Genomic DNA, 42,375 nt, shown 5'->3' on the forward strand with positions numbered 1-42,375 from the left:
ATTTTTTGATATCTTCCTACCTTTATTTTTTGACAAGCTTGAATCTAGATAAGAAGGCCAAATAATGTATTTATTTTCTTTAGGCATGGAACATAACCTACTCTGCCTGTTGCATTAACTGCTTTTTTCTAATAGATAATAACTTTACTTCTTTTCTGAGCCAAAGTTCCATTAATGGGCATGTAGATGGTTCATAATATCCCCCTAACCCACACTCATCTATATGAGGACATGTCGTACAAGGAATATCCAAAATTGAAGATAAACTAATGTTTAGCAATTTGGATTCAATTGGCTTTTCTGTTATAAATAATCTATAAGTCCTTCTGCCATTAACGATTACTTGTTCCCTTTTAATTAAACCCTTCTTGGCCAATCTTAATACAAGCCTTGATCCTTCCCTACTATCTAATCCCATCATTTTCCATAGTTCGCTTTGCAAAACACCATCTTTATGATCTTTTATGGTTTCTAATGCAGCCTTTTCTACCTCATCCGAATTACGCGGCAATCTATCATGCACCTCAGTTATATTAGTCTAGTTTTTAGATACACTACTCAATAAATATAGGATGACTAAAAGATTTATATCTTTAGTATTTCGTGTATTAATAATGCATTAATTAATCTTTTAAAATTCTTTTTTATTAATATAACATAAAAATTTTATTAAAAACATTTTATTAAAAAGTTAAGTAATCTTCTTATAATTAAAACATTTTATTATCCCCTAGCTTAATTTGTAATATATGATTAAATGCAGAGGTGAGCATAAGTGGAAAATTCAGTAAAAGAGGCAAAAAAGATTTTAGATGAAACAATAGAGTTGGCAAAAAGAATATATGGAAAGAAATGGATGAGAGAATTAAATTCTATAGAAGATAGATTTGGTGGAGACCCTTATGATGTTTTAGAATTTCTAAGAAAAGAGGCTGAATCAAAGGGAATTAAAATAGAAAAAGCGCAAAATGAAAATAATGTAAAATAATTTTTCTTATATAATGTTAGTTTTTGAAAAAAATTATGGCATAGCAAATTGTTTAATTATTATATATAATATAAAAAAGTTGACATTAAAAAGGCTTTAAAAATGTAATTCTAGTATACCTTTACCTATTATATATGTTAAAGCATAAAATTTCATTATAAACTTATACATTGTTTCAATTATGTTAAAGCATAAAATATACCAGTATTACTCTTACTAAAAGGGCATTATAGTTAGATAGGGGAGGTATTATTGCCGGTTCCATCAAATAAAAAATTAGAATTACTAGGCAAACCTAAAAACATGATATTCAATTATATTTTGATAAGCGTTGAAAATAAAGGTTTAAGATTAAAGATAAATAGTAATGTTTATGATAGTAGATTCAATTTAATTGGTAAGATAACTGATATAATAGGTAATGTGAATAAACCTTATGCTGTTGTGAAACCAATAAAAGAAAAAATTAACTTTAATGATGTTTTCTTCGTTGAAACAAAGAAATATGGGAACCGGCATAATAAGAGGTGAAACTTATGGAAAGATGCCCTGTATGCGGATCAAGAGATTTGGTAACAACACCTGAAGGTAGGATTGTTTGTCAAAGATGCGGTACTGTAATAGATGAAAACATATTTATAGATAAACCCGAATGGAGATCTTATAATGAAAAAGGAATACAAAATACAAAAGGTGTTGAGAGAGCTTCTCAGGGAACGACTTATTTAAGACATGATAGAGGAGATGGAGTCATAACTTTTGTGCCACCAAAAGCTAGAAACCACATAAAATCACTAAATAATAGAAGAATAAGTATGAAACATGCTACATCGAGGCAAGAAATGCCAAGGATTGCATTATTTGTCTTAGCTAATAAGGTAAGCGATTATTTTAACTTGTCAATACATGCTAAGGAGACGTTAGGATATATTCTTCATAAATATGTTGAAAAAAATGGAAATTCCGTGGGAAAAGACAAGGAAGCTATAGTAGCTGCAGCCCTTGCAAAGGTTGTAGAAGTTTATAATTTAAACATATCACAATCAGAAATAGAAGAATTTATGGGAATAGATAACAATAAAATTTGGGAAGGGAAAAAGAAGCTTAATGATCTGGGTATATTACAAGAATTTAGGTATATAGAATCACAAAAGGCAAATTATATTGACAATAAAGAAAGAATGCTAACAAGGGTAGTAACTTATATAAACAGAATTGTTTCTACATTAAATTTAGATCAGCAAATTATTGAAGAATCTATAAGATTTGTCAATAATTCTATAATGTCTGGCAAAACATTATATGGTAAAAAGCCGGAAGCAATTGCAGCAGCAGCGGTTTATTTAACATCTAGACTTAATGGCTATGATATAAGTCAAAAAGAAATAGCAAATTCTGTATCGATTAAAGAGTCTACCGTTAGAAAACTTTACAAATTCCTCATAGGAAATATGGCAGTCATAGTGTATCTATAACTATATTATTACATTTTCTCCTTTTAAACTTAAAACGCTAGTATTACCTTTTGGTGTAAAAGTTGCAAATAATATTAATTATGGCTGCATCAATATTTATCGCATTAACAACGATTTCCATAATATTATATTATAATTCGAAAAAAATATTATTACAAAAAAGAAAAATTCCTAATAACATATTAAAAGATTTATATTTGAGCCTAATAGAATGGTATGTAAGAACATCTAAAGATAATTATTCTGACTATGCTCAACTATTGTTAGCAAACAAAGACAACATAAACATACTAAGACTTAGTAGAATTTTAAGGAACATTAAATATTGTCCAAAGGATTCAGAAAGCTTATCTTTATATCTTAGCAAATTAGGTCTTTATGAAGATGTAATAATGCTATCATCCAAAGGCTGCAGTATTTCATCTTCTGCACTCATGGAATCTAGGAATGCATTGATAGCCTTAGGAATAACAAAATGGGAGCAAGAGGCATCCAAAAAACTAGGTAAAGATTCAATTTTATCTAATAAAGTCGATTTAGTTTCAATATATTGCTCTAAAAACAAAATTCATGTGTTTATAAATGATAATGAGATAGAAATACCCCCTAAAGGATCTGAATGGAGAATTGGAGATCCAAGAGAAGGGCTTGAACTGCTATTATCATCAGCTAAACCTTCAAAGGTTATATACTGGGGCGATTGTGGAAAAAGCCTAGATGCATACAATAAGATTAATGCAAAGGATCTTTATTCAATAGCATTTCCTGACTCTGAAACATCTATAGTTTCAGCATATTATCATTTGCTTATTCCTTTTTCAACTACTCCAGCTAAGGCAATTTACTACATATCTCTTATATCTAAAAAAATTATTGATAGCTTAGGTATAGAATGGAAAAATATGCCGGAAGATGTTAAGAATGCAGAATATATTAAAGATATTCAAATACCAAAAATGGAAGAAAACTATTTTATAGTAACAGATAAGCCTAGACTTATATATCCTATTTGGAAGCCTTATACTTTAAAACAATTACCGTTAACCGGTAATTCATGGGATTATGCTGCGCGTGTCTCAATAGCTTCTTTAAGAGCAAGACATGGAGAAATAGCAAAAGCTACTGTAATAAAAAGAGGGAATGAACTTGATAAATCATTACCTTATTTAATAATAGGTAACATAACAGAGAACAAAGAATTGAATAGCAATGAACCTTATCAAATAGAACCGTGGGATCTAGATTGTGTGGAAAAAATTGATAAAATAAAGTTAGATTGTGTGGAAAATAATGAAGATTGCTTATTTATGCATGGCTTAACTATATGGGAAAAAGAAATGATAAACATAGGAGCAAATATACCATGTAAAAAAGAACACAAATTTAATGACCCAAGAGGAATCGAAATAAATGAAGAATTAAATATTAAAGCTAAAGAGAAAATTGCTGAAACTTTTATACACCAAGAAATTTCAAAAAAATTAAATATATTAGGCCCTTCAAAAACAAAAATTAAGGTATTATCTACATCGAATGAAATTAGAGATCCAATTAAAGCATCAGAATCAGCATTAAAATTACTTGGGAATGAAGGTAGAAAACTTATCATTACTCCTAATGATGCTTTAGCTAAAATAATTAGTAATATAATAGATGGGATATATATAAGTGACATTAACGATTCTAATGAATGGTTCATTAATAATAATATCGGTGTTATTTCATGGGAGAAAAACATAATGTTTCCTGAAATATCATCTATGGCTAATGATATAGTATTAATGTTTCCTGAAAGAATAATAAATAACGTCAATTATGATGGCAAAAACTATTACGACTTCTATACATATAGGACGTTAGAAATTGCATCAAAATATGGAGCTAAAACTGTATCTAGGGCTTTAGCATTATATGAAAACAAAGATTTTATTGACCTTATAGAACCTAAACAATATGTTAACATAAAGAAAGATGTAAATTATGATTATATTCTGGAGGAAGTGAATTCTTATTTTAATAAACTTTGGAAATCGAAGCCCAGACCTTACCAAGAAACCAGTATATCAACCTTTTTTAAAATGCTCAAAAACGGGAATCCCACCATAGAAATAGTTATTTTACCAACTGGTGCAGGAAAAAGTGCTATATTTCAAATAATTTCAAAAGCTCTGCAAGATTCAGGTTTAGGAGGATCAGCCCTAATTGTATCTCCATTAAAGGCTTTAATACATGATCAGGTCGAAAATGCTAAATCTAGGGGTTTTAAAACTCTATACATAGACTCTAGTGTACCTATATCAAAAAGAATTGATGCTATAAATTCTACAAAAGCCGGTTATTTGGACTTCTTATATATAACGCCCGAAAGATTTGGAACTGATATTATTGATGACATATTTGAAAAAAGTACTCCATCTTTAATTGTTTTAGATGAAGCTCATACTCTTTCTAAATGGGGTTTCAGTTTTAGGCCTAGTTATCTTTATATGGCCTCTAAATTGCAAAAAATTAGAAATAATGGATATCCACCTATTATAGCATTAACTGCTACAGCCCCAAGAGATGTAATAAATGATATATTGGAAAGCTTAGGATATGATCATAATGATGCAGAAATACATTATATCTCGTTGAAAACAGAAGAAACATTAAATATAGAGTATAGCGGGAAGCCAAAAGTTTTAATTGCACCAACAATAAGAGACGAATTGAAATTTGATGTAATACCCGTTCCAGAAAAAGGAGAGGATAGGGTTAAAATTTTAGCAAGCAATGCAAAGAGCTTAATAGAATTTGCAAACAGTTTCAATGAACCATGGTTGGGTTTAATTTTTGCTCCATATGTAGAAAGCAAGAATGCATGGTGGTTCAATGCTGAAAACCTATCAAAATGGTTATCTGATGAACTTAATCTAGATATTTTATTTTATCATGGTAAATTAAATGAGAAGAAGAGAAGAGAAATAGAAAAGATCCTATCGGAATCATCAAAAACATTTAGCGGACCCAAAATTTCAGTAGTTACAAAGGCCTTTGGTATGGGAATAGACATACCTAACATAAGATGGATAATACATAGCATGCCTAGCGAAAGCGTTGAGGATTTTTATCAAGAATCGGGTAGAGCAGGAAGGGATGGAAAAGAGGCCAGAATCGTTGTCCTTTACAATCCTAATGATATAATAAGAAGAAAGTCTCTAGCTGAAAAATCAGCTATAAGAGCAAGTGGAGTTCTTAAAGTATATAATAAAATTTTGGCATACAGGTCTTTATTAGCTGAGAAAGCAAGTAAAGTAGAAATAATACCTATACCGTTAGATGTACTAACAGATGATGAGTGGGCTGCTGTAAGGTATTTAGATGTATTAAGAAACTCTGGAATACTAGATTATTCTTTAGTTAGAGGGCCGTTAAAAGCATATGAAGCTAATAAAAAAGATATAGAATTAATTTACGGATGGTGTGTTCCCATAGAAAAAGGCTATTGTTTAACAAAGGGAGGGCTAGAAAAAATAAACAATGAACTTAAACCTATAGATATTATGACAACCCTATGTGAAGTTACTAATAGTAAATATGAAGCATTAATTACGTTTGGCAAAGAAAGAAAAATATCAAAGGATTACTGCGAAAAATCAATAACAACTGATTACAACAAAAACTTAATAGCATTAATAACATTATCACCTGGAGAAAAGAGACAAGCTAAATTTTTGGACCAAGAGGTATTTAATGAAGTACTTAGATTTTCAAATAGAGAAATAGAAAAAATTGAAGAAATGCAAAAAATCATAGAAGAGGCTATTGCAATAAGATCAAGAAACGGCCCTAATAGCGTAGATCCATTAATCAAAAAAAGGGTTGATGAATATTTAAATAAAGAGGCACAAAAGCTTGACTACAAAAAAATTAAAGATTTAGGCAATATTATTGAATGTAATCCTTTAAAAGATTGTGCAAACAGAATAGCTCAAACTATAATTGACATGGAGAAAACTTTTGGCGAAAAAAATGTAACCATTGCTATTAATTCCTATGACTCTTTAGAATCAATTGAAAAGGAATATAGGAAAATGACAGGCATAACTCCAAGGTTTTCTAACCAGGCATATAAAAAGATATTAGCTTACATTAATAAGGGAAAAGAAGAAAAATTGATGGATTTTGGATACTTGGTTATCATAGCCAAAAAGAATAGTAGAAATGAAACTATGATAGATTTCCTCAGCAAATACAAATATGCAGCCTCTTATTTTTATAAGTTTTAATAAAGTTAAGGTAAGTATTACTATGCATTAGCCTCTAAGTTTATATTTTGTATAGTTAAATAGTGAAGGTGGTTTAGATGTCACTTCAGGCTTTACAGCAGGTGTTTGGATCAATTATAGCTCACATACCAGGCGTATCAGTAAATGGTGTTAGCTATTACATAGCTTTCGCTGGAATAGCTATACTGTTAACATTTGTGGTTGCAGGAGTAATAATAATGCTAGCTAAGGCGTTCAAAGCTACGTGGAATTTGACGCCATCAGGATTTTTGAAATTATTGTTAGCATTAGGAGTAGTGTTAATAATTATCGGTATTGTTGTTCCATAACAACTTTAGATTTTTCTTCTAGCAAAACGCGTTTTCTTTTAAGTATCTTTAACCTAACAAAGTCTTCCCTCATACGCTCATCTAAGACTGATGCTATGTACTTTATAGTTTTAATATAGCTTGGCAGTATAACATAATCTAAAGCGTTTATTAGCCTTTGAGTTTCCTTGAGTTCATCTATTAGTCTTAATATCGTTTCTTCGTACATGGCTAAATTAAGTATCGATGGAAGTAAGTTTTTCAGCATTATATAAGATATTGTTAAATCTGGCGAACTTCCAGGAGGAAGGGAGGGGATTGCTAAAGTTTCCATTTTAGGTGTGAAAGTAGGTGTTCTAACTGAATATAAAACTCTCATACCTGTTTTCAAGACAAAGCTTTCTGGTACTGAAGACGAATACAGATTTACTTTAGCTATTCCTTCATTTACCAGACCTCTATAATAAGTTGTGAATAAATCTACAGTATTTTTAAAAACTTCATTTTGATATTTATTATAATCTTCTGCAGTACTTCTAATGTAATGCAGTAACACTTCTCTTTTTTCATCCATAACTTTTCTAACTCTTTTTATCATTGCATAATCTCTTTTTAATCTTATTAAGTTTATTTTTGTTGGTAAAGTTCTGCGTGGATCTACACTCAATTCTAAGCTCCCCGTAATTTAATACAGCAAATATATTTAAGTTTTTAAAATTGTTATATTATTATAAAATAATATTGTTTAAAAAACTATTAATCTTTTTATTAAAACATAAAAAATGAGGAATTATGAAACTAGAGATAGGACAAGGAAAGAATCAAATAATAGTAACACCAGAAAGCGAGGAAGATTTATGGAATTTAATGCTTATACTAAGGAAAGGAGATTATATATATACAAGAGTATTAAGAGACGTTTCAACAAAAAACTCTAAAAGTAAAGAAAGAAAACCTATCGACATAAAATTAAGAATAGAGAATACCGAATTTCAACCTTTAACTGGTAAACTAAGAATTTTTGGAGTTATAGAAGAAGGACCGGAGAGATTTGGAGTTAAAGGGAGGCACCAATCTGCATATATTTCTTTAGGTCAACAAATAATATTGGAAAGGGAAGAAGAGTGGGATGAAAAAACTATAAACAAATTAAAGTCAAGCGGTCCAAAAGGTAGGGGGTTAATAGTTGCAATTGATTATGATGAATATGCTATTTCTCTTATAACATCTCTTGGTGTCTACAATATAGAAAGCAATAGCATATACATAAGCGGAAAAGATGATCCAAATAGAGAAAATGAAATAGATTCATTGATTAACGATTTAGCTAACAGAATTATAAATTATTTATCTAAAGAAAAAGCAAATGTTTTAATTATAGCTGGTCCTGGAAAATTAAAAGATGAACTATCGGAAAAGATAAAAAGTATGACAAATATAAAAATAATAATAGATAACGTTTCTAATGGAGGAATAGCCGGTATTAATGAGGTTTTAAGAAGGAAATCTATTATAGATGTTTTAAAAGAATTTTCATCAATAAAGTCGCAAGAAATTCTTGATGAGTTTATGATGTATGCATCAGAGGACAGAGATATGATTGCATATACTTTAAATGAAGTCTATAATGCTGCAAAATTAGGCGCTATCGATAAGGTTGTAATTCTAGATAAACTTATTTATAGCATAGACGATAATGAAAGGTTAATAGCTGAAAAAATTATTGAATATGCAGAAAAAACTAGAGCTGAAGTTATTATAGTAACAGAGGACTCTATTGTTTATCCTATGTTATCTAACTTTGGAGGAGTTATAGCAATATTAAGATATAAAATTCCAAAGGATAGTTTAAAAAATTATAGTAATTAACTGTTAATTGTGTTTATAATAAAATCAAGAGTATTCTTATTAGATGTTGCGATTACATTGCCAATTACACTAACGTTGTTTGCATTAACATCAGAATCTTTTCCTTCAGAATTTACAACAAATCCTTTACACTCTCTTATAAACCCTATTGCAGCTGCTACATCAACGTTTCTTAACTTGCCTCTCAAATCAATAAAAGCATATGATCTACCCATACCTGTATATATTAATTCTAAAGCAGAACTTCCTAAACTTCTTATTTTTAAACCTGGTTTTCTTTTTAAAACATTAGCTAGCTTTAAAGCCTCTTCTTCTCTTTCTAAATAAGCGAATAAGATTTTTGATTCTTCTTTATTATTAATTTCAACTCTATTATTTCCCTCAAAACAGCCATTACCTTTAGAATAGGAGAAAGGTTCACCATTAAAATAAACAGGATATACAACTCCCGCTATTGAATTGCTTATGTTATCCTTATTTGGAGGTATTACAGCCAATGAAACTGAACTCCAAGGTATGCAATTTTCATAATTAATACTTCCATCTAACGGATCCAAAACAAATGTATATTTACCATTACCTATTACATTAGATTCTTCAGTAACAATTTTATAATCTATATTATAACTATTCAATGCCTCTGCAATAATTTTTTCTGATTCTAAATCTGCTTTTATAGTTTCCCCTCTAATTAATTTAATTTCATCTTTGTTACAAAAATTTTTTCTTAAATACTTAACTGACTGATATGCAACATCTATTATTAATTTTCTTAATTCTTCATTGTCATACATTTTTACTCCCATTTTTAAGAATGCTTTTCAATTTAAATTTTATTCTGCAAAATATGAGTTCGCATTTTTTCCTCCAAAAAATCTTTTATACATATAAATGTTTAATGCTGTGATTACACTATAAGATATAAATGGAACTGAAATTAATGAAACATCCATAAAAGGAGACGCTATAAAAGTCCCAATTGATGAGAATCCTAATCTTGAACCTTGATTAATACCTGATATCCTTCCCCTTTCTTCTGGTGGTACCATAGATAGCATGGCAGATTGTTGTATTGGTATCGCAATTACTCTTAATGCAGGAAAAACAATATATATTCCTATTGATACTGGAAATACTCTAACAAAAGGAAATGCCAACATTAATGGTATAGTTAAACCTCTTGTTATATATATACTTTTTAAAAATCCTATTGTCTTATCTATTTTTGGGGCTAGAAGCATAGAGAAAGTAGCTAATAAAGAAGCTATTGTTGTATAAATACCCATATGAGATCTAGTAACATCATACAATGAAATAAATATTGGTATCAGGAATGGAACTATTATGCCATTAGATAAACCATTTAATAATCCCGTTATAGAAAATTTCAAAGTCACATTACTTGATTTCATTTTAATTGATTTTGCTCTAATGTGTTGACTTTTTATCAAATATACAAAAATTAATGGTATTATACTAAATAATAGAGCTATTTCAAGCTCAAGTCTATATGAAAAAATTCCACCTATTAGAGTTCCTCCAGCTGCAGCAATATTTGCAAAAAATGAAAATATTGAAATTAAAGTAGTCCTATTTTTTCTTGAAGTAAAATCTGCAATCAAAGCATTTTGTACGGGAGCTGTTGAGCCGCCAATACCACCACCCGCCATAGCTCCAGTATTGCTTATTCCTCCAAGAATTGCAGAAATTGCTGCCGTAACTAGATTTATTTTTATTAATAAAACAAATATTGATATTACTAATAACACTGAGGACAAGAATAAGCTGTGCCTTCTTCCCATTAAATCTGCCAAATATCCAAACACGATTGAAAATAATGCTGTAGCTAAACCTGCAGAAGCATATATTATACCTAAAGTTAACAAACTTAAATGAAGATATTTTAATGCGATATACGGATAAACTATTGATACAATACCTGCAGAAACACTTCTCATAACTCTAATAGTACCTAAATAAGTAAGCGAATTTCTATAGTCATTTTTTGAGACAACATTATTTGACATTTTTTCACCGAGTATATTTATTGGGAATATGTATAAATATTTTATATTATATATGGTAAACCTTTTTCACATATTATCGAATCTTTGTTTGTTATTTTTCCAAAGCTGTCTAAAAGACCATAATAATAAGCAACAGTAGAAGACATGGCAGCAGAGCCATTTTTATTTTTAATTAATATCATCTTTTTATAATTGTTTTCATCTTTTTCTGGATAATCTGAAATGCATGCAGAAGAAATTTTTACAGTATCATAGAATCTATCGATTTTAATTGCTATTACATTAAAAGTTCCAATAAAAGCTCCGACATCTTTAATATACTTATTAACTTGATATAAAATTTTATCTATATTTTCTGTGCCTTTATCAAACTTAGATACAAGGAAACCTAGTATTTCACTGTCAGTATAAAGCTTTGGATTTAAATTAACATCCTTAGATATTATATTTTTATCTACAATACCATTATGAGCTAAAGCAATTAGGCCTGTAGAGGTATGAATTAAATAAGGATGAGAATCTATAAACCCTCTAACAGGTTGACCTTCAGCAGCTAACCTGGAATGAAAAATAGCATAGTATTTTGAGTTGTCACTTAAGTTTAATAACGCTTTATCTTTAAATATCGGAGTGCTGGTTTTATAATACAATGAAATATCTGGATTTACAATAAAATATCCCCATCCAGTATCATGCTTTCTACCCCCATTAAAAATATCGTAATTTGATGCCTCAACTAGCGACTTATATAGGCTTTCTATCATGCTTTTATTTGAGTTAGAAACAAAAAGCCTGCACATACTACTCCTCCCATTTTCCTATCTTAAGTGCTAAAAATAAGTATATTAAAGTTTCAAGCAACAATATTAACAATAACGAATAGCTCATACTACCTTTAATCATATACTTTTGCAATAAAATTGATGCAGGAGTTGCAGGAGATATCATAAGAGGTAATAATGCGTATTTTGGTAAATATGTATATGGGTAATATAGGGGAGGTAGCATAGTTAATATAACGGATAAAAAGGATCCAACCCCCCAAGAGTTTCTCATATGCGACACCCTACTACCTGTCATATAAGCTAAGCTTGTTGCTGCAATCATAACAATTATTGATGTTAATATTATTAATCCTAAAAAAAGTAAATTAAATAAATTGTAGACAAATCCCAAGACTATATATAAAAGCAGTCCTGGTAACGAATACAATAAATTTCCAAACCCCATACCAAGAAGGTATTCTATTGGGGTTACATCTGCCGCTATTAAAAGCTCTTGCAATTTTAATTCTAATTTAAAAAATGATGTATCTCCTATAGCAGTTAGGGCATTTCCAGTAATAATAGAAATTATACCTCCCAGTATTGCATATTGAACTAAATGTCCCTTACTGACGATATATAGAAAGAATAAAAGGGAAAGAGGTAATGCTAAATATGACAAAACGTAATAAAATCCCCTTTTTATGGATGAATAACCATAAAACCAAATAAATGCCAAAACAAACCTCCAGTTAAATTTAACTTTCTTCAATGTTAACACCACTTAAAATTAAAACGTCTTCTAAGCTTACTGGTTTAACTGAAATTTTGACTCCACCGTTTATGCTGGATTTGCTTATTAATTCTTTTGCTTCATCTGGGGTCACATAAGAAATTTTTAAACCTCCTATACTTATTTCTCCTATACCTTCAATCCTAACTTTTCCTTTTAAAGGTTCAAGTAATTCATTTAAGCTACCAATTTTTAATGCTTTTCCTTTATCTATTATAGCTATTTGATCACAAAGAGCTTGAGCTTCTTCCATATAATGTGTTGTTAATATGACGTTTCCTTTAAGTTGTCTTATAGCACCCCATACCTCTAGCCTCGATATAGGATCTAATCCTACTGTAGGTTCATCTAAAAATATAACTTCAGCCTGTGAAGCCAATGCCATTGCAACAAAGATCTTTCTTTTCATTCCCCCTGATAATTCATCAGTCGGAGTTTCCATAAAATCTCCTAGCCCTATTTCTTTTAAAGCTATTTCAGCCAAATTAAATGATTCCTTTATTGAAAAACCTCTCGCAGTTAAATACATAACCAAGTGCTCCAAAGGTGACGAAATTCCAGCCGGTTTGACTTCTTGCGGAATACTGCAAATGATCTTTCTTAGCTTGTGTCTATCGTTAATAACATCATAACCCAAAATCATTGCCTTTCCTGATGTCTGCCTTAATTGAGTTGAAAGGATTTTAACAAGTGTTGTCTTTCCTGCTCCATTTCTGCCTATAATACAAGATATTCTAGAATTTAAGGTTAAATCAAGTTCGTTTAATGCTTTTATACCATTACTATAGATTTTAGTTAGCTTTTCTGTCTCTATTATATTACTCAACGTGTCCCCCAATCAATATTTATTCTGACAATATATATTTTTTAAGCAATATTAAATAAGTTTTTTACCATTAAGTTGCAAAAATATAAAGCGTGCGGGGAGGGTTGAAGGGCTCGCCACCCTTTAATTCCGAAGGCGCAATGCGGGACCAGTAATCTTGTTAAGTTACCAGACATGATAGGAGGTCCCCACAGCAAGATGAACTCCGCGCCGTGGAGTTTGCATAGGTTGGGGATCTGTCGGAGGACAGATACCTACAACCATAATCGGGAGAACCTGGCCAGGCCCGGAAGGGAGCAACCTGTGCCCGAATGCAAGCGTTCACGGTTTGCGGAGAAGATTTGCTATGGGGAGTAAAACCCCTATCATATCTGGTAACTTAACAAGAAGCCGCACATGCTAAATTTTAATTAATAATTATTTTATATTAAAAGTTATATTTAAAGCGAAAATAATCATTATTGCAAAATATTTAAATTTGAATTTATTAGCTATATATTTGAAAAACATAATTAGGCGAATAATTTTGCAGACAAACAAGAGATATTTATATATTGTATCTTTCATAACATCTTTTGCTGCAATATTAACTCCGTTGGATAGCACTATTGTTAGCGTTTCATTACCAGTTATTTCGAAAGACCTAAATATGAGTTATGTCGAAACGATTTGGGTTCCCTTGGGATATCTATTAGCTTTAACTGTTTTATTATTACCCCTAGGAAGGGTTTCCGATATAAAAGGAAGAAAAACTTTATTCACGAACGGATATTTAATTTTTACTATAGGAACTATAATGAGTGGTTTATCATTTAATGGTATAGAGCTCGATTTTTGGAGAATAATACAAGGAATAGGGGCAGCATTTATATTATCTGTTGGTGGAGCAATAATAACTGAAACTTATCCTGCTAACATGAGAGGAAGAGCATTTGGTATATGGTCTTTTTCAGTTTACTTAGGTACTACTGTAGGTCCTGTTATTGGTGGACTAATAGTTAGCATAACAACGTGGAGATACATATTTTTTATTACAGTTCCAATATCTTTAATCGGTTATATTTTATCAATAATTTATCTAAAAGAATCCAAAATAAGATCAAATGCTAAAATTGACTATAAAGGATCAATATTATTGATACTAGGATTGCTTAGCATCGTCTATGGCATAACATACGGTTCCTTTATTGGGTGGAACTCCATTTCTATATTAATATCATTAATAGGACTGATACTTTTTAGTTTATTTATTGTTTATGAAAACCGAAATAAGGAAACAGCAATATTAGATGTTGGATTATTGAAAAATAATATTATGTTCACTGCAGGCAATTTAGCAGCATTATTAAATTATACCGGCTATTTCTACTTATCTTTCTTCATGTCTTTTTACATGCAAAGAATACTAAACTTTTCACCTTTTTTAACGAGCTTACCTTTAATATCATTATCTATATCTATGGTAATAGTTTCTCCTATAAGCGGTTGGCTATCAGACAAAATCGGATCAAGGTTATTGGCTACACTTGGAATGATACTAATTATGATTGGCTTGTTACTTTTAATACCATTAGGAACTAAGGCAAGCCTTATAGATATATCATTGAGAATGATTACTATAGGAATAGGCATGGGTCTTTTCTCATCTCCAAATACAAATGCAGTAATGGGATCAGTAAGTAAAGATAAACTAGGAGTCGCCTCAGGAACATTAAATATGATGAGATTCTTAGGACAATCTCTAAGCCTTACTGTTGCAAGCTTAATATTGTCTTCTTTTATATCACACAGCGTTCTATCTTCAATATTTACTGGATTAGAAACATCGAACTTTGAAATATCATCAGAATTGTTTTTAATAGGACTTAAGAGACTTTATTTAATATCATCTATAATTATAGGCATTGGTGCTATTCTTTCAGCATTAAGGAACAAAAAAGTATTTAAATAAAATGCTTATATTTATAAAACCCTCTTTGTAAAATGTAACTTGAGGGCCGGTAGCTCAGACTGGAAGAGCGCTCGGTTGGCATCCGAGAGGCCCCGGGTTCAAATCCCGGCCGGTCCATTTGACCGGTCTGGCTTTTAGTATTTTTCCATAATAAATTTCTAAAAAAATATAAGCAAACACTATTATTATAACTATAAGGGGATCATATGTCAATAAATAGCAATGTGAAAGCCTGGATTTTATCTGTGGGAAATGAACTATTAATAGGTAGAATAGTTAATACAAATGCATCTTGGATAGCTAAGCGGCTTACTTTTTTAGGAGTTACGGTAACTAGAATAATTACAGTACCAGATATAATAGATGATATTGTAGAAGAAATAGATAGAGGTTTGAAATATTCAAATATCATTATAACAACCGGTGGACTAGGTCCAACCTACGATGACAAAACTCTTGAGGCAGTTGCTAAAGCTGTTAAAAGAAAGCTGGTCCTAAATAAAGATGCATTAAAAATGATATCAGCAAAATTTTCAAAAGGTAATTTGCCTATGACAAAAGAAAGAGAAAAAATGGCGTATTTGCCTGAGGGCGCAATACCATTGAAAAACTCTGTAGGCACTGCACCAGGTTCATTCCTAGAATTAGATGGGAAAATTTTAATTTCTCTACCAGGAGTGCCTAAGGAGATGGAAGCCATATTCGAAGAAGAATTAATTGAAAAAATCAAAAAGATAACTCCGCCTATATCTGTTGTTGAGTGTGGATTTAAAGTTGAGGGCGTACCTGAGTCCTCAATAGCTCCAATATTAGAGCAAATAGATAAAAAATTTTCAAACTTATATATAAAAAGCCATCCCAAAGGAATAGAAGTGGGTGGCCCTATATTAGAAATAAAGGTACTTGCATCAGATAAAGAGGAAAATAAAGCAAGAGAAAAGGCGGAGAGTGCTTTAAAAATTGCAAAAGAACAAGCAGAGAAACTTAAAGGAAAAATATCTGAGGAGTATTGTTAATCAGCAAATAATATTGACTTTTGTTATAGCACTCTTTGGGGTATCGCTAATTATTTTAAACAGATATTATGATAATAAAGCATTATTTTGGTTGGGAGTTTCTACGATGATAGCTTCCCCATATATATCATTTTACATAATTTATAAAATTTATAAAAATAAAATCTGAGCCAAATATTAACTTTAATTTTTAACTCTCCTTAATATAAATAAAAAGGGTAATAAATATGTCAGAGCAGATAAAATCAAGCAAAAGACCACCAAATTTAGAAGTTTCAGGTGATGAAGAACTAATAAGAAAAGTTGAAGATGCATTAAAAGAGGTCTATGACCCAGAAATTCCAGTTAACGTGTATGATTTAGGTTTAGTTTATCAAATAGAAGCAAAATATGTTGATAACAGGCCAAAGATAACCATTGTTATGACTTTAACAGCAATAGGCTGCCCAGTTACAGGTTCTATACTAGCATATGTTGAAGAGGCTATAAAGGACAGAATACCAGATGTTGATGATAATGTAGACATAGAGGTAACTTTTGAGCCTCCATGGAATCCTGATATGGTAAGCGAAGAAGGTAGAGAATTATTAAAAGAAGTATATGGATATGATGTTGTTGAAGAATGGAAGAAAAATACTCAATATGCTCAACAAGCTAACCAATCATAGTTGTTTTAATTATAAAAAGTAAAATAAACTATACATATAAAATTTTTTGACAATAAAAATTATTGGGGCAAAGAATGTCTATTAAAAACAATTGGATTATTGGAATAGATGAGGCAGGTAGGGGTAGTCTTGTTGGAGAATTAATAGTAGGATCTTATGCTATAATGGAAAATAATTTGAATTTCCTTAAAGAGATTGGTGTTAAAGATAGTAAAATGTTAACTCCAAATCAAAGAGAGTTTCTTTATGAAATTTTAATAAAGAATGGAAAATTTTCTGTTATACCTATAAAACCTGTTGATTTAGACAAAAGCAACATAAACATTTTGGAGGAAAAGGCTGCTTTACAAAACATCTTAAATTTAAAAAAACAGATTGGAAATTTAAGCAATATAAGTTCAATAATAATAGATAAATTCGGGAACTTAAGGATATTACACGTAAAATTAAAACAATTAGGATTTAAGGGGAATTTAATTGTTGAACCAAAGGCAGATGTTAACTACTTAGTTGTTTCTGCAGCAAGCATAATAGCAAAGGTAATTAGAGATAAAAGATTAGAGATTCTAAGAAAAATGTATGGAGTTAAAGGAAGCGGGTATCCTTCAGATCAAGAAACAGTTAATTATGTTCTTTCAGAATTGAAAAAAGGAAAGAAACCAGAATATATAAGGTACTCATGGGAAACGCTAAAAGGCACTGAATTCTATATTAAGAAAAGTAAAAGAACTTCAAAATCTCTGCAGGAATTTATGAAATAGAGGTGGATAAAACGAGCAAACAATCTATAGGCAATAGACCATTTGAAGCGCTTCTTAAATTTATGGATAACTACGGTTATTCAAAAATAGGCTCAAGGGAATGGCTAGAACTTGATAGATTAACAAAAATTGGTTTTCAATACCTTGCCACAGAAACCCTGGTTAGGGAATATTCATTTATAGAGGATGAAAGCTATCATGGAAAAGAAGTTTTTTCTCAAGAATGGAAAGGCACTAAAAAAATTGTTCTCTATTCAAATGGTCAAGAAAAGGCCGATGTAATTATAAGCAGAAAGGTTAATCCAAACATGAAGTCATTATCATGGAGGTCTCTTCTCGACTTTTTACCTCAACCTCCATTGCCATTATTTGTAATAGACCTGAGTATGAAGTTCATACATACACCAGAAGAATTGGCTAAGTTAAGACTTCAAATAGGTATAAGTTTATCGGTTTTAAGAGAATATTTATGGGATTCTCATCTGGCTATTACAGGAACTGATGAAGAAACAAGCAAGTGGATTTTAGAGGTTTTAGGTTATAACAAGGTATCAATATCAAACGCAAGGCCAAGTGAAATATTATGGGGATTCGATGCAGATAAGGTAATAATACTTAGACCTGATGCACCTAATGCATTAAAACCAGAAGATGTTTTAACTGCCGATGCTTTTCTTATAGGAGGAATTGTTGATAAAATTCCTAGACCTGGAATGAGCCGCATGCTCGATAGTCTAGTTCCTTGGGGAATTCCTAGAAGACTTGAATTAAAAGGTTCTGTTATTGGTGTACCTGAAAGAATTAACAGGATAATAGAAATTTTATTAAAATCAAGGTATTTATATAATGGTGATATAACCAAAGCAATAATTTCTACAATGACCAAAAAAGATAGGGTATCAAGGGCTTACAGAGAGATAATTAAGGATGCTAAAGATGAAGGTGGAGTCAAGTTTGTAACAAAAGAAGACTTTAATAAACTAAAAAGTTGGTTACCGCTGAATTACGATGAGTATTTAGAAGCTGCTAGAAGGGCTCACGTAGAAATTAGAGATTAATTCTTATTATTAATAAAAACTTTCATATATAAATTTTTAATTATGAATTCAATATTATATAGGGAATTAAATTGAGAAGTGTTGACTTAAATGAATTTAAGGTTTCTATAATAGGTTCCGATAGCCTCGGAGTCAGATCTTTAGCTACTTTTGTCAACGTTTGCGAAAAAAATATAGGAATAGATCTAGGTGCATCTTTGGCACCAAGAAGATTTGGCCTCCCACCTCATGAAATAGAAATAAAAAAATTAAATGAAACGCTAAAGCAAATAGAAGATCATATTAAAATATCAGATATTATAATAATTACTCATTATCATTACGATCATTATATTAGAGACAAACCCTATCTCTATTATGGAAAAAGATTATTTATAAAAGATCCAAACAAAAATATTAATAGAAGCCAATCGTTTAGAGCTAAAATTTTCCTAAAAGAAAATAAAGTAGAAGAAAATGCAGAAATTAACATAGCTGATGGGAATTCATACAATATTGATAATGTTGTACTAGAATTTTCAAAGGCATTGTGGCATGGTGAAGAGAAAACAAAAGTCGGAAAGCTTGTTATGTTAAGAATTATTTGCAACAATAAATCTATAATCTACGGAAGTGATATTCAAGGTCCTGGTAATGAAGAGGCTTTGGAAAAGTTAATTGAATGGAAGGGAGCTGAATTATTAATATTAAGTGGCCCTCCAACATATTTTGCTGGATATAAAGTTTCCCAAAAGTCTGTAGAGAAAGGGTTGGATAACTTGAAAAAAGTTATAGAAAATAAAGTTGCAAATAAAATTGTTGTAGATCACCATATACTGAGAGATATTAATTATAAAGAAATATTAAAAGATCACTATAGGCTTGCTAAAGAAAATGGCGTTTCATTATTAACAGCTGCTGAATTTATGGGATATGAGATACAGCAATTGGAAGCAAGGAGGAAAGAACTTTGGGGAAAATAGATATATTATTCTTGGAAAGTTCATTAGAAATTGCTCCCAAAGAAATTAGCAAAAAATTTTATAAAAAAATTAAAAGAGATGATATAATTTTAGATATAAGCCTACATTACAAAAGCATGGTAAAATTAAAAGATTTTTTAAAAAGGGGAAGGCCAGATATAATACATCATTCCTTATTAAATATTTTAGAAAAGCCCTTTGTATTAAATGGGTATGTAGATGTTTACATGCATGTCTACGATAACAGGGTCTTCAAATTTAACAATAAAATAAGGATACCTAAAAATTACGATAGATTTAAGGGGTTGATGGCACAACTCTTAAAGTATAACAGTGTACCTCCTGATTCTGAAGACCCATTAATTTTTTTAGAGTCAAAGAGCTTAGAAGAATTTATTAAGAACAGAAAAATTTTGTTACTAAGTGAAGATGGAGAAGATTTCAGCATAAATGAGCTAATAAACTTTGCTTTAAAAGAAGGTTTAACAATAGGTATAGGCGCATTTGCTCATGGAGACTTCAGAGAAAATATTAGCAAAGCTGCTTATAAAAAGGTTAGATTATATAATGGATTAAAATTAAAAACATGGGATGTAACATGTTTAATATCATCAAAATTAATGGAAATGGTGAATTTTTAAAGAAAATAAATTAACCTAAGAACAAATATTAATACGGGGACGCAATATGGCTAAGCTTTTCGGAACTGATGGTGTTAGAGGCATAATTGGCGATCTAATCACGCCAGAGTTTTCACTAAAAATGGGCCACGCTATTGGTGCATATTTTGGAAAAGGTTCAAGATTACTTATAGGTAGAGATGTTAGGCTTGGAGGGGATATGATATTAAGATCATTAACCTCTGGTCTGTTAGCAGAGGGTATAAAAGTATATGATGCAGGTCTTTTACCTACACCGGCATTGCAATTTGGTATAAAATCTCTTGGCTTTGATGGTGGAGTAATGATTACTGCAAGTCACAACCCACCAGAGTATAACGGAATAAAGGTTATTTCAGCAGATGGTATAGAAATCCCTCATGAAAACGAGGATATAATAGAAAACTATTACTTTAATAATTATTTATCTAAAATGGAATGGAGATCATATGATAATGAAGTTAAAACAAAAGAAAATATTATTGATATTTACATAGATGCTGTATTAAGCCAAGTCGATGCAGAAAAAATCGCTAAAAAAGGCTTTAAAGTTGTCGTCGATTGTGCAAATAGCGTAGGTTCACTAACCGCTCCTTTATTATTAAGAAAGCTAGGAGTTAAGGCATATACAGTAAATTGTAATTTAGATCCATATTTTCCCGGAAGAAACCCGGAACCTAATGCCGATACCTTAAAAAATACTATGAGCTATATAACTTTAGTCGGAGCCGATGCCGGTTTCGCGCATGATGGCGATGCCGATAGAGCGATGATAATGGATAACAATGGAAGAATTCAATGGGGGGATAGAACAGGTGCATTGCTGACCGAATTTTCAACAAAAATATGGAGAAACTATAACAAAAAAACATATACATCTATTTCTAGCAGCAATTTAGTTGAAGAATATTTGAGGCCAAAGGGAATTGAAGTAAATTGGACACCTGTTGGAAGCGTCACAATCGCAAGAGAAATAACTAAAAGAAAAGATGCAATAAGCGGGTTTGAAGACAACGGAGGATATATGCATGTACCCCACCACATTGTTAGAGATGGAGCAATGACGATTGCTTTAACTCTATACATGCTATCAGAAAATAATGAAAGCTTAGCAAGCCTTTACGATAAACTACCTCAATATTATCCTATTAAGACTAAAATAGTTGTAAACAAAGAGCAGGCTTTATGCGGAGTCGAGGCTGTCAAAGAAAAATATTCATCTTATAAAATTTTAACAATTGATGGAGTAAAAGTTTTTGGTGATGATTTTTGGCTATTAGTAAGACCAAGCGGTACAGAACCTTTACTTAGAATATTTGGTGAAGCAAAAAGTCCAAAGAAAATAGAAGAAATAGTTAATGAAACTATAAGGCATATAAAAGAAAAGTGCATAAGGTGAAATAAATGAGATATTATTTTTTTGAGTTATTAGCATGCCCAGAATGTAAAAGCGATAATTTGGAACTTTACGAACTTGATGTAAAAGAAGATAAAGTCAATTTAGATGCGGAGAGGATAAAGTGCAAAGAAAAATGTTCGTATCAAAGAAAGCCTGCAGGTGAAGTATCATTAGATGTTTGTAAAAAGTGCATAAATCTTGATGTAATAGACGGCGTAATTATATGCAAGAACTGTGGAAGATGGTATCCGATTATAGATGGAATACCGAGAATGCTGAACGATAAATATAGAAAATACCATGAAGACGTTGAATTCTTAAAGAAATATTTAAATAAGATCCCTTCTGATATTAAAAGTCTAATGAAAATACCGAATATAAATGAAAAATAAAAGCTTTTGTAAAAATATAGAATAATTGGTGATGTAAATGCCAGGCTTTAGCACATGGCTAACAATAGGATTTATAATAATAATGATAGGATTTATAATAATATTTGTTGGAGCAATATATTCATCAAGTCAACAAAGCAATCAAAAAACTGAAGTAGGTGGTGTAATAATGATAGGCCCGATTCCAATTATTTTTGGAAATTCTTGGAAAGCTGCAACAATTGCAATAGCTTTAGCTATTGTACTTATGATAATAGCTATAGCTTTCATGTTAGTTGGAAAAGGGATTATTTTAAAATAATTTATTATCAGTTAATAGCATATTAAAATACAAAATTAAAGGTATTAAACTTCCCCACTTAAAGCTTCTTATCAATATTATTAAAATTACTAAGATAACCTTTTTTCAAACTCTTGTACCAATAAATCATATTTACTTTTTAATTCATCTAATCTCTTTCTGTATTCTTTTTCTAATTTTTCTTTACTTTCATTATATTTATTTTCAAGCTCTTTAATGTATTCTTTTTCTAATTTTTCTTTACTTTCATTAATCAGTGACATCAAATACCACCTTAATCTTCTATCTAAGTATAGTAATATACGAAAATTTATGCTTTGCTTTATGCTATATTTAATTTACCAATTTAAATAATCTATCATTAAAATTTTTAACTTTTTAAGAATTTTAACTAAAACTAAAGTAGCATAGATAGAGAATGCAAGAACCTATAATAATAAACTATTTAATATAACAAGGTAAAATAAAAATATTATGTTCTAATTTAAACTAAGCTAATAAAATCATCAAAAATGAATTAAAAATCAATTGTTTTAATCAGCAAAACCCTAATAAAATTAAACTAAGTTTGCTTTATACAAAAATACAACTATTGCATAAAAATATTTCTGACCATTATTTTGAATTGACCAGGAATATGGTATTGAAACGAATATTTTAATTGGTTGATAGTATTGAGTTGGATTAGGAACTGAAATAGGTTGAAATGCAATATTTCCATTTACCGGATCAATATAGCTAATAGCAGCTGGAGTAAACGACGTTGCGTTCCCAATGAATTTGGCCCCAGAACCAAAATCACCATATTTATTTAATGTACTTATACCATAAAACATCAGGTTATATATGGTTGTTTCTAATGTATTTGTAACATTTTTTAAAGGAGATCCATAAAAAGCAGGGAATTGATAATAAACATAATTACCATATGTAGAAAAAGATGAATAAATAGAGGTTAATGGATTTCCATATATAGGGTTAACCCTTTCCGATATTCTAAGCATTTGATAAGATTTAGCTATGTCCCCCAATCCATAGGTAACTCCATAAATCCCAGCATTTGGATTGATAGAATATATTGTAGGGTAGGGTATCATAATAACGGAATTCGTAGAGTTACTATAGATACCTAAGAAAACATCATAAACCACTAAATAAGTATTATTTTTTGGTACATTAAGCAAAGTTAAATATCCTAGGCTTTGATTTATTGGAGAAGTTAATACATTTGCTACTATTTCTATTTGTGTCCCATTAATAGTTGATCCATCAACAACTGTTGTTCTATTCCCTAAAACACCGATCCAATAACCATAGTCCCACCAAGAGACTATTACTGCACTTTTATTTGTGTCATTTTTAATATAACCCAAAGCGTTAAGCCATGCATCATTTATAGGTGCAATGGTTTTATATCCCCCATTAGATGTTGGCACAGAAATTGGGCCAAGGTATCCAGTTTCAATATCAGGTGCCATTAAATTTAATGTATTGTAATCTGGTTTAGCATAACTAATTGCCATACCCAAAATAACAATGGATAAAATTACACCTGCCGCTATACCACCATAATTTTGCTTTTCTACAGTCTTTTTAGTTTTCTTATTATATTCATAAGTCTTAAAACTCATAAAAGTTCCTATAGTGACTCCTGAGGATAGGGTTAAGAAAAATGCAGCAGAAGATAAAAAGTATGCCTCATTAATGCTTGCATACATAAATATAAAACCATAAATAAACAATGATAATTTAAGTATTTCTATTTTTGAAACATTCTTTCTTAAATATATATTATATATTTCCGCAATCAAGCCTATTATTGAAATTATGAAAAGAACTCCATAATCAGCCATCGCTTCGCTAATAGATACAGATTGATATTCTGCAACCGTTAAAGATATAACGCTTTTCATTGGAGTAATTCCTAATGCTAATAATACCCTGCTTGGTAAAGAAATAAAGCCTGTTACAACTAAAGATAATAATAATCCAAATATAACTATAAGAAACCATATATGCATTTTTACATCAAAGTTTTTCTTTATACCTATTTTATTCAATAAATTTAATCTGCCGATCTCTTCTTCTATTAAATATACAATGACAACACCTAATAATCCTAAACCAATACTATGCGTATAGAAACTAATCCCTGCTGTTGGAGATGAAAAAACTGATAAAGAATAACCCAAAATTATAAATAAATAATTGTAAAGACTATTTCTATTCGGTTTAATAAAGAAAGGCTCTATTAATATATAAATTGAAATGATTAATGCAACATATTCGTACCCACCCCAAAACCATGAAACTAATCCTCCCACAAATCCGGCAAAAAATGAATATATAAAGACTTTATTTCTTTTATTCTCACTAAGCGATAAACTAAAAAGGTATAAAAACCATGATATTAATGCAAATCCAAAGATACGTTTACCTGGGAAGTTAGCAAAAGTTTGATCAAATAATATTACTGGATAAAGAGCTATAACAGATGAAGAGGCTAAACCTGCTAACTTTGAACCAGTTATTTTATATATTAAGAAGAATGTTCCAAATATTGCTATTATTGAAAAGGCAACTGGAAGCAGGCCTAAAATATTAGTTAAATAGTTTTCATTTAACCCTGTGATTTTTGCAATAAATGCTGCTAACCAAGACATTCCAAGATATTCGGTTTTTAAAAAGTTTCTACCCCAAGGATACCACCATGTATTGACATGCTCCAAACCAGAAAAACCTAATAAATTATGATTAAAAAAATATACTGATAGCCAATATCTTTCCCAAGGGTCTGCTTCATTTAAATACTTCAGTCCATAATTTATTGCAGGTAATAACCTTATGTATATTGCAAATCCTACCAATATAACTAACATTACATATATCAATATAGATTGCAGCATTTTGGATAGCAAGATGTTTTTAACTTTGCTTGCCATTTTAATCCTCTTTATAAAAACAAAGCATAAATTAATAAATTTTTTAAAATAATTACATAATCAGTAAATAATTAAACTAGCTTATATAAAAAATTTTAAAATAAAATGTTAAAACACAAAATTGTATTCAATATTTTTTATTTGTCGCACTTAAAAACTTTGTATTTTTATAATAAACAAGGTGATTTTATGCCTTTAGGATCATCTCAGGATTATCTAAACAGACTAAAAGAAAGAGAAAAAGACCTTAACATATATATAGGAGGAGAAAGAATTACTGATCTATTAAATGAACCTATAGTTAAGCCTTCTATAAATGTAATATTAAAAACATACGAATTAGCTAAAATTAAAGATTATAAAGGTATATTAACGGCTTATCAAAATAATGAAGAAGTTAATAGATTAGTTTATGTAGAGCAGAGTATAAGTGACCTTTTAATGAGAGCCGAATCCCAAAGAATATTAAATTCAAAAATAGGCAATTGCAATTTTAGATGTACTGGTCATGATGGTATCAATGCTGTTTTTGCTTCTACATATGATATAGATTCAAAACTTAACACAGAATACCATAAAAGATTTGCATTATGGTTAAAAGAAGTCCAGTCAAATGATTTGGTAGTAGAGACAGCTATGACGGACGTAAAGGGTGATAGATCAAAAGGACCACTTGAACAAAAAAATGATATGGCATATGTTCACGTCGTAGAAAGAAGAAAAGACGGAATTGTAGTTAGAGGGGCTAAGATGCACATAACAGGGGCAGCAATAGCTGATGAAATATTAGTTATACCTACAAAAAATATGAAACAGAACGAAAAAGATTATGCAGTTTCTTTTGCAATAAAGCCAGATACCAAAAATTTATATTTTGTATCAAGCTGGCACCCCATGGATATTATGAAAAAAGTCTCAAAAGAGATTGGAACTGATATAGATTACCCTCTTCCATTCGGACATAGAAGCACTTATCTTGTCATATTTGATGATGTTTTTGTACCATATGATAGAGTATTCATGGATGGAGAATATGAATTCACAGGCAAGTTAATTGAATACTTTATTTCTCATCACAGAGCAGGAGGTGGAAGCTGTAAAGCTGGATTTGCTGACGTTATATTAGGCTCTTCTGCATTAATGGCAGATGCTAATGGAGTTCTTAACGCCAGTTACATACAAGATAGGCTATTAGATATAATGAGACATGGAGAAGCTGCATATGCTGCAGGGCTTGCTGCCATGGTTAAGGGTTATAGACATGCAAGTGGAGAATATATACCAGATTTAAGGTTAGCTAACATAGCAAAGTTGGATTCTATAGAACATCTGAAAGAAGCTATGGTTGCTGCAGCAGATATTGGAGGCGGTATAACAGTTAATGCGCCATCATCAAAGGATTTAAATATAGAAGGATTATCTAATAAGATAGCTATGGCATTACAAGGAAACCAATCATACACTGCAGAAGAGAGATTAAGGATTGCCAGATTGATGCAATTATGGGTTGCAGGTCCTCATTTAGTTGGATTAATACAAGGTGGTGGTCCGCCTGCAGCAGAGCTTTTAGCATTAAAAAGTGATATGAAAAACAGGCTTAATGAATTTATTGAAAATGCAAAGGTAATGTCAGGTATTAAAAAAGAAAAATAATAAAGCTTAAGCTTTACAGCTCTTAAATTCTTTTTTATTATTATTTCCTATGGAACTGGTGGAATAATGTCTAATATAGATGAAATTTTCAACGCTGCTTACAAACCAAAAGTTTTCAAGAGAAGAGAAGTACTTTTACCAGATTATGTACCTGATTTCCTTCCTCATAGGGATCAAGAAATAAAAAGGGTTGCACTAACCCTATCTCCAGCGTTAAGAATGGAAAGACCAAGCAATGTTTTTATATATGGTTTAACTGGTACAGGTAAAACTGCAGTAACAAAATTTGTTCTAAGAAAACTGGAAGAAAATGCAAAACAAAAAAATGTAAAGGTTGGTTATATATATGCAAATGTAAGGCATAGAGAAACACCATATAGAATATTAGCTGATATAGCAGACTATTTTAATATGAGAATACCATTTACAGGCCTTTCTACTGGAGAGGTATTTAACAGAATTGTGAAAAAATTAAGTAATATTGAAGGAGTCTTCATTATAGTTTTAGATGAAATAGATTTTTTGGTTAAAAAATATGGAGATGATTTACTTTATAATTTAACTAGAATTAATGAGCAATTAACCAATTCTAGGGTTTCGATTATAGGAATAACTAACAGTGTTAAAATGGTTGAATCTTTAGATCCTAGAGTAAAAAGTAGCTTAAGCGAAGAAGAAATAGTGTTTTCCCCTTATGATGCAAAACAATTACAAGATATATTAAAACAAAGAGCTGATGAAGCTTTTAATAATAACGCTTTAGAGGAAGATGTAATCCCATTGTGCGCTGCCCTAGCAGCAAGAGAGCATGGAGACGCAAGAAGAGCTTTGGATCTATTAAGGGTAGCAGGAGAGATAGCTGAAAGAGACAATAGAAATGTTGTAACCAAGGATGACGTAACTAGAGCAAGGATTGAAATTGAAAGGGATAGAGTTGGAGATGTTGTAAAAACTCTTCCATTGCACGGTAAGCTCATTATGACATCAATCCTTTTAGCAACAGGTATGGGTAAAGATTATGTTACAACAGGAGAAATTTACGATAACTATAAAAGATTGGTCACTTCGTTAGGCCTTGAAGAAATTACATTGAGAAGAGCAAGTGGAATTATAAGTGAACTAGATATGCTTGGAATAATATCTGGTAGAATAATAAGTAGAGGAAGGTATGGGAAAACGAGGGTAATTTCTATAGCCTCTGATGTAAATGCAATAATTCAGGCATTAAAAGAAGATCCCACAATAGCAGATTTATTAAGTGAGGTAAAAACTGATGGAAATAGAAATGATAATAGCATGCGATGATGGGGAAGTTAAGAAGCTAGGCTATGGGAAAACAGTAATTTCTTGTTTATCTTATAGAGAAGTTTGGCCTGAAAAAATAAAAATTGGAATTGTACATACTGATGGTTTAGACGCGACATCTATATTATCTTATTTGATAAAGGTTCTTGGAAACAATAAAAAATCATTGGTTATGTTTGACTCAATAACTATAGCAGGGTTTAATGTTATTTCATTGCCTGGCATAGAAAAATTAACGGGTTTTCCATCTATAGTTATATATAACTATAAACCATCTATAAAAAACTTGTTAAATGCTTTAAGACCTCATTTTATAGACAGCAAAATAAGAGAGCTTGCCATAAACCAAATAAAATCATATGAAAAAATTGAGAGCAAGAAAGGAATTCTGTACATTGTTAACCGGGGGGTTAACAAAGAAGATGCTATAGAGATAATAAATTCATATCAATTTTATTCAAGAATACCTGAACCGTTAAGATTATCTCATATAATAACATCTCAAATTTCAAAAATAATTAATCCATATGCAAATTAATATAATAACTTGTTAATAAAAAGTTTTATTAATTTTATTTTTATTGTTATCTTGGGGATGTAAATGCACGCCTATGAAAAATTTGGGGATGTATATATAGTAGATGTTTCTCCGGGAAATTTGAAAGGAATTATATCTTCATTTATAGTTGTAGATAATAAAGTTACTGTTATTGAACCTGGACCAGCCAAAGAATATTCTAAACTTAGCAAAGCTCTATCAGATCTTAACTTAAGGCCTGAAATAATAGTTGCAACTCATGTTCATTTAGATCATGCAGGTTCGACAGGCCATTTACTCAGAGACTATCCTAATTCGATAGCCTACATACATCCTAAAGGTGTAAAGCATGTTGTAGACCCTTCTCAATTATGGGAAGCTGCAAATAAGTTTTCAAAGTTATTAGCTGATAATTATGGGAAACCAATATCTGCGGATGAAAAGAGAGTTTTGCATGTAGAAGATTATTCAGAAATCAAAATAGGATATCATACTTTAAAATTTGTTTATACCCCAGGCCATGCAAGCCATCATATGAGCATATTACTTTATCCAGAAAACATAATATTTACTGGAGATTCTGCGGGAGGCATTTTCAATTTCAAAAATGGAAAGGTTTATGCCATCACGTCTCCAACACCATTTAAACCTATACAATATTTAGAAAGCCTTGAAAAAATGAAAACCTTTAACCCTAAATATATTGCGCCAACTCATTATGGAATACACGATAATGGAACTGAATATTTAAAGATAGGAATAGAGAGAACTAAAATATGGCTAGATATAATAAGTGATGATTTACAATCAGGTATTGATGATGTAGAAAAAATTACAGAGCATTTAATGAATGTAGACGAAGATTTCAGAAAAGCAGTTAATGAAAACATACAATTCTTTACAAAAGGATATTTACTAGAATCTGTTATGGGAATGATAAATGCCATAAAAAATGGTGACTATAAAAAATAAAAAATAAATTAAATTTTATTTAGTTTACTCAACCTTTGCCCTAAAGTATTTTCCTGTTTCTGGACTCTTAAATAATCCTATCTTGACTCCTTTCCCTTTCTTTGGAGCAAGAGTCCAAACTTTAATCGGTGTTAACGTAACTTCTTTCCCAGTTGTGGGATCCTTAACCTTTACAGGCGGTAACTTGGACGACATGATTCCTCACTATATTATAAAATATCCCATGGATATTTATAAATTTTTACTTTTAAAAACTAGGTTGTTCTAAAATAAAAGATTCAGTAAAGTATTATCAATTAACAATTTAATTAATTATTTTGAAAAATATTAAAATTTAAAAAGATTATATATTTAATTTAGTTTTAAAGTATTAATATGGAGAAAAGGATTAGAAAGAGAAAAAGGTGAAAATCATGACAAAATGGATATTAAGATGCAAGGAATGTAAAAATGAATGGGTATTACCGGTTAGTTTCGACCTTAACAAAATGAAAGAACTATATCATTACTGCCCTTATTGCAAGAAAAATACATTTCATGAACCAATTAAGAGACTGGAGGACTAATAGGTCTATTTAAAGGGCTTTGGGATTTAAGCATCTTAAGTTCATTATAAAACTCGTCTAATTGAAGAACCTCTTGCGATCCTTGCAACCATCTCTTTCTTATATTGATTGTATTTGATTCCTTTTCTTTATCACCAACAACAGCAATGATAGGAACCCATGATTTACCTGCAGCTCTAATTCTTGTCCCTAAACTCTTCCCAGGTGGATCATAATATACTCTTATCCCAATAGAAAATACTTCGTTCAATATTTCTTTTGCATATTCTTCATGAGATTCTTTCACAGGTATTATAGCAACTTGATATGGAGATAACCAAAATGGAAGGCTAGGCGTTGTTCCTTTATCAGCCATCTTTAAACCATAATCAATTAATGATGATGCAACATTTCTAATAGGGCCTAAAAATGTTATTGAATTATCTCTCACAGTTCCAAAACCTCCTAATAAAACAAGCCCTCCGTTCCTAGACTTATATAAAATTAAATCTAGATCATAATTGATATCGTAAGGTATATTAAAGCCATTTTGAGAAGAAGATTTAATTTCAGCTGTATCATTAATTATTCCTGGCATAAGCTCGTTTATAATGTCATTTAACCTAGACCTGTCTGTTTTAAACGGAAATATCAGTATTTCGCTACCTGGTATTAAACCTTGGATTTCAACGCTTTGGTCTTTTACATATCTACCCATATCTAAACATGATTTAATTACTGAAGATAAACCATCTATTCCATAAATATCTTTGTGTGTTCCAGAATAAATGGAGACATTTTCGACATTGTTTTTATAATTGAACCATTCTGTTAAGGAATTTATAAGATATTTTCCAATAGAGTTTAATCCATTTGATAAAATGCCAAACTTTTCTTGAGTTCCTATAGAATCGTTGTCCCATGGATTATTTAATATAGAACTATCTAATATTTTTTTATCTATGGCTTCCTTAATCGTGATTTTATTTGAATCCTTTATATAGTATGGTCCCTTGGAAGATGTTATGGTCCTAGATAACTCACACATCGGATGGCCAGGACAAGTAATGCTGAATCCTTTATACCAACCAAACGGGGCCCTATTTACTGTATATCCCATTTTTTTCAATTCTTCTTCTATTGATTTGAGAATAGATACTGCCTTGTTAGGATCAGCTAGACTAGATGAAAGGTGCGCAAAAGGATAAACAACTATACAGTTTAGCTTAAATCTATTTGCATGTTGGGCTAATTCCAATGCTGCATCATGAGATAAATCAAGGGTATCTTCTTCTTCTACACTTATAAAACCTACAACACAGTCATTACCTTCATATTTTGATGGAGGATCAGGAGGATTTTCAATGGCCTCTTCAACAGCCCAATATTTAATTTCCTTTAAATGTATCATCAAAATTCTCATTATATGCACCTATGTATTAGTTTCTGAGGAAATATTAATACATTCGCTGACCCGAGAATCACCAGAGCTGAGAACCCAACAAATCATATTATGACTTCATGTAATACTAAAATATATAAAATTATAGCCTCTTAATAACAATTATTTATTAATTGAGGAGGATTAATAATGTCAGAAGAAAATATGAAAAATGCTCAAGATAAGGCCAGACCTAAAGATATAACAGATTTACCTGGTGTAGGCCCAAATACTGCACAAAAATTAATAGAAGCTGGTTATACAAGTATAGAGGCATTGGCAGTTGCTACCCCACAGGAAATAGCTCAAGTAACTGGAATACCCTTGCCATCAGCTCAAAAAATAGTTAGTGCAGCTAGGGAAACCTTGGATATAAAATTCAGGACTGCGTTGGAATTAAAAAAAGAAAGATTAAATGTACATAAAATAACAACAGGGAGTAAGAGCTTAGATGATTTATTAGGTGGAGGAATAGAGACTAGAGATATGACAGAGTTTTTTGGAGAATACGGCACTGGTAAAACTCAGATATGCCATTCTATTGCTGTAAACGTACAATTACCTGAAGAAAAAGGTGGTTTAAGCACTAAAGCAGTATATATAGATACTGAAGGAACATTTAGATGGGAAAGAATTGAGCAAATAGCAAGAGGTCTAAACCTAGATCCCGATAAGGTTATGGAAAACATATACTGGATAAGAGCAGTTAATTCACATCATCAAATGGCTATTGTCGACCAATTATATGATATGCTTTCTAAAGATAGTATAAAGCTAGTTATAGTTGATTCTTTAACAAGTCACTTTAGAGCTGAGTTTCCTGGAAGAGAAAACCTAGCTATGAGACAGCAACTTTTAAATAAACATTTGCATCAATTGATAAGGTTAGCAGAGATCTATGATATAGCTGTTGTGGTAACTAATCAAGTAATGGCTAGACCTGATGTTTTCTATGGAGATCCTACTTCTGCTGTAGGAGGAAATATAGTTGGACATGCACCAGGAGTTAGGGTTCAATTAAAGAGAAGCAGAGGAAATAAGAGAATAGCTAGAATAGTAGATGCACCTCATTTACCTGAGGGAGAAACTGTTTTCGCCATTACAGAATATGGGGTAAGGGATGCTGAAGAATAAATAAACAAAATATTAAGATCCTTTTTAACATATTATATCAGGGGAGAAATTGGAAATAATTAAAATGTTACCATATTTCTTGGTTGCATTAAATTTTGCAGTATTTATCCCTGCTTCAATTTTAGACATAAAATATAGAGAAGTACCATTATGGGTTTGGTATATTGGATCAAAGACAGGAATTGTTTTATCTATTATAGCATTTTCATTTTACTATCCGATAAAAATTCTGTTAGTTTATTATACAATAAGTATTTTAAGCGTCTTAGGATTGCTTATAGCATATTTAATTGGCCACATGGGAGCTGGAGATCTATGGGGATCCATTTTTTTGGCTCTTTCTTTGCCTATTAATCCCTTTGGAGGCTTTTTGCCACCAATATTATTAACCTTACTTATAGCTTCTGTTCTCGAGCTTTTAACAAGAACTATTTTAACGGTTAGGGATTGCAAAAACATGAAATTAAACAAAAGATGCTTTAGCGCCGCCCCAATAAGAGCGAAAGATCTTTTAAATAATAAAAAGTACAGATGGTATTTTGCTCAAAACTCTACAAAAAATATTTCTGTTGATGAACCTCATGAAACAATAGTAGAAGAAAGTAATGGTAATCTGAATGAGATTGTCTGGGCCCAACCGGGACTTCCTTATATATTATTTATATTAATAAGTCTCCCTATATCACTAATTGTTAGTACGATAATCTAGGTGAGATATATGGAATGGCCAGAACAATGGTATAGAAATCTATGGGCTCCTTGGAGAATGAGCTACATTAAAGATTTCAGTAATAAAAAAGAAGAGGAAAAAGAAACTAATCAAAAATGTATTTTTTGCGAAGCTCAAAAAAATGATATAAGAGAAGCGTTAGTATTATTCAAAGCAAAGTATTCATTTATAATTCTAAATAAATACCCATATAATTCAGGCCACTTGATGATTGCCCCATATAAACATGTATCAAATCTTACAGAGCTTAATGATAATGAACTATTAGAAATAAGTAAATTGATAAAAGCTTCTATAATTGCATTAACAAAAGCATATAAACCAGAAGGATTTAACGTAGGTGTAAATATAGGGGAAGCAGCTGGAGCAGGAGTCCCAGGACATGTACATATACATATAGTTCCAAGGTGGAAAGGAGATTCAAATTACATAACAATTATTGGAGGAGTCAAAGTCGTTCCTCAATCTTTAGATGACACATATAATTTGCTAAAACCTATTATTGAAGAGGTTGTAAAAGAAATTGAGCTATAAAACCAATAGAATTTATATAATAACTCACAATGATTTAGATGGAATGGGAGGAGCAGCATCTGTTTTAAGAGTTTTGGAAAGAAAACTTAATGATTCTACAGTGATATTTGCAGAACCATATAACGTGGAAGTTGCTATTGAAGGTATAATTGATTCTTTACAAAAAGATGATTATCTTTTTTTAATAGATATTGGATCTAATAAGAACAACATTAATGAGGTATACAAATACTTTAAAGAAATAAGAAAAAAAGGGATAAATATATATTGGTTCGATCATCATGTATGGGATGAAAAAGACATAGAACTTATAAAATCAACAGGAGCAACTGTTATAATAGACAGAAATACTTGCGGAGCAGGTGTTGCTGCTAGATATTCACAGAAATTATTCAATAAAGGTAATGATGAATTTTTAGAAAGACTTGAAAAAGCGATATGCGCTTCTGATATATGGAAATGGGATGATGAATTAGGACCTAAGCTATTTAGAGCTAGTTATGCAAACAATGGGTTAAAAGGATTAGAATGGAAGTTTAAAGTTATTGATAAATTTATTAATGGAATATTATGGGATGATGAAATGCAAGCTCATTTAAATGACTACATAATAAAGGAGTTAAATGGATTTGATGAAATACTATCAACGATTCAAACGTATGGAAATTCATGCAAAATATCTGGGGTTTTTAAAAGTGTAGAAATACCATCAGACAGCATTGTAGGGGCTATGATGCTGTCAAGGTCTAAGAGTGACATAGCAGTAATAATAAAGAGAAAAAGTTTTAATTTAATTAGTCTATCCTTAAGGAGTAGAGAAAAAGCTGACGTACAAATCATAGCAAGAAATTTAGGTGGCGGAGGGCATCCTAGAGCTTCTGGAGCGTCATTAAAATTACCTCTTTACATATCTTTCATTTCTCTGATTAACAAATCATTTTTAATAAAATATGTTATTAAAAATATTTATTCAATAGCATTAAAATCTAGTTCATGCTATACAAAATCTCAATAAAAATAAACTTGCATTATATTTTAGATTAAATTTAGTTAAATATTATAAAATAAAATTTATCATGTATTATGAAACAACCAGTCAAACAAATAAATTTCTAGGATCTTATATAAAATTTGCTAGATAAAGTCTTTCTTTTATTCATTCTTTTCTCCTTCACTTTCTTTCTTTTCTTCTTTTTCTTCTTCAACTTGCTTCTCTTTTATTTCTTCAGGAGCTTTTTCAGTAATTTCTTCTTTCTTCTCTTTTTCTTGTTTTTCCTCTTCTTTCTTCTCTTTCTTTTGCTTCTTTGATTTTTCAGCTTTTGGTTTTTGTTTTTCTAAATCAATGACATTTTTACAATTCAATTTTGTTAATATTTCATCAACCCTATCTTTATCAACAACATATGTATATAGATATTTTTTAGTTCTGACTTTTATTTTTGCTTTTCCATCCTTTTTACTTCTTTTTATTCTACATTCTATTCCTTTTTGGGCTATTTTTTCCAATTCTTCCAAGCTTTGCACCTGAATTGGCACATTTAGCACCCAAGCATATTATATGGAAACAAATTTTAAAAATTATCTTTTTATGGCTTCTAAAGCCTCTTCTTTTAATCCCATTCTCTTGCTATTAAATATTCTTGGATCCATAATTTCCGGTTCTTTTCTTATTATAGGCTTAAATTCCATTTTTGCCAATATATCCTTTTCTAGATCTACGCCGGGAGCAATTTCTTTCAATTCTATTCCATCCTCTACTTTTTGAAAGACAGCCCTTTCTGTAACAAATAATGCACTCTTATTTGACTTTGATAGTATTTTACCCGAGCAACCTATTTTGTATACTTGATTTACGAACTTAATTATTTCACCATCTTTTAATATTGATATTTTTCCATTGTTAACTTCGATTTTCCTATCACCTGCTGTAAATTCGCCTGCAAAAAATATTTGAGGTGATCCTACTGCAATAGCAGGAAATCCTCCTGGTCCTGGAATTCTTGTAGGCATTATAAAAGAATTGACATTTCCATATCTATCTACTTGCATAAATCCAAGGCTTGCAGCATCAATTATTCCTCCTTCATACATAGTAAATTGATCTGGAACAGAAACTATTGCAAATGGCCCTATCGATGCCCCAAAATCTGCTCCATAAAGAGGCTTACCTCCCCAGGTTCCAGATTCAACAGTTAAAACTATTAAATCTTGCACTTCTTCTTCCACTGCAGCATCTGCAACTGTTGCAGGTATACCTACACCCAAATTAACTATTATTTGCCTTCCATTTTTCTTGAGTAGATTTAGAAGCTCAAGCAAAACCCTTCTGGCTATTATCTTTCTGTGGTTTAATTCTGCTTGTGATAAATGCTCTCTAGATAAAGGTGGAATTATCTTTCCTGAAACCATTGGATTATAATCGAAGCTAGAGCTTTGCCAATGGTAATCCCTAGGAGAAACAACAACATAATCTATTAAAGGCCCTGGAACTTCAACATCTTTAGGATTTAAAGATCCATAACGAGCTATTCTTAAAACCTGGACAATATTAATTCCCTTATTGGGCATTGCCTTAATAGTTTGAGCTATATTTAATACAGTCCCATATGCAGCCTCATCTTCTAATGATAGATTACCCATTTCATCAGCTGTCGTTCCTCTTAGCAACCCAAACTGAGGCTTTGGGGCAGTATATAATAAATATTCTTGGCTGTCTATTTTAATTAAATGAACCTTAACCCTTCTCATCTTAATTGCTTTTTCATTAAGTGCGGTTCCATCTAATCTTGGATCAGCAGTTGTATATAAACCAACTTTTGTCAAAACACCTGGCCTACCGCTGCCAACTTCCCTGAACCAATATGCCATAATCCCTATGCTCCACGCATATGCATCAAACCACTCTTCTCTAACCATTTTCTGCAAGCTTTCGCTCCATCCATAAAATGGAAATAAAGTGCCATCAATAAAGTCCTCATCTTTTCTTTCATAAATAAGTTTTGCTATTCTATCTAATCCCCTTCCAGGTGCACCTGGAAAAGTATCGCTAATAATAAATAGCTTCTTTGGATGACCTGTTTTTAAATATAATTTGTAAAGCCTTTCTATTAGATACTCTGGCGCTGTAATCATATTAAACCCTGATATAGCAATAACAGAGTAATCAGGTATCATAGAAAGTATCGTTTCCGGATCTTTTACTATCTTTCTATTTGCAATTTCTTCTATAATATCGGGCAAATTTATTCACCCCAAGTTTAATAGGTTTAGTAATCTTATTAAACTTTAAGAGTAGAAAATTTAAATTAGATATAACTATAATAAAAAAGGGTTCAAAAATGATAAAATATGTTGCAACAGATGTTGATGGAACTTTAACAATAAGAAGAGGCGATGTAAGAATTAGTATTGAGGCAATAAATGGAATAAGGTTACTCGAATCCAATGGCATTAAAGTTTCTTTAATTTCAGGAAATTCTTTACCTGTTACATTAGGCTTAAGAGGATACATAGGTGCATCGGGACCTGCTATTGCTGAAAATGGCTGTATAATTTATTTTCATGGTTATAAACATGTGTGCGACAGCAAGCCTCCTGACGAATTAAAAGAGATAGCTCTCAAAATGGGTCTTGTTGAGAGCTGGCAAAATAAATTTAGATTTCATGACTTAGCTTTTTTCATACCTAAAAATATAGATAAAAACAAAACGAAAGAATACATAAATGAAATGGAGAAAATATCTAATAAATATGGCTTTAAGGTTTTATGGAGTGGATACGCATTACATATCTTGCCTACAAACGGGAGCAAAGGGCAAGGAGTAAAAATTGCAAGCGAATTGCTAGGCTATAAACAAGAAGAAGTGGCAACAATAGGAGATGGAGAAAATGATATTGATATGCTAAAATTCGGAAGCTTTTCTGCTTGTCCCCAAGATGCGTCAGAAGAGGTTAAAGGCATAGTAAAATATATTGCATCAAAACCGGGGGGAGAAGGTTTTTTAGAAATCGCAAAATATATTATAAGCATGCAAAAATCAGATTAATTTATCATCACTGCCTTAAGGCTCTGTACTCGGCAAATTCCTCATCTAAGTTATATGTTTAATATAAAGTTATTAAGATTTTATGTTATTATTTAAATATTTGATAATTTTACCTTTTGATTATGTACAAGAATATATTAAACGCATTTAAAGCTAATCTTAAATTTAAAGTTAACTTGGTAAGAGAGAATGGAAAATTATAATGATATAATAAAAATAAATGGTGGAGTTTATTGGATAGGAGTAAATGATTTAAAGAAAAAAATGTTTGAAAACATGTGGCCCATACCTGAAGGGATTTCATATAATGCTTATTTAATAGAAGCAGGAAATGATTTTGTTGTAGTTGATGGGGTAGAAGAATATTTTACAGATATTTATTTGGAAAAAATAAAAAAGATAGCCAAAGATTTTAATAAAATTAAATATATAATAGTTACTGACCTCCTCCCCGCCCTTCAGGGTGGGAATTCCCTGAGGTCTTAAGGGTTACACCCCTTTTACGGGTGCTACTCTGTTATGTTCTACAATAAAAGATAGGGGTTTCTTTATTGTTGATAAGATTTTACCTGTTGCTTTCTTTAATATATTTAAAGCCCCATTTAAATCAGAATGAAGTTTATGTCTTAATGGACAACTAATGACTCCTCTAGGATTTCTTTTAACTTCTAAGTTATGATAAGCACAATACTTTGAGGTATTATACTCAACGACCTCAAACACTTTTATATCGTATTCTTGTGCTTTAAGTTCTATTGCATTAATTAATTTTCGGTAAGACCACATGTTTACTGTAAATTTGTTTCCCTTTTCCTGAGCAATATTATAAGGATAGCCCAAGTAGATGGTTGAAACGTTTTGTTCATGTAACTTCTTCATTAGGTGAGACGCAAAGTTTCTATATAAGTGAAGAAGCCTTCTCATTAATTTCTTAAAAAGCCTTCTCTTCTCTTTTAATAATTCCTCATATGCTTCATATTCACCAATGTTTTTTGTATTATCTGCTAAGGATTGTACTTGTGATATCTTCTTCTCTAAATAAAAGTAGTCCTCCTTAGTCCTAACACCTTTGTAAAGAAACCAAGTTCCATCATTAACTATCACACTTGCTAAATTATTTATGCCTAAGTCTATTGAAGCTACTTTATTACCTTTAGGTGATTCAACTTGTATTTTCTTCCTTTCACCATAAATAATATACTTGCTCTCCTTTCCCTTTTTAGTTTTCTCAACACCTACTTCAACAGGTATTGAGGCATACCATGCATTTTCAGTTTCATCATAGTATATCTCCAGCCTACCTTGTTTTCCATACCACCTTAACCTACCAGCAAAATTGATTTCCATTTTGAAATCTTTTAGAATAATTTTATGATTAACTTCATCTATTTCATATCTATCTTGTCTAATAACAAGTAAAAGCTTTCTCTTCTTAGTATCTTTTTTAGTATCTTTATCAATCCAATATCCTGGTGGTTTTGTATGTTTAATACGATTTTGTAGTTTTCCTTTTTTCTTTATTAAAGAAAAGAAAGATGACCATGCCTCGTTGTTTTTGTGCATAACTGCTTGAGCGTTAACTTTTAGCTCTTCCTTATACTTTTTGTAGTATTTATCCCATGTTATATTGAAGTCCACTTTCTTTTCGTGAAAAAACTGTTGTCTCCTCTCATAGTTCAACTCATTGAAGAGCTTTGATGAGATATTAGATAGCCTTCTGAGCTTCCTTTCCTGAAAACCATTTGGAAGTAGGCGTACTACGTTTGTTCTCTTATTCGTATACTTAACTTCGTAGATGCCTTCATCTGGTATTGCGGGAGAAATCGGCTCCCGCTCCTCATGCTTTAAGAGTTGACCAGACAAAGGCATTTAAAGGCATCTCAAATAGAAATAGTATTTTTGATTTAAAAAATTTTACCCCGCCCCTAGAAGGGGCAAGGTTTGTCGTTCTCTTTATCAAGTTAAAATGTTTGGAAGAGAAAGACCCGCAGGCATAGTAACAGGTTATGGTTGGGGCCCTATAGCTAAGCAAGTAGCAGAATTGCTATCAAAATCCGGATTCAAAGTAATAGAGCCCCTAGTAACAGTAAAAAACAAAATTAAAGAGGAAGATATAAATAAGCTAAATGAATTATCTGATAAAATTATTGAGGCTTTATTAAAAATCACAGAACCCAACAAATAGTTATTGTTTTAAATCTAAAAAATTATTCTAAATTTATTTCATCACCGTTATCCGGTATTATGACCTCTATATTGTTATTTTGGCTTTTTATTTCTTCAGATAACAATTTTTGGCCTTCTGGCTCTCCATGAACCAATATTACCTTTCTTAATCCTTGTATGCTTTTTATAGTTTCTAGAATTCCTTTTTTATCTGTATGGCTTGAAAAGTCAAACCACTCTACCCTTGACTCTACATTAAAGTTTTTATTTCCATCGGTGTAAAAACCTTTTTCTAATATATCTCTTCCAGGAGTACCTTCTGCCTGATAGCTAACCATAAATACTGCATTTCTTGGATTATTAGAAATCTTCTTAAGATAATAAAGGCTTGGTCCTCCCTTCATCATACCTGCACTTGCTATTATTACACCTGGTTCTTTTAATGCTCTTCTCCTATCATTCCATCCTTTCACTAATCTTTGCTCTTGCATTGCTTTAAGAAGTAAACGAGGAGATTTCAGGTAATTGCTATGTGCAATATAAAGTTCTGCTATATCCCTTATCATTCCATCCACCCATACATTATATCCAAAACCTTTTTCCTCAAGTAATGCCATTATCTCTTGACCTCTTGAGACTCCGAAAGCAGGAACCAAAACAACTCCATTTTTTTCAACTACGTCATTAACATCATCAATAAATCTCTTTTCGCTTTCTTCTCTAGGAGGATGATTAGATGTTGAATATGTTGATTCAATTATTAACGTGTCTGCTTTAACCCCATTTAATTTATGCGGACCTTTTAGTTTCGTTTCTATAGTATTCATGTCAGCAGTATATAATATTCTGTTACTATTTGTTTCAACAAGTACGCTTGCACTACCAGGTATGTGCCCACTATCCATTAATGTTACCAGAAAATTCCCATATTCATATGTTTTTTCATAGTTCATAGTTTCTGCAGAAACTAGCATATCATTAATACTTTGTTCATCAAAAGGTAAATAAGGGCCGTTTAATTTTATCATATCCAATAACAAAATTTTACTTACGTCTAAAGTTAATGGAGTAGCTCCTAGCTTTGGCATCACAGATATATATAAAGAAGGAGCTGCCCCTATATGGTCTAGGTGACTATGTGTTAAAATTATTATATCTATATCTTTTGGTCTTACATGGAGAGGAAAAATAGGCCTATCGTTTTCATCAAAGTTTACCCCATAGTCTAATAGGGCAAATTTTTCATCTTGCTCAATCAAAATTCCTGCCCTACCAACTTCCTTTCCGCTACCTAGTATCTTTATTTTTGACATTGTTTTTGCAAACCTCTATATTTCTCAATTTATATTTACATTTCAAACTTAATATTTAATAATTATAGTATTTCTGTTAAAGTATTTTATTATTAAACCTTCTTAAAATACATTTATTTTAAATATTTTTAACTTTAAATAATATTAATAAAAAGCTTATAAATAATTTCTACATTAATTAAATATGATAAAAGAGGAATAGAAAACTTTATTTTTCAAGGTAGGGTAAAGTAAAAGATTAAACTTTACCTTTTGAAAAATAACAAATGATAACAAGGTATGCATCACTAACTGACCTCCTCCCCGCCCTAAAGGGCAAGGGTTCCCTGAGGTCTTAAGGGTTACACCCCTTTTATGGGTGCTACTCTGTTATGTTCTACAATAAAAGATAAAGGTTTCTTTATTGATGATAATACTTTACCTGTTGCTTTCTTTAATATGTTTAAAGCTCCATTTAAATCAGAATGAAGTTTATGTTTTAAGGGACAATTAATGACTCCCCTTGGTCCTCTTTTAACTTCTACATTATGATAAGCACAGTATCTGGACGTATTATATTCTATAACTTCAT

Annotated in this window: 45 protein-coding genes, 1 tRNA gene and 1 other RNA gene (1 of these 47 cut by a window edge); 30 read left to right on the top strand and 17 right to left on the bottom strand. The window is 31.0% G+C overall.

Going from position 1 to position 42,375, the window contains the following annotated elements; all coding sequences use genetic code 11:
- Both RXO53_RS00270 and RXO53_RS00275 read right to left on the bottom strand, forming a co-directional pair.
- Positions 1–87 carry the start of a signal recognition particle subunit SRP19/SEC65 family protein gene (locus RXO53_RS00270; protein WP_410712284.1) on the bottom strand. It extends 204 nt beyond the left edge of the window, so the window shows 87 of its 291 coding nt (coding positions 1–87); the start codon lies at positions 85–87; its stop codon lies beyond the left edge, outside the window.
- A gap of 10 nt (positions 88–97) precedes the next feature.
- Positions 98–511, bottom strand: a complete 414-nt coding sequence (locus RXO53_RS00275) for a helix-turn-helix transcriptional regulator (RefSeq protein ID WP_410712285.1) — start codon at positions 509–511, stop codon at positions 98–100.
- 264 nt (positions 512–775) lie between these two features.
- Here RXO53_RS00275 and RXO53_RS00280 point away from each other — a divergent pair, with 264 nt between their 5' ends.
- The 5 genes from RXO53_RS00280 (at position 776) to RXO53_RS00300 (ending at position 7,060) form a co-directional block, all read left to right on the top strand.
- Complete coding sequence (locus RXO53_RS00280; RefSeq protein WP_410712286.1) at positions 776–988, top strand: hypothetical protein; 213 nt, start codon at positions 776–778, stop codon at positions 986–988.
- A gap of 252 nt (positions 989–1,240) precedes the next feature.
- Complete coding sequence (locus RXO53_RS00285) at positions 1,241–1,519, top strand: H/ACA ribonucleoprotein complex subunit GAR1 (RefSeq protein ID WP_410712287.1); 279 nt, start codon at positions 1,241–1,243, stop codon at positions 1,517–1,519.
- Positions 1,520–1,524: 5 nt separating this feature from the next.
- Complete coding sequence (locus RXO53_RS00290) at positions 1,525–2,463, top strand: transcription initiation factor IIB (protein WP_410712288.1); 939 nt, start codon at positions 1,525–1,527, stop codon at positions 2,461–2,463.
- A 62-nt stretch (positions 2,464–2,525) separates the two neighbouring features.
- The gene (locus tag RXO53_RS00295; protein ID WP_410712289.1) at positions 2,526–6,731 is read left to right on the top strand and encodes a DEAD/DEAH box helicase; all 4,206 of its coding nucleotides are present in this window, start codon (positions 2,526–2,528) and stop codon (positions 6,729–6,731) included.
- Positions 6,732–6,808: 77 nt separating this feature from the next.
- Entirely contained in the window at positions 6,809–7,060 is a 252-nt protein-coding gene (locus RXO53_RS00300) for a hypothetical protein (protein ID WP_410712290.1), read from the top strand.
- Here the strand turns inward: RXO53_RS00300 and RXO53_RS00305 are convergent.
- Complete coding sequence (locus tag RXO53_RS00305) at positions 7,038–7,706, bottom strand: V-type ATP synthase subunit D (RefSeq protein ID WP_410712291.1); 669 nt, start codon at positions 7,704–7,706, stop codon at positions 7,038–7,040. The two genes, RXO53_RS00300 and RXO53_RS00305, sit on opposite strands and share 23 nt — an antisense overlap.
- A gap of 125 nt (positions 7,707–7,831) precedes the next feature.
- Between RXO53_RS00305 and RXO53_RS00310 the strand changes: the two genes are divergently transcribed.
- Positions 7,832–8,908, top strand: coding sequence for a pelota family protein (locus RXO53_RS00310; protein ID WP_410712292.1), 1,077 nt, complete (start codon positions 7,832–7,834; stop codon positions 8,906–8,908).
- Here the strand turns inward: RXO53_RS00310 and RXO53_RS00315 are convergent.
- The 5 genes from RXO53_RS00315 to RXO53_RS00335 are packed head-to-tail and all read right to left on the bottom strand — an operon-like array spanning position 8,905 to position 13,309.
- On the bottom strand, positions 8,905–9,702 hold the full coding sequence (locus RXO53_RS00315) for an inositol monophosphatase family protein (RefSeq protein WP_410712293.1): 798 nt from the start codon (positions 9,700–9,702) through the stop codon (positions 8,905–8,907). The genes RXO53_RS00310 and RXO53_RS00315 overlap by 4 nt on opposite strands.
- Before the next feature lie 39 nt (positions 9,703–9,741).
- Entirely contained in the window at positions 9,742–10,935 is a 1,194-nt protein-coding gene (locus tag RXO53_RS00320; RefSeq protein ID WP_410712294.1) for an MFS transporter, read from the bottom strand.
- Positions 10,936–10,976: 41 nt separating this feature from the next.
- Positions 10,977–11,735: a class II glutamine amidotransferase gene (locus tag RXO53_RS00325; RefSeq protein ID WP_410712295.1), complete on the bottom strand. Its 759-nt coding sequence runs from the start codon at positions 11,733–11,735 to the stop codon at positions 10,977–10,979.
- Position 11,736: 1 nt separating this feature from the next.
- On the bottom strand, positions 11,737–12,471 hold the full coding sequence (locus RXO53_RS00330; RefSeq protein ID WP_410712296.1) for an ABC transporter permease: 735 nt from the start codon (positions 12,469–12,471) through the stop codon (positions 11,737–11,739).
- Positions 12,458–13,309 carry an ABC transporter ATP-binding protein gene (locus RXO53_RS00335; protein WP_410712326.1) on the bottom strand — a complete coding sequence of 284 codons (852 nt, stop codon included), beginning with the start codon at positions 13,307–13,309 and terminating at the stop codon, positions 12,458–12,460. The genes RXO53_RS00330 and RXO53_RS00335 overlap by 14 nt, the downstream gene beginning before the upstream one ends.
- A 100-nt stretch (positions 13,310–13,409) precedes the next feature.
- On the opposite strand from RXO53_RS00335, the gene ffs reads away from it, so the two are divergent.
- From ffs to RXO53_RS00395, 12 genes are all read left to right on the top strand, one after another.
- An RNA gene (gene ffs / locus RXO53_RS00340) (signal recognition particle sRNA) lies at positions 13,410–13,715 on the top strand.
- Between the two features lie 129 nt (positions 13,716–13,844).
- Positions 13,845–15,269, top strand: a complete 1,425-nt coding sequence (locus tag RXO53_RS00345; RefSeq protein ID WP_410712297.1) for an MFS transporter — start codon at positions 13,845–13,847, stop codon at positions 15,267–15,269.
- 43 nt (positions 15,270–15,312) lie between these two features.
- Positions 15,313–15,386: transfer RNA gene (locus RXO53_RS00350), tRNA-Ala, on the top strand.
- Between the two features lie 89 nt (positions 15,387–15,475).
- A complete protein-coding gene (locus RXO53_RS00355) occupies positions 15,476–16,285 on the top strand; it encodes a nicotinamide mononucleotide deamidase-related protein (RefSeq protein WP_410712298.1) in 810 nt (269 codons plus the stop codon).
- Positions 16,286–16,512: 227 nt separating this feature from the next.
- Positions 16,513–16,953 carry a metal-sulfur cluster assembly factor gene (locus RXO53_RS00360; protein ID WP_410712299.1) on the top strand — a complete coding sequence of 147 codons (441 nt, stop codon included), beginning with the start codon at positions 16,513–16,515 and terminating at the stop codon, positions 16,951–16,953.
- Between the two features lie 74 nt (positions 16,954–17,027).
- Entirely contained in the window at positions 17,028–17,714 is a 687-nt protein-coding gene (gene rnhB / locus RXO53_RS00365) for a ribonuclease HII (RefSeq protein WP_410712300.1), read from the top strand.
- A gap of 2 nt (positions 17,715–17,716) precedes the next feature.
- Complete coding sequence (locus tag RXO53_RS00370) at positions 17,717–18,772, top strand: tRNA (guanine-N1)-methyltransferase (RefSeq protein WP_410712301.1); 1,056 nt, start codon at positions 17,717–17,719, stop codon at positions 18,770–18,772.
- Between the two features lie 71 nt (positions 18,773–18,843).
- Positions 18,844–19,734, top strand: coding sequence for a hypothetical protein (locus RXO53_RS00375; protein WP_410712302.1), 891 nt, complete (start codon positions 18,844–18,846; stop codon positions 19,732–19,734).
- Entirely contained in the window at positions 19,722–20,375 is a 654-nt protein-coding gene (locus RXO53_RS00380; protein ID WP_410712303.1) for a 16S rRNA methyltransferase, read from the top strand. The genes RXO53_RS00375 and RXO53_RS00380 overlap by 13 nt, the downstream gene beginning before the upstream one ends.
- A 46-nt stretch (positions 20,376–20,421) precedes the next feature.
- A complete protein-coding gene (gene glmM, locus RXO53_RS00385) occupies positions 20,422–21,792 on the top strand; it encodes a phosphoglucosamine mutase (protein ID WP_410712304.1) in 1,371 nt (456 codons plus the stop codon).
- Positions 21,793–21,797: 5 nt separating this feature from the next.
- Entirely contained in the window at positions 21,798–22,184 is a 387-nt protein-coding gene (locus tag RXO53_RS00390) for a Trm112 family protein (protein WP_410712305.1), read from the top strand.
- A gap of 37 nt (positions 22,185–22,221) precedes the next feature.
- Positions 22,222–22,485, top strand: a complete 264-nt coding sequence (locus RXO53_RS00395) for a TIGR00304 family membrane protein (RefSeq protein ID WP_410712306.1) — start codon at positions 22,222–22,224, stop codon at positions 22,483–22,485.
- An 89-nt stretch (positions 22,486–22,574) separates the two neighbouring features.
- On the opposite strand, the gene RXO53_RS00400 is transcribed toward RXO53_RS00395, so the two are convergent.
- Together RXO53_RS00400 and RXO53_RS00405 are read right to left on the bottom strand one after the other, a co-directional pair.
- Complete coding sequence (locus RXO53_RS00400; protein WP_410712307.1) at positions 22,575–22,748, bottom strand: hypothetical protein; 174 nt, start codon at positions 22,746–22,748, stop codon at positions 22,575–22,577.
- A gap of 294 nt (positions 22,749–23,042) precedes the next feature.
- Positions 23,043–25,427: a hypothetical protein gene (locus RXO53_RS00405; protein ID WP_410712308.1), complete on the bottom strand. Its 2,385-nt coding sequence runs from the start codon at positions 25,425–25,427 to the stop codon at positions 23,043–23,045.
- 189 nt (positions 25,428–25,616) lie between these two features.
- On the opposite strand from RXO53_RS00405, the gene RXO53_RS00410 reads away from it, so the two are divergent.
- From RXO53_RS00410 to RXO53_RS00425, 4 genes are all read left to right on the top strand, one after another.
- A complete protein-coding gene (locus tag RXO53_RS00410; RefSeq protein WP_410712309.1) occupies positions 25,617–27,080 on the top strand; it encodes a 4-hydroxyphenylacetate 3-hydroxylase N-terminal domain-containing protein in 1,464 nt (487 codons plus the stop codon).
- Positions 27,081–27,146: 66 nt separating this feature from the next.
- Positions 27,147–28,385, top strand: coding sequence for an ORC1-type DNA replication protein (locus RXO53_RS00415; RefSeq protein ID WP_410712310.1), 1,239 nt, complete (start codon positions 27,147–27,149; stop codon positions 28,383–28,385).
- Positions 28,354–28,923 (top strand): DUF99 family protein, encoded by a 570-nt coding sequence (locus tag RXO53_RS00420; RefSeq protein WP_410712311.1) that lies wholly within the window; start codon positions 28,354–28,356, stop codon positions 28,921–28,923. Before RXO53_RS00415 ends, RXO53_RS00420 begins: the two co-directional genes overlap by 32 nt.
- 63 nt (positions 28,924–28,986) lie before the next feature.
- A complete protein-coding gene (locus RXO53_RS00425; RefSeq protein ID WP_410712312.1) occupies positions 28,987–29,895 on the top strand; it encodes an MBL fold metallo-hydrolase in 909 nt (302 codons plus the stop codon).
- A gap of 24 nt (positions 29,896–29,919) precedes the next feature.
- Here RXO53_RS00425 and RXO53_RS00430 read toward each other — a convergent pair whose 3' ends face one another.
- Positions 29,920–30,090 carry a chromatin protein Cren7 gene (locus RXO53_RS00430; protein ID WP_015231698.1) on the bottom strand — a complete coding sequence of 57 codons (171 nt, stop codon included), beginning with the start codon at positions 30,088–30,090 and terminating at the stop codon, positions 29,920–29,922.
- Between the two features lie 218 nt (positions 30,091–30,308).
- Between RXO53_RS00430 and RXO53_RS00435 the strand changes: the two genes are divergently transcribed.
- Positions 30,309–30,461: a hypothetical protein gene (locus RXO53_RS00435; protein WP_410712313.1), complete on the top strand. Its 153-nt coding sequence runs from the start codon at positions 30,309–30,311 to the stop codon at positions 30,459–30,461.
- Here the strand turns inward: RXO53_RS00435 and RXO53_RS00440 are convergent.
- A complete protein-coding gene (locus RXO53_RS00440; RefSeq protein ID WP_410712314.1) occupies positions 30,442–31,863 on the bottom strand; it encodes a threonyl-tRNA synthetase editing domain-containing protein in 1,422 nt (473 codons plus the stop codon). The genes RXO53_RS00435 and RXO53_RS00440 overlap by 20 nt on opposite strands.
- Positions 31,864–32,046: 183 nt before the next feature.
- Here RXO53_RS00440 and radA point away from each other — a divergent pair, with 183 nt between their 5' ends.
- Genes radA through RXO53_RS00460 form a run of 4 tightly spaced genes read left to right on the top strand, consistent with a single transcriptional unit; the run spans position 32,047 to position 35,294 of the window.
- Complete coding sequence (gene radA, locus RXO53_RS00445) at positions 32,047–33,015, top strand: DNA repair and recombination protein RadA (protein WP_410712327.1); 969 nt, start codon at positions 32,047–32,049, stop codon at positions 33,013–33,015.
- 49 nt (positions 33,016–33,064) lie between these two features.
- The gene (locus RXO53_RS00450; protein ID WP_410712315.1) at positions 33,065–33,724 is read left to right on the top strand and encodes a prepilin peptidase; all 660 of its coding nucleotides are present in this window, start codon (positions 33,065–33,067) and stop codon (positions 33,722–33,724) included.
- Between the two features lie 9 nt (positions 33,725–33,733).
- Positions 33,734–34,279, top strand: coding sequence for an HIT family protein (locus RXO53_RS00455; RefSeq protein WP_410712316.1), 546 nt, complete (start codon positions 33,734–33,736; stop codon positions 34,277–34,279).
- Positions 34,269–35,294 carry a DHH family phosphoesterase gene (locus RXO53_RS00460; protein WP_410712317.1) on the top strand — a complete coding sequence of 342 codons (1,026 nt, stop codon included), beginning with the start codon at positions 34,269–34,271 and terminating at the stop codon, positions 35,292–35,294. The genes RXO53_RS00455 and RXO53_RS00460 overlap by 11 nt, the downstream gene beginning before the upstream one ends.
- Before the next feature lie 137 nt (positions 35,295–35,431).
- Here the strand turns inward: RXO53_RS00460 and RXO53_RS00465 are convergent, their stop codons facing one another.
- Positions 35,432–35,794, bottom strand: coding sequence for a hypothetical protein (locus tag RXO53_RS00465; protein ID WP_410712318.1), 363 nt, complete (start codon positions 35,792–35,794; stop codon positions 35,432–35,434).
- A 63-nt stretch (positions 35,795–35,857) separates the two neighbouring features.
- Positions 35,858–37,453, bottom strand: a complete 1,596-nt coding sequence (locus tag RXO53_RS00470; RefSeq protein WP_410712328.1) for an acyl CoA:acetate/3-ketoacid CoA transferase — start codon at positions 37,451–37,453, stop codon at positions 35,858–35,860.
- A gap of 164 nt (positions 37,454–37,617) precedes the next feature.
- Between RXO53_RS00470 and RXO53_RS00475 the strand changes: the two genes are divergently transcribed.
- Both RXO53_RS00475 and RXO53_RS00480 read left to right on the top strand, forming a co-directional pair.
- On the top strand, positions 37,618–38,325 hold the full coding sequence (locus RXO53_RS00475; protein ID WP_410712319.1) for a phosphoglycolate phosphatase: 708 nt from the start codon (positions 37,618–37,620) through the stop codon (positions 38,323–38,325).
- Between the two features lie 189 nt (positions 38,326–38,514).
- Positions 38,515–38,811 carry a hypothetical protein gene (locus RXO53_RS00480; RefSeq protein ID WP_410712320.1) on the top strand — a complete coding sequence of 99 codons (297 nt, stop codon included), beginning with the start codon at positions 38,515–38,517 and terminating at the stop codon, positions 38,809–38,811.
- 3 nt (positions 38,812–38,814) lie between these two features.
- On the opposite strand, the gene RXO53_RS00485 is transcribed toward RXO53_RS00480, so the two are convergent.
- Complete coding sequence (locus tag RXO53_RS00485) at positions 38,815–40,194, bottom strand: RNA-guided endonuclease InsQ/TnpB family protein (RefSeq protein ID WP_410712321.1); 1,380 nt, start codon at positions 40,192–40,194, stop codon at positions 38,815–38,817.
- 97 nt (positions 40,195–40,291) lie between these two features.
- Between RXO53_RS00485 and RXO53_RS00490 the strand changes: the two genes are divergently transcribed.
- Positions 40,292–40,510 carry a hypothetical protein gene (locus tag RXO53_RS00490; protein ID WP_410712322.1) on the top strand — a complete coding sequence of 73 codons (219 nt, stop codon included), beginning with the start codon at positions 40,292–40,294 and terminating at the stop codon, positions 40,508–40,510.
- Between the two features lie 22 nt (positions 40,511–40,532).
- On the opposite strand, the gene RXO53_RS00495 is transcribed toward RXO53_RS00490, so the two are convergent.
- Both RXO53_RS00495 and RXO53_RS00500 read right to left on the bottom strand, forming a co-directional pair.
- The gene (locus RXO53_RS00495) at positions 40,533–41,804 is read right to left on the bottom strand and encodes an MBL fold metallo-hydrolase (RefSeq protein ID WP_410712323.1); all 1,272 of its coding nucleotides are present in this window, start codon (positions 41,802–41,804) and stop codon (positions 40,533–40,535) included.
- 341 nt (positions 41,805–42,145) lie between these two features.
- The coding region (locus RXO53_RS00500; RefSeq protein WP_410712324.1) for a zinc ribbon domain-containing protein at positions 42,146–42,375 on the bottom strand (230 nt) is incomplete at its 5' end.

It is taken from the genome of Caldisphaera sp. (genome assembly GCF_046536515.1).
Taxonomy (GTDB): Archaea; Thermoproteota; Thermoprotei_A; order Sulfolobales; family Acidilobaceae; genus Caldisphaera.

Excerpts from the sequence above, each read along its gene's own strand:
- RXO53_RS00480 (WP_410712320.1), top strand. The coding sequence starts at position 38,515 with ATGGAAAATTATAATGATATAATAAAAATAAATGGTGGAGTTTATTGG.
- RXO53_RS00490 (WP_410712322.1), top strand. The coding sequence starts at position 40,292 with ATGTTTGGAAGAGAAAGACCCGCAGGCATAGTAACAGGTTATGGTTGG.
- RXO53_RS00355 (WP_410712298.1), top strand. The coding sequence starts at position 15,476 with ATGTCAATAAATAGCAATGTGAAAGCCTGGATTTTATCTGTGGGAAAT.
- radA (WP_410712327.1), top strand. The coding sequence starts at position 32,047 with ATGAAAAATGCTCAAGATAAGGCCAGACCTAAAGATATAACAGATTTA.
- RXO53_RS00360 (WP_410712299.1), top strand. The coding sequence starts at position 16,513 with ATGTCAGAGCAGATAAAATCAAGCAAAAGACCACCAAATTTAGAAGTT.
- RXO53_RS00440 (WP_410712314.1), bottom strand. The coding sequence starts at position 31,863 with ATGAGAATTTTGATGATACATTTAAAGGAAATTAAATATTGGGCTGTT.
- RXO53_RS00400 (WP_410712307.1), bottom strand. The coding sequence starts at position 22,748 with ATGTCACTGATTAATGAAAGTAAAGAAAAATTAGAAAAAGAATACATT.
- RXO53_RS00485 (WP_410712321.1), bottom strand. The coding sequence starts at position 40,194 with ATGCCTTTGTCTGGTCAACTCTTAAAGCATGAGGAGCGGGAGCCGATT.
- RXO53_RS00320 (WP_410712294.1), bottom strand. The coding sequence starts at position 10,935 with ATGTCAAATAATGTTGTCTCAAAAAATGACTATAGAAATTCGCTTACT.
- RXO53_RS00395 (WP_410712306.1), top strand. The coding sequence starts at position 22,222 with ATGCCAGGCTTTAGCACATGGCTAACAATAGGATTTATAATAATAATG.
- RXO53_RS00405 (WP_410712308.1), bottom strand. The coding sequence starts at position 25,427 with ATGGCAAGCAAAGTTAAAAACATCTTGCTATCCAAAATGCTGCAATCT.
- RXO53_RS00425 (WP_410712312.1), top strand. The coding sequence starts at position 28,987 with ATGCACGCCTATGAAAAATTTGGGGATGTATATATAGTAGATGTTTCT.
- RXO53_RS00315 (WP_410712293.1), bottom strand. The coding sequence starts at position 9,702 with ATGTATGACAATGAAGAATTAAGAAAATTAATAATAGATGTTGCATAT.
- glmM (WP_410712304.1), top strand. The coding sequence starts at position 20,422 with ATGGCTAAGCTTTTCGGAACTGATGGTGTTAGAGGCATAATTGGCGAT.
- rnhB (WP_410712300.1), top strand. The coding sequence starts at position 17,028 with ATGTCTATTAAAAACAATTGGATTATTGGAATAGATGAGGCAGGTAGG.
- RXO53_RS00300 (WP_410712290.1), top strand. The coding sequence starts at position 6,809 with ATGTCACTTCAGGCTTTACAGCAGGTGTTTGGATCAATTATAGCTCAC.
- RXO53_RS00390 (WP_410712305.1), top strand. The coding sequence starts at position 21,798 with ATGAGATATTATTTTTTTGAGTTATTAGCATGCCCAGAATGTAAAAGC.
- RXO53_RS00420 (WP_410712311.1), top strand. The coding sequence starts at position 28,354 with ATGGAAATAGAAATGATAATAGCATGCGATGATGGGGAAGTTAAGAAG.
- RXO53_RS00470 (WP_410712328.1), bottom strand. The coding sequence starts at position 37,453 with ATGATACCTGATTACTCTGTTATTGCTATATCAGGGTTTAATATGATT.
- RXO53_RS00290 (WP_410712288.1), top strand. The coding sequence starts at position 1,525 with ATGGAAAGATGCCCTGTATGCGGATCAAGAGATTTGGTAACAACACCT.
- RXO53_RS00495 (WP_410712323.1), bottom strand. The coding sequence starts at position 41,804 with ATGTCAAAAATAAAGATACTAGGTAGCGGAAAGGAAGTTGGTAGGGCA.
- RXO53_RS00415 (WP_410712310.1), top strand. The coding sequence starts at position 27,147 with ATGTCTAATATAGATGAAATTTTCAACGCTGCTTACAAACCAAAAGTT.
- RXO53_RS00475 (WP_410712319.1), top strand. The coding sequence starts at position 37,618 with ATGATAAAATATGTTGCAACAGATGTTGATGGAACTTTAACAATAAGA.
- RXO53_RS00430 (WP_015231698.1), bottom strand. The coding sequence starts at position 30,090 with ATGTCGTCCAAGTTACCGCCTGTAAAGGTTAAGGATCCCACAACTGGG.
- RXO53_RS00325 (WP_410712295.1), bottom strand. The coding sequence starts at position 11,735 with ATGTGCAGGCTTTTTGTTTCTAACTCAAATAAAAGCATGATAGAAAGC.
- RXO53_RS00310 (WP_410712292.1), top strand. The coding sequence starts at position 7,832 with ATGAAACTAGAGATAGGACAAGGAAAGAATCAAATAATAGTAACACCA.
- RXO53_RS00435 (WP_410712313.1), top strand. The coding sequence starts at position 30,309 with ATGACAAAATGGATATTAAGATGCAAGGAATGTAAAAATGAATGGGTA.
- RXO53_RS00410 (WP_410712309.1), top strand. The coding sequence starts at position 25,617 with ATGCCTTTAGGATCATCTCAGGATTATCTAAACAGACTAAAAGAAAGA.
- RXO53_RS00455 (WP_410712316.1), top strand. The coding sequence starts at position 33,734 with ATGGAATGGCCAGAACAATGGTATAGAAATCTATGGGCTCCTTGGAGA.